At 60.8% G+C, this 56423-nt stretch carries 50 protein-coding genes and 2 pseudogenes (1 of these 52 only partly in view); 29 read left to right on the top strand and 23 right to left on the bottom strand.

Annotated features, from left to right (window positions below):
* Positions 1–347: 347 nt before the first annotated feature.
* The gene (locus tag D8780_RS15070; protein WP_121646693.1) at positions 348–983 is read left to right on the top strand and encodes a recombinase family protein; all 636 of its coding nucleotides are present in this window, start codon (positions 348–350) and stop codon (positions 981–983) included.
* Between the two features lie 238 nt (positions 984–1221).
* Here D8780_RS15070 and D8780_RS15060 read toward each other — a convergent pair whose 3' ends face one another.
* Complete coding sequence (locus D8780_RS15060; RefSeq protein WP_158598527.1) at positions 1222–1719, bottom strand: MarR family winged helix-turn-helix transcriptional regulator; 498 nt, start codon at positions 1717–1719, stop codon at positions 1222–1224.
* On the opposite strand from D8780_RS15060, the gene D8780_RS15055 reads away from it, so the two are divergent.
* Positions 1718–2395 carry an NADPH-dependent FMN reductase gene (locus tag D8780_RS15055; protein WP_342633443.1) on the top strand — a complete coding sequence of 226 codons (678 nt, stop codon included), beginning with the start codon at positions 1718–1720 and terminating at the stop codon, positions 2393–2395. The genes D8780_RS15060 and D8780_RS15055 overlap by 2 nt on opposite strands.
* Before the next feature lie 130 nt (positions 2396–2525).
* Here the strand turns inward: D8780_RS15055 and D8780_RS15050 are convergent, their stop codons facing one another.
* The 7 genes from D8780_RS15050 to D8780_RS15015 all read right to left on the bottom strand — a co-directional run bounded on the left by D8780_RS15050 (position 2526) and on the right by D8780_RS15015 (position 11732).
* Positions 2526–2882 carry a hypothetical protein gene (locus D8780_RS15050; RefSeq protein WP_147440338.1) on the bottom strand — a complete coding sequence of 119 codons (357 nt, stop codon included), beginning with the start codon at positions 2880–2882 and terminating at the stop codon, positions 2526–2528.
* A 332-nt stretch (positions 2883–3214) separates the two neighbouring features.
* Entirely contained in the window at positions 3215–3562 is a 348-nt protein-coding gene (locus D8780_RS15850) for a hypothetical protein (RefSeq protein WP_121646689.1), read from the bottom strand.
* A complete protein-coding gene (locus D8780_RS15040; protein ID WP_121646688.1) occupies positions 3559–8160 on the bottom strand; it encodes an RHS repeat-associated core domain-containing protein in 4602 nt (1533 codons plus the stop codon). The genes D8780_RS15850 and D8780_RS15040 overlap by 4 nt, the downstream gene beginning before the upstream one ends.
* A 1665-nt stretch (positions 8161–9825) precedes the next feature.
* Complete coding sequence (locus D8780_RS15030; protein ID WP_121646686.1) at positions 9826–10182, bottom strand: DoxX family protein; 357 nt, start codon at positions 10180–10182, stop codon at positions 9826–9828.
* A gap of 42 nt (positions 10183–10224) precedes the next feature.
* Positions 10225–10728 carry a flavin reductase family protein gene (locus D8780_RS15025; RefSeq protein ID WP_121646685.1) on the bottom strand — a complete coding sequence of 168 codons (504 nt, stop codon included), beginning with the start codon at positions 10726–10728 and terminating at the stop codon, positions 10225–10227.
* Complete coding sequence (fdxA, locus tag D8780_RS15020) at positions 10725–11069, bottom strand: ferredoxin FdxA (RefSeq protein WP_121646737.1); 345 nt, start codon at positions 11067–11069, stop codon at positions 10725–10727. The genes D8780_RS15025 and fdxA overlap by 4 nt, the downstream gene beginning before the upstream one ends.
* Before the next feature lie 60 nt (positions 11070–11129).
* Positions 11130–11732, bottom strand: a complete 603-nt coding sequence (locus tag D8780_RS15015) for a superoxide dismutase (RefSeq protein WP_121646684.1) — start codon at positions 11730–11732, stop codon at positions 11130–11132.
* Between the two features lie 150 nt (positions 11733–11882).
* Here D8780_RS15015 and D8780_RS15010 point away from each other — a divergent pair, with 150 nt between their 5' ends.
* From D8780_RS15010 to D8780_RS15000, 3 genes and pseudogenes are all read left to right on the top strand, one after another.
* Positions 11883–12482, top strand: coding sequence for a helix-turn-helix transcriptional regulator (locus tag D8780_RS15010; protein WP_245412429.1), 600 nt, complete (start codon positions 11883–11885; stop codon positions 12480–12482).
* Positions 12482–12646 (top strand): globin family protein, encoded by a 165-nt coding sequence (locus tag D8780_RS15005; protein WP_199699662.1) that lies wholly within the window; start codon positions 12482–12484, stop codon positions 12644–12646. Before D8780_RS15010 ends, D8780_RS15005 begins: the two co-directional genes overlap by 1 nt.
* 395 nt (positions 12647–13041) lie before the next feature.
* Positions 13042–14252 (top strand): annotated as a pseudogene (locus tag D8780_RS15000) (ISNCY family transposase); the annotation flags it as partial.
* A gap of 134 nt (positions 14253–14386) precedes the next feature.
* Here the strand turns inward: D8780_RS15000 and D8780_RS14995 are convergent.
* The gene (locus D8780_RS14995; protein ID WP_121646682.1) at positions 14387–15907 is read right to left on the bottom strand and encodes an AMP-binding protein; all 1521 of its coding nucleotides are present in this window, start codon (positions 15905–15907) and stop codon (positions 14387–14389) included.
* Positions 15904–17064, bottom strand: coding sequence for an acetyl-CoA acetyltransferase (locus tag D8780_RS14990; protein ID WP_121646681.1), 1161 nt, complete (start codon positions 17062–17064; stop codon positions 15904–15906). Before D8780_RS14990 ends, D8780_RS14995 begins: the two co-directional genes overlap by 4 nt.
* An 82-nt stretch (positions 17065–17146) precedes the next feature.
* On the opposite strand from D8780_RS14990, the gene D8780_RS14985 reads away from it, so the two are divergent.
* A complete protein-coding gene (locus tag D8780_RS14985) occupies positions 17147–17698 on the top strand; it encodes a helix-turn-helix transcriptional regulator (protein WP_199699661.1) in 552 nt (183 codons plus the stop codon).
* A 9-nt stretch (positions 17699–17707) separates the two neighbouring features.
* Here D8780_RS14985 and D8780_RS14980 read toward each other — a convergent pair whose 3' ends face one another.
* Positions 17708–18478, bottom strand: coding sequence for an IclR family transcriptional regulator (locus D8780_RS14980; protein ID WP_121646680.1), 771 nt, complete (start codon positions 18476–18478; stop codon positions 17708–17710).
* 133 nt (positions 18479–18611) lie between these two features.
* Here D8780_RS14980 and D8780_RS14975 point away from each other — a divergent pair, with 133 nt between their 5' ends.
* From D8780_RS14975 to D8780_RS14945, 7 genes are read left to right on the top strand one after another with little or no spacing between them, the layout of a single operon-like run.
* Positions 18612–19814 carry a CaiB/BaiF CoA transferase family protein gene (locus tag D8780_RS14975; protein ID WP_121646679.1) on the top strand — a complete coding sequence of 401 codons (1203 nt, stop codon included), beginning with the start codon at positions 18612–18614 and terminating at the stop codon, positions 19812–19814.
* Position 19815: 1 nt separating this feature from the next.
* Positions 19816–20982 (top strand): acyl-CoA dehydrogenase family protein, encoded by a 1167-nt coding sequence (locus D8780_RS14970; RefSeq protein WP_121646678.1) that lies wholly within the window; start codon positions 19816–19818, stop codon positions 20980–20982.
* 11 nt (positions 20983–20993) lie between these two features.
* On the top strand, positions 20994–21452 hold the full coding sequence (locus D8780_RS14965) for a MaoC family dehydratase (protein ID WP_121646677.1): 459 nt from the start codon (positions 20994–20996) through the stop codon (positions 21450–21452).
* A complete protein-coding gene (locus D8780_RS14960; protein WP_121646676.1) occupies positions 21452–22309 on the top strand; it encodes an HpcH/HpaI aldolase/citrate lyase family protein in 858 nt (285 codons plus the stop codon). The genes D8780_RS14965 and D8780_RS14960 overlap by 1 nt, the downstream gene beginning before the upstream one ends.
* Before the next feature lie 12 nt (positions 22310–22321).
* The gene (locus D8780_RS14955) at positions 22322–22909 is read left to right on the top strand and encodes a TRAP transporter small permease (protein ID WP_121646675.1); all 588 of its coding nucleotides are present in this window, start codon (positions 22322–22324) and stop codon (positions 22907–22909) included.
* Complete coding sequence (locus D8780_RS14950) at positions 22906–24192, top strand: TRAP transporter large permease (RefSeq protein WP_121646674.1); 1287 nt, start codon at positions 22906–22908, stop codon at positions 24190–24192. The genes D8780_RS14955 and D8780_RS14950 overlap by 4 nt, the downstream gene beginning before the upstream one ends.
* Positions 24193–24227: 35 nt before the next feature.
* Positions 24228–25259 (top strand): TRAP transporter substrate-binding protein, encoded by a 1032-nt coding sequence (locus D8780_RS14945; RefSeq protein ID WP_121646673.1) that lies wholly within the window; start codon positions 24228–24230, stop codon positions 25257–25259.
* Positions 25260–25399: 140 nt separating this feature from the next.
* On the opposite strand, the pseudogene D8780_RS16080 reads toward D8780_RS14945, so the two are convergent.
* Positions 25400–25561: pseudogene (locus D8780_RS16080) on the bottom strand (integrase core domain-containing protein); the annotation flags it as partial.
* Entirely contained in the window at positions 25507–25854 is a 348-nt protein-coding gene (locus D8780_RS16075; RefSeq protein ID WP_425373657.1) for a DDE-type integrase/transposase/recombinase, read from the bottom strand. The pseudogene D8780_RS16080 and the gene D8780_RS16075, both read right to left, overlap by 55 nt.
* Before the next feature lie 1198 nt (positions 25855–27052).
* Here D8780_RS16075 and D8780_RS15960 point away from each other — a divergent pair.
* From D8780_RS15960 to virB11, 11 genes are all read left to right on the top strand, one after another.
* Positions 27053–28588: a lytic transglycosylase domain-containing protein gene (locus tag D8780_RS15960; RefSeq protein ID WP_245412428.1), complete on the top strand. Its 1536-nt coding sequence runs from the start codon at positions 27053–27055 to the stop codon at positions 28586–28588.
* 119 nt (positions 28589–28707) lie between these two features.
* Positions 28708–29019 (top strand): TrbC/VirB2 family protein, encoded by a 312-nt coding sequence (locus tag D8780_RS14925; protein WP_121646671.1) that lies wholly within the window; start codon positions 28708–28710, stop codon positions 29017–29019.
* Between the two features lie 83 nt (positions 29020–29102).
* Positions 29103–29381 (top strand): VirB3 family type IV secretion system protein, encoded by a 279-nt coding sequence (locus D8780_RS14920; RefSeq protein WP_121646670.1) that lies wholly within the window; start codon positions 29103–29105, stop codon positions 29379–29381.
* On the top strand, positions 29374–31734 hold the full coding sequence (locus D8780_RS14915) for a VirB4 family type IV secretion/conjugal transfer ATPase (RefSeq protein WP_121646669.1): 2361 nt from the start codon (positions 29374–29376) through the stop codon (positions 31732–31734). The genes D8780_RS14920 and D8780_RS14915 overlap by 8 nt, the downstream gene beginning before the upstream one ends.
* Positions 31731–31871 (top strand): hypothetical protein, encoded by a 141-nt coding sequence (locus D8780_RS15780; protein ID WP_158598524.1) that lies wholly within the window; start codon positions 31731–31733, stop codon positions 31869–31871. Before D8780_RS14915 ends, D8780_RS15780 begins: the two co-directional genes overlap by 4 nt.
* The gene (locus D8780_RS14910) at positions 31868–32659 is read left to right on the top strand and encodes a type IV secretion system protein (protein ID WP_121646668.1); all 792 of its coding nucleotides are present in this window, start codon (positions 31868–31870) and stop codon (positions 32657–32659) included. Before D8780_RS15780 ends, D8780_RS14910 begins: the two co-directional genes overlap by 4 nt.
* A gap of 7 nt (positions 32660–32666) precedes the next feature.
* Positions 32667–33905 (top strand): TrbL/VirB6 family protein, encoded by a 1239-nt coding sequence (locus D8780_RS14905; protein WP_121646667.1) that lies wholly within the window; start codon positions 32667–32669, stop codon positions 33903–33905.
* Positions 33906–33962: 57 nt separating this feature from the next.
* Positions 33963–34643, top strand: a complete 681-nt coding sequence (locus D8780_RS14900; protein ID WP_121646666.1) for a VirB8 family type IV secretion system protein — start codon at positions 33963–33965, stop codon at positions 34641–34643.
* Positions 34644–34672: 29 nt separating this feature from the next.
* Positions 34673–35521, top strand: a complete 849-nt coding sequence (locus D8780_RS14895) for a TrbG/VirB9 family P-type conjugative transfer protein (protein WP_245412427.1) — start codon at positions 34673–34675, stop codon at positions 35519–35521.
* Positions 35511–36953 (top strand): TraB/TrbI/VirB10 family type IV secretion system protein, encoded by a 1443-nt coding sequence (locus D8780_RS14890; protein ID WP_245412426.1) that lies wholly within the window; start codon positions 35511–35513, stop codon positions 36951–36953. The genes D8780_RS14895 and D8780_RS14890 overlap by 11 nt, the downstream gene beginning before the upstream one ends.
* Positions 36950–37954: a P-type DNA transfer ATPase VirB11 gene (gene virB11 / locus D8780_RS14885; protein ID WP_121646664.1), complete on the top strand. Its 1005-nt coding sequence runs from the start codon at positions 36950–36952 to the stop codon at positions 37952–37954. Before D8780_RS14890 ends, virB11 begins: the two co-directional genes overlap by 4 nt.
* Positions 37955–38099: 145 nt before the next feature.
* On the opposite strand, the gene D8780_RS14880 is transcribed toward virB11, so the two are convergent.
* Genes D8780_RS14880 through D8780_RS14865 form a run of 4 tightly spaced genes read right to left on the bottom strand, consistent with a single transcriptional unit; the run spans position 38100 to position 44758 of the window.
* Positions 38100–39881 (bottom strand): hypothetical protein, encoded by a 1782-nt coding sequence (locus D8780_RS14880; RefSeq protein WP_121646663.1) that lies wholly within the window; start codon positions 39879–39881, stop codon positions 38100–38102.
* A 38-nt stretch (positions 39882–39919) separates the two neighbouring features.
* A complete protein-coding gene (gene virD4, locus D8780_RS14875) occupies positions 39920–42037 on the bottom strand; it encodes a type IV secretion system ATPase VirD4 (protein WP_121646662.1) in 2118 nt (705 codons plus the stop codon).
* A gap of 11 nt (positions 42038–42048) precedes the next feature.
* Positions 42049–44373 carry a hypothetical protein gene (locus D8780_RS14870; RefSeq protein ID WP_147440336.1) on the bottom strand — a complete coding sequence of 775 codons (2325 nt, stop codon included), beginning with the start codon at positions 44371–44373 and terminating at the stop codon, positions 42049–42051.
* 13 nt (positions 44374–44386) lie between these two features.
* On the bottom strand, positions 44387–44758 hold the full coding sequence (locus D8780_RS14865; RefSeq protein WP_147440335.1) for a hypothetical protein: 372 nt from the start codon (positions 44756–44758) through the stop codon (positions 44387–44389).
* 76 nt (positions 44759–44834) lie between these two features.
* On the opposite strand from D8780_RS14865, the gene D8780_RS16025 reads away from it, so the two are divergent.
* On the top strand, positions 44835–44969 hold the full coding sequence (locus D8780_RS16025) for a hypothetical protein (protein ID WP_281004584.1): 135 nt from the start codon (positions 44835–44837) through the stop codon (positions 44967–44969).
* Positions 44970–45006: 37 nt separating this feature from the next.
* Here the strand turns inward: D8780_RS16025 and D8780_RS14860 are convergent, their stop codons facing one another.
* The 6 genes from D8780_RS14860 to D8780_RS14835 form a co-directional block, all read right to left on the bottom strand.
* On the bottom strand, positions 45007–47496 hold the full coding sequence (locus D8780_RS14860; RefSeq protein WP_121646659.1) for a hypothetical protein: 2490 nt from the start codon (positions 47494–47496) through the stop codon (positions 45007–45009).
* Positions 47497–47617: 121 nt separating this feature from the next.
* Positions 47618–49075: a hypothetical protein gene (locus D8780_RS14855; protein WP_147440334.1), complete on the bottom strand. Its 1458-nt coding sequence runs from the start codon at positions 49073–49075 to the stop codon at positions 47618–47620.
* A 165-nt stretch (positions 49076–49240) separates the two neighbouring features.
* Positions 49241–49468, bottom strand: a complete 228-nt coding sequence (locus D8780_RS14850; protein ID WP_121646657.1) for a hypothetical protein — start codon at positions 49466–49468, stop codon at positions 49241–49243.
* Between the two features lie 48 nt (positions 49469–49516).
* Entirely contained in the window at positions 49517–49750 is a 234-nt protein-coding gene (locus tag D8780_RS14845) for a hypothetical protein (RefSeq protein ID WP_121646656.1), read from the bottom strand.
* A 46-nt stretch (positions 49751–49796) separates the two neighbouring features.
* Positions 49797–51575, bottom strand: coding sequence for a relaxase/mobilization nuclease domain-containing protein (locus D8780_RS14840; protein WP_121646655.1), 1779 nt, complete (start codon positions 51573–51575; stop codon positions 49797–49799).
* A 50-nt stretch (positions 51576–51625) separates the two neighbouring features.
* The gene (locus tag D8780_RS14835; RefSeq protein ID WP_158598523.1) at positions 51626–52111 is read right to left on the bottom strand and encodes a DNA mobilization endonuclease VirD1/MobC family subunit; all 486 of its coding nucleotides are present in this window, start codon (positions 52109–52111) and stop codon (positions 51626–51628) included.
* Positions 52112–52425: 314 nt separating this feature from the next.
* Here D8780_RS14835 and D8780_RS14830 point away from each other — a divergent pair, with 314 nt between their 5' ends.
* The 4 genes from D8780_RS14830 to repB form a co-directional block, all read left to right on the top strand.
* Positions 52426–53121, top strand: a complete 696-nt coding sequence (locus tag D8780_RS14830; RefSeq protein ID WP_121646653.1) for a conjugal transfer ATPase VirC1 — start codon at positions 52426–52428, stop codon at positions 53119–53121.
* Positions 53121–53744, top strand: a complete 624-nt coding sequence (locus D8780_RS14825) for a VirC2 family conjugal transfer protein (RefSeq protein WP_121646652.1) — start codon at positions 53121–53123, stop codon at positions 53742–53744. Before D8780_RS14830 ends, D8780_RS14825 begins: the two co-directional genes overlap by 1 nt.
* Positions 53745–54210: 466 nt before the next feature.
* Positions 54211–55494, top strand: coding sequence for a plasmid partitioning protein RepA (repA, locus tag D8780_RS14820; protein WP_121646651.1), 1284 nt, complete (start codon positions 54211–54213; stop codon positions 55492–55494).
* 82 nt (positions 55495–55576) lie between these two features.
* Positions 55577–56423, top strand: the 5' portion of a protein-coding gene (gene repB / locus D8780_RS14815; RefSeq protein ID WP_121646650.1) for a plasmid partitioning protein RepB. The gene runs 224 nt beyond the window's last position; the window shows 847 of its 1071 coding nt (coding positions 1–847); the start codon lies at positions 55577–55579; its stop codon lies off the right edge, out of view.

Below are 56423 nucleotides of genomic sequence, written 5' to 3'. Positions count from 1 at the left end.
GGCGTCAGTCATGGTGCGGTTCAGGCGAAAAAGCACCTCAGATCACAATTACCCCATAACGCAATAAATAGCCATTGCGGAATAATATGGCACAGATTGATCATTGACCTAATATATTCTATATGGCTACGAAACTTTCATTGCTCATGATTTCATAATAGGCACAAGGCGAGCCGCAAGGGCCCGAGACGGCAGTTTGCCTGATGCTGCTTTCCTTACCATGCGCAGAAGCGACCGTTTTTGAGCACATTTACCGTAAACGCTCATAAAATAGCTTGTGGGTATTGCGAGCTTGCGCAATAGTATTCATCACCTTTTTGATGCAGTTTTGCCGTCCGCCGCGCTCCATGTCTCGCATTTTTGCCTATGCCCGTGTCTCGACCATCGAGCAGACCACCGAGAACCAACTCGGTGAAATCCGCGCTGCCGGGTTTCAGGTCCAGCCACGGCGCATCGTCACCGAGATCATCTCCGGTTCGATCGCGGCCTCCGAGCGGCCGGGCTTTGCCAGACTGGTCGACCGGCTGGAAGGGGGCGACATCCTCGTCGTCACCAAGCTCGATCGGCTGGGCCGCAACGCCATGGATGTGCGCAAGACCGTCGACCAGCTCGACGAGCTGGGCATCAAGGTTCATTGTCTGGCCCTCGGCGGTGTCGATCTGACTAGCCCGGCAGGCCGCATGACCATGGGCGTCATCAACGCCGTCGCTGAGTTCGAGCGTGATCTTCTCATCGAGCGCACCCAGGCCGGCCTCGTCCGTGCGAAGTCCGAGGGTAAGATCCTTGGCCGTCCGCCTCGTCTTACCGCCGATCAAAAACGGGCCGTCGTCGCCAAGCTTCAGGACGGCGCCTCGATCACAAGGCTCGCCCGCGATTATGGCGTCAGCCGTCTCACCATCACGCGCGCCCGCGACAGTTATAAAAAGATTGCGTCGGGCGAGGCGCTGCAAGCCGGGGAGGGGGCTGATGCCGATCCGGCGTGAAGACCGGCAGTTTTACCCGATCAACTGCCGCGAGCTATCTCGTGCGATCGGGTTTGGCCGCAAGGCCGGAGCGAGCGCCACGTCGGGCCGCATCGCGAGACCGTCTATCATCTCGGCGACTGACGCTGGTTCGACGCAATCCTTGAACACTGGCAAGACGGGTGATCGGTAAAGGCTCGTCGTCATCCACGTCACGTCTATCCAGCGAGAACTGCCGCTGCCCAAGTCTAGGATCGCCTCAGTCCTGCGTCGTTTCGGGGATCGGTATCCATCTGTCCTGCTCCTGAGACTTCGGGGCGATCTTCAGAAGAATGGATTTCAGGGCGGTCCGCTCCTCCACCGTCAGCCGGTCGAGCAGGGACGCGCGGATGCATTCCGCATGGACCGGCACCGCCTCATTCAGCAGCGCGCGACCCATGGCAGTGATCTCGATCCCTACGCTGCGACGGTCCGATCCGAATGCGACGCGGCGCAGCAGACCCCGCCGGACCAGCCGATCAACAAGGCGACTGAGCGCCGACTGGCTGAGACGCACATTCCTGGATACCTCGGACAGGCCTATCCGCCCCGCCAGATCGTTGCCGATAGTCAGAAGGGCGTCGAACTCCACGATGCTCAGACCCGGGCCCTGGGCCAGCGCCTCTTGCAGGTGCCGTGTCACAGCATCGGCTGCATCCGCGAGCCCGGTATAGGCTCGAACACATCCCTCATAACTGTGTTGATCCGGACCAACCATGAAGCCTAAATCCAAGCGCTTGAACATGCATGCGCACACATATATGTGGGTCCACAAGCGTTCAACCCTTGATCGCAATCAGAAAGGATACGCCATGGCAAAGCTCAGGATCGCCGTCATTATCAGCAGCACGCGCGATACACGATTTGGACCGGTCGCCGCGGAGTGGATCGCAGGGATCGCGCGCGAACGCGAAGAACTGGACATCGAGGTGGTCGATCTGCGGGACTACGACCTGCCTTTCTTTAATGAAAAGATGACCAACCGCATCCTGCCGAGCGAAGACCCACGCGCCATCGCCTGGCAGAAGAAGATTGGTGATTTCGATGGCTACATCGTCGCCATGGCCGAATACAACCGCTCGCTGACCGGCGCCATGAAGAATGCCTTCGACCAAGCTTACTTGGAATGGAACCGCAAGCCCATCGGCTTCGTCGGCTACGGCTCTGTCGGGGGCGCCTTCGCGATCCAGAACGCCCGGGTCATCGCGGTCGAGCTGCAGATGGTCCCGGTACGGGCAGCCGTACATATCGGCGGCGGCGAGTACGTGAAGGTGGTGCACCAGCGGCAGCCGATGACGGAAATTGAGCCGGCGATCCTGCCCAGTGCAAATGACTTGCTGGACGAGATCACCTGGTGGGGGCACGCCACCAAGGCGGCACGATCCGAGGGGTGACGGACCATGTTGTTTATTGAGCCGACGGGTCTCTTCCGCGTCGCGATCGATCAGGTTCGTCCGGACTTGCAGCCTGAGAGTGGTGGCGGCGTAGAAGCAAAGCCGGTTCGCGGCGGTTGAGGCCATTGTCCTAGATGGCCATGGCCACTCCGGCTTGCGCGAACAGATGCACGTTCCGCGGCTGAACCCGCAAGCCGACCTCATCACCGGCCTTTGCCGGGATATTGCCGTGCGATACGATCTTCGCTTCGAGGTTCGTGCCCCGCGCGCCGACTTTCTTCATCGCGCCAAGGCGGACAAGCTTGCCCTGAGACAAGCCGACCTGCGGCGCCAGTGCCCGCTTCGTGCGGGTAAAAGCTGTGGCGTTGACGCGGTTGAGACCACGGCGAAAGGCGCGGGTGGCCTTGGCCCTGCTGCCAAGCGTTTCGACAGCTTTTTCGAAGCGCGGGATGCCATCTCCGCGAATGACCAGGCTCAGCGTCGCCATGATGTCACCCCGCGGGAAAGAAAGAGCGCCGCCCGCCCTGCTGGAGGACTGAGCGGACGGCGCGTGGCCGGACAGGGCCGCATCCGCCACGCAGCGGGGTGCCGTCCGCAGCGGGCTGAATAGACGTTGGTCTCGAAACGAGAAAAGGACCGGTCGGCCTCTGCCGGACGCGGTCCTTCCCAATGACACGTTGAGTGCATTCTCGTGGCCTGCTTTGTCAACAGGGCTATTTCAAGCGCTTTCGGCGGCTAGGTCCGAGGCGGATGGCTTGAGCGAAAGAATATCGCGAGTACGGCGAATCGCGCCGATTAAGAGATGCGACCAGTGGCCAACTACGTCGAACTTACGTCGTAGATATTGCCGAACAAATTGTACTTCTTTTCCAATGCTTCGATCGTGTATCTGGCTTCCTTTTCAGATGAAAGCCAGGCGTCATCCAGAGATATTGAAATAATATCATCGTCTACGAGTGGTATTATTCTATTTGTTACCTTTAAAAAAAGTGAATTTGGTACATCGGATGGCAATTCGATGCCCGTAAAATTAAATGAAAAGCTATCACCGATTTGCGGTATGATTATCAATTCAATATTGCCAGATACATATCCAAACGCTACATTCTCATAGAATAAGGAGAAGTCGATATATACTGTATGTTTTCCGGCCAAAAAATCTGTCATTGCGGTCTCGCCGGCCTTGCCGGAATTACCAAGTCTGCAGCCATCTTCGCTTCCTCACTCATATCACAGCCCATTTTCTGTCCCAGCGATATCATTGCTCGTATTGCATTCAATCGTCCAGCCATGTCGGCCGCATGGGTAATCCAACCCGGCTTGCCCGCCTTGAGAAACAATCCACCTTCATCGCGCAACATCGCATTCATCTTAATGCGTGCTTGACCAATTGCTTGGTTGACTGCAGCCTTCAGCGCCTGACAGGGATCATCCGTTCCCGCACAATATTTATCATACTGTCGTTCTTCTAGCGGGGTCATATCTTGCGGCCGGGGCGGGGTAATTTCTACCGGAAGGGGATGGCTATTTATCCCGTACCAAAACGCAGCCAATAACGCTGCTGCTCCGATCTCGCAGCCCCCGGCACTGCATACGCCGACAATTGCTATAGGAGCAAACAAACCGTTGGGATCAGTGAACTGCAACGGGCTGTTCATGGCGTACGCCCATCTATTGGGCCCATCGGGCATACCGATCGGATCGGGCTGCAGGTAGCGACCGGTGGTTGGATCGTAATGGCGGTGCCAATTGTCGAAAAGACCTGACTCAAGCTGAAACCACTGCCCCGGGAAACGACGGTCGAGGCTGGCCGATCCGGTGATCGAATGGGCTCCGCCAAATGGCAGCCACGTCGCTTGCCAAACGACGGCTCGTGTATCGTCCGTCATCATCACCGGCCGTTGGAGATGGTCGGTATGAACATGCCAGATCGATGGCGCTGCGCTGCCCGCATCAGCGACGACTGCCAGAGGACGCTCGTCGAGCCAGACATATTCGCGGAGCACTGTTCCCGATGCATCATATTCGGCGATGATGTTGCCATCGAGATCGTGGATGTAATGTAGTGTCGTGCCACTGGCGGGTAGGGTGCGCACTGTCAGGCGCGAGAGGTAGTCGTAGCTGTATTGCCCGGCCAGTGAACCGCCGGTGCTGACCGAGGCGAGCTGGCCGGGAGCGTTGTAATCATAGCTGCGGGTAACGCCGGCGGTAAGATCGGCATCTGAGACGATGTTGCCTGCCGCGTCCGAGGTAATGGTCCGGGTTGGCGTGCCATCCGTGATGACGCCGTCGAGGCGGTTGGAATCGAACGGTATGCCGAAGGCTATGGTCGTCGTTACACCATTGACGGTGGATATGCGGTGCGTTCGGTTGCCGGCCCCGTCCACGTAGAAAATGAGGCTGCCCCAAGGTCCGTCAGCATTTTGCAGGAAGCCATTGGGCGTATACCAGTAGATTTCGCTCTGTCCGCTATCCAGATTATCGGTGATCGCGGTGAGATTGCGGTTGTGCTGGTAAGCATAGGATCGATCCAGCAGAACGTTCGCCGGTGTCACGGTCTCGTCGGTCAGGGTCTGCCTGGCAAGCTGCCTATCCCCATCGTAGGTTCGCCAATCGACAAGCTCGTTTCCGTGCAACAAGCCACGGCGAGGGCCGAATGGGGTGTGACTCACCCACCAGGCGAGACCGACAACAGGACCCGCCGACGATTCTTTAAAGTCGACATTGGCGATGTTACCATTCGCATCGCGGCCGAAATTGACGATATGACCGGATGGATAGGTTATCTCTGTCAGCTTTCCGGCATCGTCCCACCGGAAGGCGGTGACATAGGTTCGGGCGCCGATGACGCGCGTTTCCTGCACAACTCGTCCAAGGGCATCATATTCGCGTGTGAGCGTTCCGGCAGCGTCGGTAACCGCGGTGAGCTGACCAATACCGTTGGTCCCGGTGTCGTAGGTATAGGTGACATTGGAGCCAGTCTCACCAGGGTAGTCGACCGCAAGAACGCGTCCGGATCCATCCCGGGTCAGATTGGTTGTGACGTTGCGCGCATCTGTCCGAGAGACGATTTCACCATTTTCGTCACGGGTATAGACGACCGTGCCGATGTCGTTGCTCGTCTCCTGGATGGCTTCACCCCAGCCATTGCGAACATATGTCGTGGTGACTGCATGCGGATCGGTCGTCGAAATAGGGTTCTCGGTCGTGCCATAATTCCAGGTGGTGGTCGAATCGCGCTCGTCCTCGAAGGCGGCAAGCCGGTCGAGATTGTCATAGGTCCGCGCCGCGACATTATCGTTCGGGTCGGTCGTCGATATCAAATTGTCGACCTTGTCGTAGCCAAAGCTCCATTGCGCTGAGCCAGCGCGCAGGATCGTCAGCAGACGTCCGAGTTCATCGTAGCTCTTGGACTGGGTGAAATAGAGATCGGAATTGGCGTTGCGGGTTTCCGACAGGGTGACATTGCCCATTGCGTCGTAATCATAGGAGATGGTCTCTCCCGAATTGTTCGCGATCTCGGTTAAGCGGTCATTGCCGTCATAGGAGAGACTTAAGAATGCACCATTGGGCCGTGTGATTTTGCTGATGTTGCCGGCAGCGTCGTAATCATAGGAAGTCGTTGCACCGAGCCCTCCGGGATCCAGAACATCCGACACCAGGCGGCCGATCGCATCGTAGGCGAGTTCTCTGGTGACGCCGTTTGGTCCCTCGACCTCGGTGGGCTGACCTCGTCCGTTCCGCGATAGGATCGTGTAGACATGCCCGACTTCGTTGGTGAAGGTCGCCGCGTAGCCGTCCGTTCCATAGGTGTAGGACACCGTATCGCCGCTTCCCGAAAGCGGGCCATCAATTGTCGCAACCTGATCGTTAGCGGCATAGGTATAAGTCCATGTGCGCGACTGGCCCGATGTCGCATAGGGGGCTGTATGAGTGGTGGTGTCTGTTTCCGTCTTGGAGATAAGGCGACCCGTGCTGTCATAGTCGTAGGTCGTTGTCAGACCTGGCCGCTCGACGGAAACTGGCACGTTAAAAACGCCGTGCCAGGTCACGGTCGTAACGCGCTGGTCGGCCGTACCGGTGGCCTCCGTGATCTGCAAGGGTCGGCCAAGTCCATCCCGGACGTAGCTTGTGACGCGACCTTCCTCATCGCTGACAGTCGCGATGAAATTTCTCGAATCGTAAGTGAAATCCGTGTCGGACGCCGCGCAGTTCGCACTGGCCTGACCATCCACGCCGGCAAATCGCGTGAAAAACGCCGTCGAACCAGAATGAGCGAAATTGTAGATGGCTTCCTTGCCAAGCGGATTCGTGACGGTGCGGGTATCCAGCGAACCACTTGAGCCATAGGTGACGATATAGGCATCGCTGCCGGACGCCCCGGCAGTGGCCGTCGCGCGGCCCCGTCCATCATAAGTGTAAGTAGCAACCCGAATATTGCGGTGGTCGGTGATCCCCGTCAGCGCGAACGGATAATCTGCGTTCTCATAGTGGTAGGTTTCGCTATTCACCACCGCGTCGCTGCTGTCTCTCCACTCCACACCGACAAGCCGCTCTATCGCGCTCGTTGAAGGCGCCGAGGTCGCGGGCGGTGGATCGAAATCGTAGGCAACCTTCGTTCCATCCGGCAGCTCTATTTCTGAAATTGCTTCCGGATAGGGCAGGGCTCCGGAAATCCCGCTCAGTGTCGTCGTATAGAAATAGCTCCAGTCGAAACTCACAGTTCGACTGTAGCTGTCCGTGATCGTAAGGAGCCTGTGATCATCGGGGTCGTATTCGTATGTCCAGGTGTAGCCGCCCTTTTCCTCTGCCGTTAGCGGCCGGGCGACGTCATAGCGGTTGGGAGTGTTGACGTGTGCGAACGTTTTCAACGTCCACAGCCTATCGTCAGAACCGGCAACAGCCCAATCGCTGCTGGATGATTTGATCTGCGAAAGATCAGCGGGCAGGGAGCCGACATGTGTGATTGAATAGTCTGGCGACGCAGGCCCCGAGGCCGTATCGCCAACCCATTCACCGTCACTGTTCAGCTTGAAATCGTAGGCGGAGCCGTCCGGCGCGATCAGCGTTACATTCGCATTCGGCGACGATGGAGAACCGGAGAAAGTACCGAGTTGCAGCTCCATGGCGAAATTGAACTGCCATCCCCTAGCGAGGCCGAGAGGAAGGTTCCGGGCACTTTTGTTTCGGCCGAGAGGATTGGAGCGATATGTTCGCGCAATGACGAGTTTTCCATCACTCGAAGCAAAATCCGTAACCGAGTGGTACTTCGTTCCCGTGCTCAGAATGATGGGATTTCCGACTACCGGGTTCAGCCGTCCTCCATTGGCAATGCGACAGACCGGGCGCTCGGGCCGATAATCTGCTTCTTTCACGCATGCGTAAGGAAATTTTCGAACGTAACCGTATGCGCAGGAATAATGGACGCTCACTGGAATAACAGTGCCGCACGAGCCGCTACCGCCTTCCTGGCCGCATAGATACTGATATCTAGTCCACTCACACCTCTTGTAAAAAGGGGTATCTGTTCGATCGAGCGCTCCAATGAAGCGGCTTCGACCATTGTCCATTCCGGCCCATTTCCACTGGGCATAGCAGGCTTCTTTGGCGGTCGCGTAATAGCTTCCATTCCAACCCCAGCCTCGCACGCCGGTTCCTGCGGCGGAGGCGGAGTGAGGGGCGACGCAAACAAAGGTAAGAGCGATGAACAGAAGTGCATGCCATTGCGCCAATCTGAGGCATGAGGATTTGATCCCACTGCGCATGATTCCACTCCACCTAGGACAAAATTCTTACAGTCCGGGTAGCTGATAATGCTTTTTGAGAAAACAGCAATAATGTCTCAGCCGTAATTTCACTTTCTGCACAGCCGAGACTATAAGTTGTCGAAAGATGTATTTTTGAACGGCAATGTAACGTTAGATTGTTTTTGCCTCGCAATAAAAACTATTGGTCGTTTTGATTGTCCATTAAATTGAGCCATCAGCAAAACGATCCGCGCTCTTGCGATCGAGCAACCGGGTGACGTCGCGAGTAAAGCCCTGTTGAAAAGGACGCGAAAGAGTCGGGCTTACCCGCGGCTTACCCATCGAACGGATGAATTCGCTCGCTGCGGATCCTCGATCGTCCGCCTGAAACGCCACGCCCGATGCGCCAATGGTCGGCGAGCGTGCCGAGGCCGGCGGCAAGCGCCGGCGTGATGACGGCAGCGCATGCGCCGTGCAACGGCTACGATGGCCTGTCCCTCACCGCAGATCGCAATGATCAGAGGATACATTCCGGGGCCGTGAACGCGGTCGAGCACCCTCTTAGCGTCCATCAGCATGTGACCGGCATGGGCGTGGGCTTCGATTAAGACGTCGCCACCCCCCGCCCCCGAACCTACCCTAGATCGCGGCACCGCCCCGCAGCGAGATGGCGAGGCGCTCGTCATATTCCCGCATGCGCAGGCCCGCTTCGGGCTGGTCATTGTCCACGGAGGCGGGTGAGGGGCGTTTCCCCGAGATTGACCGTCACCCGCATGGTGATCGGGTCTCAGGTCAGGCGTATCGCGCGGTCGATAAACTATGGTGCCCACGGGAAATACCTTTCCTGTGATTGTCCGACATGGAAGACACTTCTCTTCTCCCACGTTATCAACATCCATACAGGCCGCCATTACCGCAGCGCTGGCATTTATCGTCGCGCGTCGATTTGAGTCCTGATGAGGTTGCCGAGTTTCTGCGAAAATCCTTCGACCGATCCTCAATCGGTGTGTCGGTCGATTCAACGCAGGTGCACACTGGGTGTAAGGCACCTTTCTGGTCTCCTCATTTTGAAACCAAGACCGTCGCTTTCGAAGAGGGCTTTCCGCCCGCGGCAGGCTGGGGACCTAATAGCGGAGAGGGCGCTGTGTATGAGCGGGGTCATCTATATTACTGGTCATATGATTCGTAACAGAAGGTCAGCTTACTACCTTTTCCAGGCAGAAACCGGACTTCCCACTCACCACCCATGTCCAAGACGATGCAGAGAATCGGCCGACTGGCAGCTTTCAAGAGGATGCGGCGGGTTCCTGAATGGCAGAAATGCGGCGCAAAACAGCTGTTCATCTAATCTGCGGCGAACTCGGCTTAGAGCCCATTCTTGCAAATGCTGTATCTCGCTCGAATTGGCGCAATGCGCGGCAGGTGGACATGGTCTGATGGGGAGGCGGCTACGTCCCTTAGTTGCGTGACTGCCCCGATTCGACGTCTCTGCTGCGCCGAACCTGCCGCTCGTTCGCTCGGCAAATGACAATTCGGGTCATCGAGCGCTCGACGGACGCCTGCACCGTTCGCCGGTTATGGCGTCTGGACACGGATGCCTGCGTATCTTGGACAGCCAGAAATCAAGAGCCCGCCGGTTGCGGCGGACGCTGGACCATCGGAAAGTCTTCGCGGTGATTCATATCAGACGACCGCGATTTGTCGTTTTCTTGTCAACCATCCGTTCGCCGCGACAAGAGCAAGTGTGACCAGTGGCGGCACGGCGTGACCGAATTCTCCGTGCAGAAGAACGGTCGCGGACGCGGCCCCCATGACGCAGACTGCAAGGATGCTACCAAACAGGCGTGTTCGGGGAAGCGCGATCAGAGCAGCCGCGGTCCATTCCAGCAGGCCGGTGAGGTAGGGAAACCAGTCGGGGTAGCCCCACCGGTCATAGTTGGCCCGGATCTCTTGGCTGGCGAAGATGTTCAAGGTGCCACCCAGCAGGAAGAATACGGCAAGCGCGCCAGCGAAGACGTGGCGCCAGGGGATCATGGACATGGATCGTCCTCAGGTTCGTATCTGGAGGATTGGACAGCTCGCTTAGAGCGGACGGATTGTTGTGAAACGACGGTCGTGCCAGATCAGCGGGGCGCGGTTCTCGGCGAGGTCGATGGCAAGCGGCCGCCCGACGAAGAGGACGTGATCCTCGGTCACGATATTTTCGACGAGGGCACAGTCCATCGCCACTGTCGCGCTGCGAAGGCGGGGATGACCGGAAGGCCACGCCTCCCATTCGCCGTGCTCGAAGCGCTGGTCGCGCGGAACCTTCCCGGCAAAGGCCTCGGCGACTGTCTGCTGTCCGGCCTGCAGCATCGCGAACGAGAAGCCGCTGCACTCCCGGATCAGCGATGCGAGGTGCGCGTTGGTATCGATAGACACCAACAGCGAGGGCGGGTCGACGGCCAGCGACAGCGCCGCCGTCACCGTGCGTCCCACGCGTTCGTCTCCAACGGCGGCCGTGACCACGCAGGCCGTCGCGGCGAGCGACGCCATGGCCTCGCGGAACGCGCTCGCCGTTTCGTCCAACTGTGCGGTGGCAGTCATGACGCGCCCTTCTGCCCCGGCTCCGGCGAGAAATGCGTCTGGAGCTTGTTCGGCACGCCGTCCATCGCCTCGGCATTCGCAGGCGGATCGCCGGCCGCGGTAATGACAGGCCACATCTCGGCATATTTGCGATTGAATTCGACCCAGCGCTCGCTGTCCGGCTCGGTGTCGGACCGGATCGCCTCGGCGGGGCATTCGGGTTCGCACACGCCACAATCGATGCACTCATCGGGGTGGATCACCAGCGTGTTCTCTCCCTCGTAGAAGCAGTCGACGGGGCAGACTTCGACGCAGTCCATGTATTTGCAGGCGATGCAGTTCTCGGTGACGATGTATGTCATGGCGGGCTCGCGGGTTCGGACAAGGCCCATGCGCGCCTAACGCGCGCATGGATCAAAGCATCAGGCGAGGTTGGCCGCGGCGAACTCGTAGTTCGCGAGCCGGCCCAGGAAGTTATCGACGTAGTCCGGCCGGCGGTTACGGAAGTCGACGTAGTAGCTGTGCTCCCACACATCGAGGCCGAGAAGCGCAGTGCCTTCGCCGGTGGCGAGCGGGTTCACCCCATTGGGCGTCTTGGTCACGCCGAGGCTGCCATCCGGCTTCTGGATCAGCCATGCCCAGCCCGAGCCGAACTGGCCGGTGGCGACGGTCTTGAACGCCTGCTTGAACGTATCGACCGAGCCGAAATCCGCGTTCAGTTTGGTCTCGAGCGCGCCGGGGAGGCGGCCGCCGTCGGGCGACAGCGCATTCCAGAAGTGGATGTGATTCCAATGCTGGCCCGCCTGGTTGAAGATGCCCTCGCGATCGGCATCGCCGTAGGTTGTGGTGACGATCTCCTCCAGCGTTTTACCCTGCAGGTCGGCGTTCTTCTCGACGAAGCCGTTGAGCGCCGTGACGTAGGCCTGGTGATGCTTGTCGTGGTGCAATTCGAGCGTCTCGGTGCTCATGCCGCGGTCTTCTAGGCTAGAATGTGAGAAGTTCAGGGCGGGCAGTTCGAAGGCCATGTGGGGCTCCTTCATGTGATGTGGTTGCGCCGCGTTATGCGGCACGCTATTAATGCAAACAACAGCTTTGAAAACTCTTGGGCAAATATGTCAAGTGATGACTTGGAAAAAACGAACTGGTCGCCACGCTCCGCCGCCGAACGCATCCTCATGGCGCTCAAGATGCATGGCGCGCTGACATCGGCGCAGGTCGGCGCGCGCCTTGGCACGACCGGAGAGGCCGCGCGCCAGCAACTCGTGAAGCTGGCCGAGGACGGCCTCGTGTCGGACGAACGCAAGTCCGCCGGGCGGGGACGGCCGGCGTTTCACTGGCACCTAACCGAAAAAGGGCAGGCCCGGTTTCCCGATACCCACGCCGCGTTGACCGTTGACATTCTGCGCAGCATCTCGGTCGTTCTGGGCGAGCATGCACTGGACCGGATCATCCATGCGCGCGAGTCGACGACGCAGGCGCTCTACGAAGAGGCGATGGCGGACTGCATGACCCTCGGCGACCGCGTCGGAAAGCTCGCCGAGCTGCGAAACGCCGAGGGTTACATGGCCACCGCTGAAGAGGGCGCGGACGGGGAGCTTCTGCTGGTAGAAAATCACTGCCCGATCTGCGCCGCGGCGACGTTCTGCCAAGGTTTCTGCCGTGCCGAGAAAGCGGTGTTCGAGGACGTTCTGGGCGACGGCGTCTCTGTCGAGCGGGTGGAGCATATCGTCGGCGGAGGCCGGCGCTGCACCTACGTCATCCGAGAGGTTACCTAATGGCTGCTCGCAATACCCAGCCCGTGCCTCGCTTCCCCGAAGCGGTGGCCGAGGGCCTCGACGAGGCGATGATCCGCGAGGTCGTCTATAATTTCTATGCCGCCGCGCGTGAGGACCCGGTGATCGGACCTGTTTTCCGCGCCCGGGTTCCGGATGAACGCTGACATGGGCACATGGTGACCAATGCATTGGCCGGCGCTTGCGGCCACTTTTCCGAAAAGCCAGGGCGATTCCCCGATCCGCATTCAGACGTAGATGTTGACCCCGCGCTCGCCAAACCCGTCCGTCCTGTCCATCGCAGCAAAGAAGGGCAGGGGATAGAGCCAGCAGAAGACGGGGACCAACACGAAGGGCAGGCCAATCAGCGCACTGCGCAGGCTTTGATCAACTTTATAAGATACAGAAATCATAAAGAAAAATACGACCTAGTTCCATAAGATAAATTATGCAATCGCCCCATATAGGCGCAACGTTAGAATGTCCTGTTTCTGCAAAGTAGGAATGTCGCTCCTGTCGTTGAGGTGCCAGTGTCCACCTCTACGGCATGGGAGGCTTCCGATTGGGACTGATTTTGATGAGCGAACGCGAGTTACAGCGTATCGAGGTGCTTTCAGGGGTTTTGGAACGGCGCATGAGGGTCGTGTCGGCGGCACGTGTTCTGGATCCGAGTGAACGCCAAGTGCAGCGCCTGATGAAGGCGTTCCGAGACGAAGGCGCTGCAGCACTTCGGCACAAGGCTCGAGGAAGACCACCGAACCATCGATATGTCGCCGGCGTCGGAGAGCTAGCGGTTTGGTTGGTTCAAGAACACTATTGCGATTTCGGGCCAACCCTGGCGGCTGAGAAGCTGGCGACGAATCACGGCCTGATTGTTTCGCGCGAGACCTTGCGCAAGTGGATGGTGGAAGCCGGGATCTGGCTGTCACGCAAGCAGCACCGGAGACGTTCCATCAGCCGAGATTGCGGCGAGAGTCATACGGCGAACTGGTCCAGATCGACGGCAGCGATCACCGTTGGTTCGAGGAGCGGAATGATCCTTGCACCCTGCTCGTCTTCATCGATGATGCGACGAGCAAGCTTCAGCAACTGCGCTTTGTGAAGTCGGAGAGCACATTCAGCTACTTTGAGGCGCTGGAGCTGTATCTGAAGGCGCACGGGTGCCCAGTGGCGTTCTATTCCGACAAGCACACAGTGTTTCGCGTCGCCAAGCAGGGTGCGAGGGCTGGCCGCGGCATGACGCAGTTCGGCCGGGCGCTGGCGGAACACAATATCGAGATCCTGTGCGCCAACTCAAGTCAGGCCAAAGGCCGGGTCGAGAGGGTCAATCGAACGCTGCAGGATCGGCTTGTGAAGGAACTGCGCCTCGCCGGCATATCGAACATCGAGGCGGCCAATGCGTTCCTGCCAGCCTTCATGGCTGACTTCAACGAGAGATTCGCCAAGTTCCTGCCCGACCGGACAATCTGCATCGCGCGCTGAATGTTGCCCCGGATCGTCTGCGTGATGTGCTGTGCAAGCGGGAACAGCATTATGTCGGCCAGCAGCTGTCGTTCTCCTACGAGCGCAGGCAAATCATTCTCGAGAAGAACGAGCTTTCGCGCGGGCTGGTCGGCAAATACGTCGATATCTACGAATTTGCCAACGGCCTGCTGAATGTTCGATGGAAAGCGTGCCCCCTGCCCTACACCGTTTTCGATAAGGAGCAACGCGTTACACACACGGCGGTCACCGAGAACAAAAGGCTCGGCGAAGTGCTGACCTGGATCAAGGCTCATACCGCGATCCCGAGCGTTGGGCGCAGGCGCCCTGCTGCGCGAGATGCTCAGGGCGCATCACCTGTCGGGCTGGGGCGCCGCCCGTCGCGCTCTCGAGCTTCAGCAAGAGGTCGAGGGCAGTGGCAGCGCCTAGGATCCGTTCTGCATCCGGGCGCGCAGATCGGTCTTCAGAACCTTGCCGTAGTTGTTCTTCGGCAGTTCAGGGACAAAGATGTAGCGCTTGGGTTTCTTGAACCTTGCAATCAGCGAGGTGCAGGTATCGTCCAGCTCGGTCATTTCGGGCTGGCCATCGCCGACAGGTACGACAAACGCCACAACGATTTCGCCCCATTCCGTGTCGGGCACGCCGATCACGGACACCTCGCTGACCCCGGGGTGGGTCAACAGCGCCTCTTCGACCTCGCGCGGGTAGATGTTGGATCCGCCCGAGATGACCAGATCTTTCGCGCGGTCATGCAGGAACAGGTAGCCCTGATTGTCCAGATGACCCAGATCGCCCGTCATCAGCCAGCCATCTCGGAGCGATTTTGCACTGGCTTCGGGATTCTCGAGATACCCCTGCATCACCTGTGGCCCGCGCACGGCGATCTCGCCGGCCTCGCCCGGCGGCAGCGGCGCGCCCCGGGCATCCAGGATGCGCAGCTCGGCCACCGCATGGGCGCGCCCGACCGAAGCCAGGCGCCTCTCCCAGCCCGGGGCATCGCGGTCGGAGATGTCGGCGCGGCTGAGCGCGGTGATGGTCATTGGCGCCTCGCCCTGGCCGTAAATCTGCACGAATTTCGGACCCATGACCGCCAGCGCATCCTTGATGTCCGCCAGATACATCGGCCCGCCGCCATAAACGATGGTCTTGATGCCTTCGCCCGTACCGCCACCCGCGCGGGCATGGTCCACCATGCGCTTGACCATGGTCGGCGCGGCGAACATCGACACGTTGCCCAGCGTCTGCGCCAAAGCGAAGATCTCTGCCGGATCGAAGCCGCCGCTCTCGGGCACCACGTGGCGCGCGCCGCGCAGGACATGGACGAAATTGTACAGCCCCGCCCCGTGCGACAGCGGCGCGGCGTAGAGCGCGGCATCGCCCGCCGCGACCTCGTCGACATCGGCGAAATAGCTCAGCGACATGGCCATCAGGTTGCCGCAGCTGAGGATCGCACCCTTGGGCCGCCCGGTGGTGCCGGAGGTGTAGAAAAGCCAGGCCGGATCCTCGACCTGCATCGGCGCGGGCGCTGCCAGCGGCGGCGTGGCGCGCAGCGCCGCCATCTCCTCCCCTCCGGGCGCCAGGCAGGGCACGCCCGCGATGTCGCCGGTGGCGCGCAGGGCCTGCGGGTCCTTGGCAAAGACCAGACGGGCGTCGGAATGGGCCACGATCCAGGCGGCCTCCCTGGCGTGCAGCTTGCCGTTCACCGGCACCGCCGTCGCCCCGGCGTAGAGGATGCCGTAGAAGATCGGCAGGTAATCGATGGAATTGGGCATGAACAGCGCCACCCGGTCCCCCGGGCCGATGCCGCGGGCCACAAGCCCCGCGCCGATGGCCGCCGCATCCCGGGAGAAGGCGCCGTAATCGGCCACCAGCTTGTCACCCAGAAACAGAGCCGGGGCGTCGGGGGTCACGCGCGCGATCCGCGCCAGCCACTCCGCCGGGTTCATTTCACCGCCTCCAGGATGGAGCAGTAGTTCGCCACGCCGGAGCCGCCCATGTTGAAGACCATCCCCAGATCGGCGCGTTCGGCCTGCATCTCATCGGCGGTGCCGGTGACCTGCCGCGCGGCCATCACATGCATCGACACGCCGGTGGCGCCCACCGGGTGGCCCTTGGCCTTGAGCCCGCCGGAGAGATTCACCGGCATGCGCCCGCCCTTCATCACCGTGCCCTCGGCGACGGCCCGGGCGCCCTGCCCCTTGGGCGTCAGGCCCATGGCCTCGTAGATCATCAGCTCGGCGATGGTGAAGCAATCGTGCACCTCGGCGAAACCGATATCCCCGAGGCCCACCCCGGCCTGATCAAAGGCGCGCTCGAACGCCACGCGGGGGCCGGTCAGCTCGGTCATGTCGCGGCGCGACATGGGCAGCACGTCATTCACCTGCGCCGCGGCACGGAAGGTGACGGCGCGGGGGAATGACCCGGCCAGCTCGGGCGCGACGATCACCAGCGCGGCGGCTCCGTCGGTGATCAGCGAGCAATCGGTCATGCGCAGCGGCGCGGCGATCATCGGGTTCTTCTCCGAGATCGTGTTGCAAAAGTCCTGCGTCACCACTTTCTGCATATGTGCCAAGGGGTTGGCCATGGCATTGGCATGGTTCTTCACCGCGATACGGGCCAGCGTCCGGGACTGGTCGCCGTAGCTCTGGAAGTACTGCCCGGCGATCCGCGCGAAGATCTGCGGGAAGGACACCCCCGCTTCTTCCTTCTGGTAGGACGCCCCGGACAGCGCCTTGGTCACCCCGGCGGTGTCGAGGTCGGTCATCTTCTCGGCCCCGACCACTAGGGCGATCCTGGCCTCGCCCGCGCGGATGGCGTTCAGCGCCGACCAGATGGCGGCAGAGCCCGAGGCGCAGGCGTTCTCGCAGCGGGTCGCGGGGGTGAAGCGCAGCGCGTCATCCAGCCCCAGCACCAGCGAAGAGGGAAAGCCGTCGGGCACAAGCCCCGAGTTGAAATGCCCCAGCCAGACACCGTCGACATCACCGGGCGCCACGCCAGCGTGATCCAGCGCCTCCCGCGCGGCGGCCTGTATCAGCTCCTCCAGCCCCTGATCCTTCAGCGCGCCGAATTTGGTGTGGCCCCAGCCAGCAATACATGGTTGCATGTGATCCTCCCTTTGGCGCCGGATCCTATCCCTGCCGCGGCGCGCGGGTAGTCCGCAAAGTTACCTAATCCGGAACCCACCGATGACCGGCCAGATCGCAGACAGCGCCATTTTCGACCATGCGCCCGTCGGGCTGGTCTACACCGAGAACCGCCAGATGCTGCGGCTGAACGCCCGCTTCGCGGCGATCTTCGGCTACGAGGTGGCCGAGCTGGAGGGCGCCTCGCTGGCGCTGCTCTATCCGTCTCCGGACGACTTCACCCAGACCGGCGCGCACTGGACGCGCGAGCTGGGTCAGCATGGCGATTACGCCGATGAACGGATCATGCGCCGCAAGGATGGCGCGCTGTTCTGGTGCCGGGTGCGGGGCCAGGCGCTGGACCCCGCCGCGCCCCTGGCCCGCGCCGTCTGGAGCTTTGCCGATCTGTCGCGCGAACGCCCCGTGGCCGCCCTGTCGCGCCGCGAACGGCAGGTCGGCGTGCTGCTGGTCGAGGGACTGACGGCAAAGGAAATCGCCCGGCGGCTCGAGATCTCGCCGCGCACGGTGCATGTCCACAAGAACCGGCTGATGACCCGGTTCGGCGTGCGCAATTCGCTGGAACTGGTGCGCTGCCTGACCTCGATGCCGCTCTAGGCAGGGCCTTCAGGGCAGTCGGATCCCCTTCAGCGTGCGGGCGCAATGATCCGCGCCCAGCTCGCGCGCGATGGCGGCGTAGATCTCTTCCGCATAGGGGGCAAAGCGGTCTTCCATGCGGTAGATCGGCCCGGCCACGGTGACCGAGAAGACCCGGCTGCCCAGCACGATCGGCACCGCCACCCCACCCAGGTCGGGCGAAAAGTAGGAGGCGGACTTGAACCAGCCGCGCTCGGCGGCCTCGGCCATCTGCTGGCGCACCTCCTCGATGCTGCGCGCGGCATTGCGGCCCCAGTTGCCGTAGGAAGCCTTGCGCAACAGAATCTCCCGGTCGCGCTCGGGCATCTGCGACATCAGGGCCTGCCCCGACGCGGTGATGTGGATCGGCACCCGGTTGCCGACCTGCGCCGCGTAGCGCACCGCCGCAAGGGATTCGACCACCGCCAGGAAGACCGCGTAAAGCCCCGAGGGGGCCGAGATCCAGGCCGTTTCCCCCGTCCGCTTGCCCAGGTCGACGATGATGTTGCGCAGCGCTTCGGGCAGCGGTTCGCCATCGGAAAAGGCCTGGCCAAGCTGGGTCCAGCGCGAGGACGGGTAGTAGCCGCCACGCGCCTTCGGCTCGTAGAGATATCCGGCATATGACAGTGTTATCAGGATGTTATGGGCGCTCGACCGGGGCCATCCGAAATCGCGCGCGATGTCGGCCAATGTCGCAGGCTCCTGCCGCTCGGCAAAATATTCCAGAAGCGCGATGAGGTTTTCGATCTGTCTGACTGCCATGAATGTTTCTGCCTTCAACTGATACGCGAATGAAAGTCCGAAGTTGACAAGGTACGACGGCTTGGCGTTAGTTGTCCTCAATGTTGATGTATTTGTCCATATATATGTACAAATATAGGGAGGAGACGACAAGATGGGACCGCTGGAGGGGATACGTGTCCTCGACCTCAGCTCTGTTCTGATGGGGCCTTACGCGACGCAGATCCTGGGCGATTATGGCGCCGAGGTGATCAAGGTCGAGGCGCCGACAGGGGATCTCGTCCGGGAAATCCGGCCCGCCCGGCACGAGGGGATGGGGGCGATCTACCTCAACTCCAACCGCTCGAAGGACAGCATCGTGCTGAACCTGAAGACGGAGGCGGGGCGCGCGGCGCTGTTGCGCATGGTGGCCGACAGCGATGTCCTGCTGACCAACGTGCGCCCGCGCAAGATGGATCGCCTGGGGCTGACCTGGGAGGTGCTGAGCGAGGCCAACCCGCGGCTGATCTACGCCGCGCTGGTCGGCTTCGACCAGACCGGGCCCTATGCCGCGCGGCCTGCCTATGACGACCTGATCCAGGGCGGCGCCTGCATTCCCTACGCTTTCCAGCGCGCAGGCCAGGCCCCCGCCTATGTTCCCTCCGCCATCGCCGATCGCATCGTCGGCATGTCGGCCGTCAACGGCGTGCTGGCGGCGATCATCGAACGCGCCCGCTCCGGCCGGGGGCAGAAGATCGAAGTGCCGATGTTCGAGACCATGCTGTCGATGATCCTGGCCGACCACATGCAGGGGCTGACCTTCGAGCCGCCGCTGGACGCGGGCGGTTACCGCCGCCACCTGTCGCCCGACCGCCGCCCCTACCAGACCAAGGACGGCTATGTCTGCGCCCTGATCTACAACGACGGCCACTGGGAACGCTTCTTCCGCGAGCTGGGCCGTCCCGATATGCCCGCCTCCGACCCCCGCTATGTCAGCTTTGCCGCCCGGATGGAGCATATCGACGAGGTCTATGCCGAGCTGGGCGAGCTGATGAAGACGCGCACCACCGACGAGTGGCTGGCGCTGTTCGACCGCGCCGACGTGCCCGCCATGCCGATGCACAGCTTCGAATCCGCGCTGGAGGATCCGCACCTGCGCGAGACCGGCTTTTTCGAGGAATTCGACCATCCGACCGAAGGCCGCCTGCGCCAGATGGCGGTGCCGACGCGCTTTTCGCGCACCCCGGCCCGGCCCGAGAAACCCGCGCCCCGCCTCGGGGCGGACGGAGAGGCGGTGCTGACCCGGATGGGGTTCAGCGACACCGATATTGCCGCGCTTGTAGACGCGGGCGCCGTGACACTACCGAAGAGGGCCTGAGATGGATTTTACGCTGACCGAGGATCAACAGGCGATCAAGGCCGCGATCGAGCGCATCTGCGACAGGTTCGGGGACGACTACTGGCTGAGGAAGGACCGCGACGGCGGCTTCCCCGATGACTTCTACGAGGCGCTGGCCAGCGAGGGCTGGCTGGGCATCTGCACCGCCGAGGCCCAGGGCGGCGCCGGTCTGGGCGTCGCCGAGGCGGCGATCATGATGCGCACCATCGCCGAAAGCGGCGCGGGCCTGTCGGGCGCCTCGGCGGTGCATATCAATATCTTCGGGCTGAAGCCGGTCGATATCTTCGGCACCGAGGACCAGAAGGCACGGATGATCCTCCCCATGGCCGAGGGCCGGGAAAAGGCCTGTTTCGGGGTGACCGAACCCAATACCGGGCTCAACACCACCCAGTTGAAGCTGCGCGCCGAGAAACGCGGCGACCGCTACGTGGTGAACGGTCAGAAGGTCTGGATCTCCACCGCGCAGGTGGCCGACAACATCCTGCTGCTGGCACGCACCACGCCGCTGGAGGAGGTCAGCAAGCCGACGCAGGGCCTGTCGCTCTTCTACACCCCCTTCGACCGGGAGCGGATCAAGGTGTCGGTGATCGAGAAGATGGGCCGCAAGGCGGTGGATTCCAACGAGCTGTTCTTCGAGGATTTCGAGATCCCCGAGACCGACCGCATCGGCGAAGAGGGCGAGGGCTTCCGCATGATCCTGCAAGGCATGAACCCCGAGCGGATCCTGATCGCCGCCGAGGCCGTGGGCCTGGGCTTTGCCGCCCTGCGCAAGGCCACGGGCTATGCCAAGGAACGCAATGTCTTCAACCGGCCCATCGGGCAGAACCAGGCGATCCAGCATCCCCTGGCGATCTGCCAGTCGGAACTCGAGGCGGCCTGGCTGCTGACCATGAAGGCCGCCTGGGAATACGACAACGGCCTGCCCTGCGGCGCCTCGGCCAACATGGCAAAATACCTCGCCGGCGAGGCCGGTTTCAACGCCTGTCAGCAGGCGGTGATGACACACGGCGGCTTTGGCTATGCCAAGGAATACCACGTCGAACGCTACCTGCGCGAAAGCCTGATCCCGCGGATCGCCCCGATCTCTCCCCAACTCGCACTGTGCTATATCGCAGAGCGCGTGCTGGGCCTGCCGAAGTCGTATTAAAGGACAAGAAGATGGCCGGACTCTGGTTCGAAGAATTCCACCAAGGACAGCATTTCCGCCACGAGCTGACACGCACGGTGACGGAATCTGACAACATCACCTTCTCGCTGATGTCGATGAACCCGCAGCCCCTGCATATCGACGCGCATTTCTCCAAGTCGACGGAATGGGGCCAGCCGCTGTTCAACTCGATGTTCACCTTCGCCATCATGGTGGGGATGACGGTACAGGACACCACCCTGGGGACCACCGTCGGCAACCTCGGCTTTTCCGAGGTGACCTTTCCCGCGCCGGTGTTCAACGGCGACACCCTGCGGTCGGAAACCACCGTGCTGTCGGTGCGCCCGTCGAAATCGCGCCCCACGCAGGGCCTGGTCGAGTTCGAGCATATCTGCCTGAAGCAGGACGACACCGTGGTCGCCCGCTGCAAGCGCATGGCACTGATGCGGATGCGACCGGAGGCGGCGTGATGCGGTCCTTCCTCTTCGTCCCCGGCGACAGCCGGCGTAAGTTCGACAAGGCCGTCGCCGGTGAGGCAGACGCGCTGATCCTCGACCTGGAGGACAGTGTCGCCCTGCCCGCCAAGGAGGAGGCGCGGCAGACGGTCGGCCAGATGCTGGCGGGCGAGCGGAACGGCAAGGCCCTGTTCGTGCGGATCAACGCGCTGGACACCGGGTTGACCCTGACCGATCTGTCCGCCGTCATGCCGCATCGCCCCGACGGGATCGTCCTTCCGAAATGCGAAGGCCCCGCCGATCTGGACCGGGTGGCGCATTACCTGGCCGCCTTCGAAGCCACCCATGGCCTGGCGCCGGTGCGCATCCTGGCCATCGCGACGGAAACCGCCGCCTCGCTCTTCACCATCGGCGACTATGCCGGCGCGGATGAGCGGCTCTGGGGCATGATGTGGGGCGCCGAGGATCTGGCGGCCTCGCTGGGGGCGCAGGAAAACGGCGCCAGACAAGGCTATCACGAGCCTTTCCGCCTGGCGCGCAACCTTTGCCTCGCGGGCGCGGCGGCGGCGGGCGTCGTGCCCGTCGACAGCATCTGTGCCGTCCTCGATGACCTGTCGGTGGTCGAGACGGAGGCGCGCGAGGCGCGTCGCGACGGCTTCGGCGCCAAGGCGGTGATCCATCCAAAACATGTGGCGGCGGTCAACACCGTCTTCACCCCGGGCGAGGCAGAGTTGGCCTGGGCCAGGAAGGTGCTGGACGCCTTCGCCGCCGATCCCGCCGCCGGGGTCGTGCGCATCGACGGCCAGATGATCGACAAGCCCCATGAACGGGCGGCGCGCAAGATCATGGCGATGGCCGGACAGACGGGCTGAGGAGAGGAGACCATGGCCGCACCGGGAGGAAACCAAGAACCACTGAACGCGCTATCCGCCGGACTGACGCGTCTGGAAGGCGCGCTGGTCACGCTGTCGGCGCTGGCGATGGCGGCGATCATGTGCATCGTCATGCTGGACGTGATCCTGCGCTACGTCTTCGCCGCCCCGCTGATCTGGTCGTTTGACCTGATCGGCCTCTACCTGGTCGGGGCGGTCTTCTTCTTCGCCCTGTCGGACACGATGCACAATCACGGCCATATCGCGCTGGATGTCTTCGTGCCGCTGATCCCGCACCGCCTGCGCCACGCGGGCCAGGCCCTAGGCTTCGGCGCCGGGACGGTGCTGCTGGCGGCGATCGCCTGGCTGGAATTCTGGCAGGCGGAAGAGGCGTTCATGGCCGATGACCGCATCGCCGGCGTCGTGCCCTTCCAGATATGGGTGGCCCATGCGGTGCTGGCCCTCGGCATGGGGGTGCTGGTGCTGCGCTGCCTTTACCGGGCGCTCTTTCACACGGCCTCGGCCGCGTCCGGCCGCGACATGGTCGAAACGCCCCCGCCGCCGGTCACCGCGCGGCCGACGACGGAGCCCACAGAATGACCGTGACCATCGCCCTTGTCGTTCTCGTCGCCATGCTGGTCTTCGGCCTGCCGGTCGCCTTGGCCATGGGCGTCTCCGGCGCCGTCGGCCTCTACCTCTTCGGCGGCTGGCCGATCCTGCGCGGCATCCTGAAGACGACGCCGCTGTCGACCGCCAATGACTACGAGATCATCACCATTCCGATGTTCCTGCTGATGGCGGAATTCGTCATCATCTCGGGCGTGGCCAACGACCTGTTCCGCGCCGCGACCGTCTGGGTCGGGCGGCTGCGTGGCGGGGTCGCCATGGCCACCGCCCTGGCGGGCGCGGGGTTCGGCGCCATCTCGGGCTCTTCGACCGCCGCGGCGGCCACCCTGGCCTCGACCTCGATCCCGGCGATGCTGAAGGAAGGCTACGAGCCGAAGCTGGCCTGCGGCGTGGTCGCCATCTCGGGCACGCTGGCCATGCTGATTCCGCCGTCGATCGCGCTGATCCTCTACGGGATCATCGCCGACATCCCGATCGGGGCGCTGCTGGTCGGCGGCGTGATCCCTGGCATCATCGTCACCCTGACCATCATCCTGACCATCGCCTATCTGGTCTGGCGCGACCCGGAATCGGCACCGGCCGGCCAATCCTATTCCTTCGGTCAGAAACTCGCCTCGCTGAAGCGGGTCTGGCTGGTGCTGGTGCTGTTCTTTGCCGTCACCGGCACGATCTATTCCGGCATCGCCACCCCCACCGAGGCCTCGGGCATCGGCGCTTTCTGCGCCATGCTGATCGCCGCCTGGGAACGCCAGCTGACCCCTGCCAATGCCCTGCGCGCCCTGCGCTCGGCGGCGCAGACGACCTGCATGGTGCTGTTCATCATCATGGGCGCGCATATCTTCGGATACTTCTTCACCCTGACCCGGGTGACAAACGACCTCACCATGTGGGTCGGTGGGCTGGAGACCTCTCGCTGGGTGATCCTGGCGGTGATCCTGCTGGGCTATCTGATCCTGGGCTTCTTCATGGACCAGATCGCGATCCTGATCCTGACCGTGCCCGTGGTCCTGCCGCTGGTGCTGCAACTGGGCTACGATCCGATCTGGTTCGGTGTGCTGGTCGTGGTGACCGCCGAGGTCGGCATGGTCACGCCGCCGCTTGGGATGAACGTCTTCGTGGTCGCCCGCTACACCGGCCGACCGCTGGGAGAGCTGTTTCGCGGTGTCGCCCCGCATGTCTGGGCGCATCTCATCGTCATCGCCCTGCTCGCCGCATTCCCGGCGATCACACTGTGGCTGCCATCCACGATGCAGTAGCCACGTCACCTGTTCGACTGAGGAGGAAACGAACAATGACCAAGACAAAGACGATCCGGAGGGGCCTTCTGGCCGCCCTGCTGCTGACCACCACCACCGCGCCGCTGGCCGCCCAGGACGTGACCCTGCGCCTGGCCGACAGCCTGCCCGTGGGCCACTACATGACCACCGGGGTCGGCCAGCCGCTGATGGACGGCACGGTAGAGGCGACCGACGGCGCCGTGGCCTTCCAACACTTCCCGGCGCAACAGCTGGGCAAGGCCAAGGACATGTTGTCGCTGGTGCAATCCGGCGTCGCCGACATCGCCTATGTGGGCGCCTCCTATTCCGCCGACAAGCTGCCGCTGAGCTCGGTCGCGGAGCTTCCCGAGGCCTTCACCACCTCGTGCCAGGGCACCCTGGCCTTCTGGGAGCTCGCCAAGCCCGGCGGCGCGCTGGACCAGGCCGAACTGGCCCCCGAGGGCGTCCGCGCCCTGGCTGTGCTGGTCCTGCCGCCCTATCAGCTGTTCTCGGCCAAGGCCTTCACCGGCCTGGACGAGATCGCGGGCTGGAAGGTCCGCGTGACCGGTGCGCCGAAGATCGCCGGAATCCAGAAGCTGGGCGGCGTGCCTGTGTCGATCTCCAGCCCGGAAACCCGCGAGGCGCTGTCGCGCGGCACCGTGGATGCGATCGCCTTCCCCATCGGGTCGATCAAGCCCTATGACCTTGCCCCGCACATCGCGACGGCCACACAGGGCACCAACTTTGGCTCCTTCGTTGCGACATGGATGATCAGTCAGGAAAAATACGACAGCCTGCCTGAAGGCGTGCAGCAGGCGCTGACCGAAGCAGGCGAAGCGGCCACGAAGAACGGCTGTGAAGCGACCGATGCCGCGGCCAGTGCCGACAAGGACTTCGTCGCGGATCAGGGCGTGGACTTCGTCGACCTCCCGGCAGAGGACATGGCCAAGCTGGAAGACTTGATGGCCGATGTCGGTGACGAGTGGGCCGCCGATCTGGATGCCCGCGGCAAGCCCGGCACCGAAATCCTGCAAGCCTTCCGCGCAGCCCTGCGCGACGACATGTAAGCCGGCAGCCTGAAACATGGTAGAACGACCGTGAGGGGCGTCCGAAAGGGCGCCCCTTCCGGATCTGTTGCACCCTCCGCCGCGATGGTGTGCCGGCGGGGGCGCGTTGCCGATTGGAGTGCGCCCCTGCGGATGGACATTCTCAGGCGGCGGTTGTTGTAGGCCTCGATGAACCGGGGCAGGCCGGTGGCGACGTCGTCGAACGACTCATACTCTATAAGATAAGCGTCCTCCACCTTCAGTGTCTTCATGAAGCTCTCGGCCTTTGCGTTGTCGTACGGTTGCCGCGGCGGCTCATAGATCCGAAGAAGCCCTGTTCGGCAAGAATGCCTCGATGCAGCTCCGACGCGTACTGGGATCCGCGGTCCGTGTGGAACACGCAGCCGGGCAAGGGACGCCGCTCCGCGATCGCGCTGCGGAGCGCCCTCGCCGCTAGGCGGGCGTCGATGCTGCGGCTGATGGCACAGCCGACAACACGGCGCGACCACGCGTCCAGGATCAGCGCGGCATAAACGAAGCCTCCGGCGATGGTGATGTAAGTCAGGTCAGCTACCCAGAGCTGGTCCGGACCGTAAACCTCGAATTCCCTGGCAATGAAAGGAAAGATCGGGCCGCCATGGTCGCTGTCTGTTGTGCGGGTGGTGCGCCGCCTCCGCCGCGTGCTCGATGCTGGCAGCGTTCAGCATCCCATCGGCGCCTGCAAATCTCCGGACGGCGGTTCGTCGTCTATTTCCCGAGGATCGTCATTAGCGTCACGATAGCGTCCTATAGGCTTTGGGGTTGAACCGAGTGGGCGCCCGCTGCTTACTCGTCCGTTCGTCGCCCTCCTCGTCCATCTAATCTTGCGATTTCTGACGGACCGATCGGCGTTCGTCATTGTTACACCCGTAAAAGAAGTGCCACGAAATATGCGACGATCCCTCGCTGAAACTTCAGTGCGAGAGGTCGAAAATGGGCAAAAAAGTGGCGCTTGTCACGCGGCACTGCCACACCGCGTCTCCAAGACATAGAAAATTTGCACGCGTTAAGATGCGTTGTCACAAAATTTCGTGAGCGATCTGCATCCATTGGAATCAAAGGGTTTCCTGACGTTTACGTAAGTGAAAGACAGGCGCCGCACAGGCCATTTCGGCCACCAGACATCCAACCGGTTGGCTCTTCTGCAGGCTCCATGGGACGGCAGAGATAACCGCCAACCGCTTGAATGCCGAGGATTGTCGTTAACGATTTTGGTTCGCGTAAAAAAACGATGCGCCGCAGCATAGGGCGGCGTGTCAATCCGCGCTCGCGTCGTCAGAGCGGCCGTACAAACATACACACAAGAGGAGAATGTCTCTTCAAGGATATGTTTGTGTGAAAATGTTTCATAATCCGTGACTCGGTCGCTGCTCAATTTGGTCAAAATTCGTCTTAGTCTAAATCGTGTTTTCAGTACCAAATTATATATCAAGACTTTTAGATGGATCATACGAATGTCGTCTTACTATGTGAAAGATGAAAAATATAATCGTATGAAGACTGCAGTGGGTGTTACAACTGTCACAGCTGCTGTCATTGCTGCCCAGGTATGTATTTACCGGTCGGCTTTATTTGAAGAAGACCCCATCTCGAAAGTCTCAACGACAGCAGGCGGCGTGTTGAAAGGCCCGCCGCCTGCCTCTTCTCCGAAAGGTTTCAGAGCCGGAAGCGTCAAAATACCGTCGGCAATCGCCGCGCAGCAGATCCCGATCGATATGGGCTCCGCAATCGCGCTAGCGACTACCGAACGCGATGGCTCCCGAGAAGACCCGGCCGTGACGGCCACAGAGGCGGCAGCCCCTCCCCAGACGTCCCCCGTCACCGCCCTGGCCACGGCCGGGTCGCTCCCCTTTTCGGCACGGCAGGATATTCCCGATATCCATATCCTCGTCGAGGCTGATGCCATCCTGTTCGATAAGGCGGATTCACCTGTCGTTCGCGTCGGTCCCCAGCCGGCAAGCTTTCGGGCGATCAGCCATCGCCCTCCTTCGCGGATCGACGCGCAGAAATTCGTTCCGGGCCAAGCCCTCGCCCGAGCCCTTACAGCATTGGGGCACAAGCCCCTCCGTAACGACCCGACCGTGACAGCTACAGAGGCGGTTGCCCCTCCCCCTGCCTCCCCCGTCGCCGCCCTGGCCACGGTCGGGTCGACCATCCGCGATTGGCATAAGCAGATCGCTCTGTTGGAAACCACTCGTCGAGAGCTGAAACTGCCGCATCCGCGTCGACTTGGTCAGCGCCTGTCGCAGAGCCAGCGAAAGATGCGCGATCTTGCCATCGCCGTTGGCCGTCGCTTCGCCAAGCGACCCGCCGTTGCGCGTGCTGATCTCAGCGAAGAGGGGTTCGTGGCGCTGTTTCTGAAGTTGATCCAGAGGGAAAGCAATTTCAATCCGCGGGCGGTTTCGCCTGTCGGTGCGCGCGGCCTCGGCCAGCTCATGCCGGCGACGGCGAAGATGCTGGGTGTCCGCAATTCCTTCGCTCCGCATCAGAACCTGACCGGCGCGGCCGCTTACCTCACCGACATGCTGGATCGGTTCGGCAAACCTGAACTGGCCCTTGCCGCTTACAATGCGGGACCCGGCAATGTCCGTAAATATAATGGCATTCCACCCTTTCACGAGACCCGGCAATATGTGTCAGACATCTTTCATGCGGTCAGTCATACGCCCAATCCGCCCTATCAAGTGATCGAGGACGGGTCGAACCGTCTCAGGGGCGATCATGCGCATGCCACGCTGCTGGCCTTCGACGAAGAGCAGGACGAGACACGAGCCGAAGCAAATGCGTTGCTGGAAAAGATGGCACGCCAGGAGCCGGTTCCGGTTGACGTGGAGCCCGCTCCGGCGCCGCGTGCGAAAGAAACGCTGCCAGAGACCAAGCGCAAAGCGGCCAAAGGTCGGGCTGCCGTGCCACAGCGACGCGCTGTGAAAAAACACGCGTCCGCCAAGAGTCTGAAGGTTTCGGTATCGCGGAATGCCACCCGGCAGGAGCGCGCTCTTGCCGTCATGAAGGCCCGCGCCCGCGCCAAGGCCGAGGCACGCAGACAAGCCGCCGAGGATGCACGAAAGGCGCGCCGCGCAAGAACCGCCAAACCAGCCAGCGAAAGCAGCCGGCAGGAGCGTCGTCTGGCGAAGATGCGAGCGCGCGCCGAAGCGCGGGCGGAGAAACGCCGGAGCGATCCGGACAAGGCGCGGGCGGCACGGGTTCGTGCGGACAAACGCGCGGCGAAGCGTCAGGCCCGGGCGCTGGAGCGCAAAAAGGCCATCGTCGCGGCAAGGGCTGAAAAGCGCCGCGCGGCAAAGAATCGGTAGGAGAACGGATGGAGGTACAGCTGCGATGAGTAACGGCAGAGCCCGCCGAAAATTTTTATAGTCGGAATATCGGGTTCGAATTGTTTTTTATTTTGAATATTGCAACGGAAAATTGAGCCATGGAAGATTTCATTCGTAATATCACCTCGCATAATGTCGTTTCAGTCTTGGGAATGACATTGTTGATCTCTGCGCTTCTGACGGAGCCAAGCGCCGCTCAGGATTTCTCCGGCATGGAGACGTTTCTGGAAGAGATCGTCGATCTCATTACGGGACCGATCGGCGTCGCCATTTCCGCCTTGGCCGTCATTGCGGTCGGTTTCTCCTTCATGACGGGCCGCATGGACTGGGTGTTCGCGGCCTCGATCGTCATCGGCATCGCGATCGTCTTCGGCGGCGCGACCTTCGTCGAGGGCCTGTCCGCCTCCTGACGACGGGCCTCACGCGGCTCACCGCCCCGCACCTCCAGGTGGCGGTGGGCCGTCCCTGACGCCTCCTTTCCAGAGAAACCGCCATGCAGAACACACCGCTTTTCATTGGCTTGACGCGCGAAGTCACCTTTGCCGGGCTGCCGATCCTCTACCTCGTCGTGCTGATCGTCATCACCATGCTCGGGTTCATCCTCAGCCAATCCTTTATCTATCTGATCACGGTCAGCAGCGTCGGTTACGCCGCGCTTCGCGGGCTCGCCGCCTATGACCCCAAAATCATCAACGTCTTCATCGCGACCGTGCAGAAGACCCGCATGTCGCCCGAGCTGATGAAGGGCGAAGGGCTGGTCTATCATGCTTGAAGCACCGACCACCCGCGCTACTCGCACAGTTGTCGACAAGAGCGCCAGAAAGGGCGAAAGGCTGGTCAGCGGCCTGCCCTATCTGAGCATCGTCGACGACCGGACGATCATGCTGCGCGACGGCGACCTGATGGCGTCCTTCGCCGTCGAGGGGATCAATGCTGATACCATAGACAACCGCTTCACGGCTGAACTCTGCCATGCCTTCTCTCGCTTCATCGCGCAGCAGCGGGGCGATGTCGCCTACTACGTCCATCGTATTTCGGTGGAGACACGGCCCAGCGCCAAACCTGTCGGCGGCCATCCCTTCAACGAGGAAATCGACAGTCGCTGGCAGGACTATCTGCAGACTGTCGGTCTGCGCGACCGCGTGACGATGGTAACCCTCGTCATCCGCCCGCCAAAGCGCGTCGCGCGGCTGATGAGCCTTCTGGGTACGAAGGACGTCTTCAGCCGCGAGGAAGTAAAGGTGCGGGCGCTGCGCCTGGACCAGATGATCAACACCTGCATGGTTGGCGTCTCCGAGGCCAAACCCCGGCGTCTGTTCGTCCATGATGGAGAGTGGCTGGGCCGGTTGCGTACCGTTGTCGACGGCTCGGACGGACGCCTGGTGCCCGGTGGCAAGTTCACCCCGCTCGCCGATATGCTCGCCAGTTCGAACGTCACCTTTCACGGCAAGTATTTCCACTGCGACAGTCTCGATCAGCCGGGCGGGCGCTACGGCACCATCGTTTCGGTGAAAGACTATCCGACCGATACCTATCCCGGCATTCTGGACCGGTTGAACCTGCCCTACGATACGGTGGTGACGCAGAGCTTCACGCCGATCGACAACATCACCGCGCAAGGCAAGATCTCTCGCGTGCGCAAGCAGATGAAGGCGGCGGAAGACGCGGCCCAGTCTCTGATGGCGCAGCTCGAAGAGGCCGAAGACGACGTAGCGTCGGGCCGTGTGGTGTTTGGCGATCATCATTGCAGTATCGCGCTGTTCTGCCAGAGCGAGGACGAGTTGGAAGATGCCATGGCCCATGTGACGAGGGCCATGCAGGATGCGGGCGCCGCCATCGTCCGTGAAAACTTCTCGTCGCGGGCGGCGTTCTTTGCCCAGCATCCCGGCAATTTCACCTACCGCACCCGTGCCGCGATGATTTCGTCGCAGAATTTCGCCGACCTTTGCGCCATGCACGGCCTGCCCAAGGGCAACCCGCCGGAGAAATGCCCATGGGGCGATGCGGTGACGATCCTTCCGACGGCCAGCGGTGAAACCTTCCGTTTCAATTTCCATCTTGCCGGGCAGCCGGGCCAGCGAACCGTGGGCCATTCACTCGTTCTCGGTCAGACCGGCTCCGGCAAGACGCTCGGTACGGCATTTCTGCTGAGTCAGGCCAACCGGCTGGATGTGCGGACCATCGTTTTCGACAAGGACAACGGTTTCGAAATGGCGATCCGCGCGATGGGCGGGCGCTACTCTTCGGTACGCATGGGCGTCGATACCGGTTTCAACCCGATGCAGGCTGAAGCAGATTCGCGGGGCGCCGCATGGCTCTCCGACTGGTTGAACGCGTTGGCCGAAAACGAGGGCGTGCCTCTCAATCCCATCCAGATTCAGGCGCTGAACGACGCTGTCCAGTCAAACGTCACGGCTGACAAACGCCTTCAGAATTACGAGCAGTTCCGCAGCCAGCTACGGTCCACCGATGATGATGGCGATCTCTACAACCGCCTCGGCCGTTGGGACGAAACAGGCCAGTTCGGATGGCTGTTCGGCGGTAAGGGTTCCGATCCCCTGGCTTTCGATGGCCGCCTGACGGCATTCGATTTGACCGAGATCTTCGACAATGACCGGGTGCGCACGGCTTGGCTCAGTTACGTCTTCCGTCGCATCGAACGGCTGGTCGAGGACGAGCATCCGACGCTCCTGGTGCTCGATGAGGCATGGAAGCTGCTCGATGATCCCTATTTCGAGGCGCGTCTGAAAGACTGGATGCTGACCATGCGAAAGAAGAACGTCGCCGTGGTCCTCATGACGCAGCGCGTCTCGCACATCAAGAACAGCGCCGCCGGTGACGCCATTCTGGAAAGCTCGGTGACGCGGCTGGTCTATCCCAGCTCGTTCAACACCGAGGCGGAGCTGGAGCCGCTTCACCTGACGCCGACTGAGAGCGCCTTCCTGCAGACCAGCAATGTCGACAATCACCTGGTTCTGCTGAAGTCCGGCGCGGACAGCGTGGTGCTGGATTTCGACCTCAGCGCCCTTGGCAAGGGCATCGCTATTCTAGGCGGCGGCCGCGGCGAGAAAGCGCCGGCTGGCTGGCGTGAGCGTGACAATTTTCAAATGGAGATGTTGCAATGAGAACGATCCTGCTTGTGCTCATCGTGGCGGTTGGAGGCCTGGCCGCGTGCCAGTCGGTCCCCGCCGTCCGCAAGAACAATTGCGCCTGCATCTGGGAAGCCCTGGATGGCCAGATCGATGAAAGGGCCATGGCATGAGACAGTCACTTCACGCCGCCATCAGCGGCACCGCCCTCACCTTGATTGCCGCCGCAGCGACGCCGTCCACGGTCCTTGCGCAGGACGTCGTGACGCCGGCAACCGAACCGACGGTTACGGCACCCACCAAGCCGGATGACGCTGATGAGAGCTTCGACGAGAACGCCATCCAGCAATTGATGAAGATCGTCCAGCTCTCACGGTATATCGGCGGCGGTATCGGCCAGATATTCGCCAGCCTGCAAACCCAGCAGGAAATGCTTGAATCCATTCGCGACGCACAGACCGGGCCGAAGGATTTTCCCGATCTCGGCGAGGATACCGGGCGCGAAGGCGGTCTCGGCCTGAAAGAAATGGCCGATGGAGCGATGGGCGGCGCGGTCGAAGGGCCGGAGGCCATGGTCGCCGCTTTCGAGAAGTTCCGCGAGAACTATTATCTGGAAGACGCATTCGCGCTTCAGGACGATGAACTGCCGAGCAAGAAGATGGTCGCCCGGCTGTCATCCCAGGGCGCCATCGCGGCCTCGACGGCCGAAGCCTCCTACAAGCGGGCCAATGCCGGCATGGAACGGCTCGATGGATATGCGACCGCACTGGCGGCGAGCGAGGATCTGAAGACCAGTATCGACATCAACACCCGCGTGATGATCGAGGTCGCCCAACAGATCAACGAGACGTTGCGGACGCAGGCCGCACTGGCCTCGGTTGCCGGCGGCTTTTTCATGATGCTGGGTGGGGAGGTCGGCCAGGACGACACCTTCATCGATATGAAGACCTTCAACCGGTGAACGTGTCATGGGCGTGATCTCCGATCTTGGCAATGTCATCGAAGAAGAGCTGAGGGAGTATGTTCAGCTGATCTTCGAAGGCGTGGCCGATCCCATCCGGAATGCACTGCAGATCGTGGCGCTTGTTGCGCTGCTGTTCATCGCCATCAACTCGCTCGTGCAGTTCAGGACGATCAATTATTCGGAATACCTGAAATGGGGGTTGCGATATATTCTGATCTACTCTTTCGCGACCATATGGGCCAATTTCGAAGGCATCTACACCATTCTGGTTGAAGTGCCGGACGACTATGCGGGCTTGATGATCGAGGCCGTGGCGCTGCATATCCGCACCCTGCGCACCGACGTGCTCGATCCGGCGATCATCCAGTCTGCCGACAACAAGACCTATGCGGCGATGGACGAGTTCGCCCATGCCATCGTCTGGATCGCCTATGATTTCCTGCGCGATACGTCCATCCTCGATATCGGCAAATCGATCCGCAACGTTTTCACCGGCGCGCTGATCCTCATTATCGGTGGCATTTTCACCGCCGCCTCGGCAATCATCGTGCTGATCGGTCGGATCGGCTTCATCATTTCCATCAGTCTGGCGCCGCTGGCGCTCTGCATGCTGATGGCCGAGCAGACGCGGCAATATTTCGAGAGCTGGACCCGCTTCGTCATGGGCTTCGTGGTCATCCCGCTGCTGACGGCGGCTTTGATGGCGATCGTCCTCTACATTGCCGGCGAGATCCTCACGGCATCCGACGCAAGCAGCCTGCACAAGACGCGTTATTTCGGCTTCCTCTTCGTCATGATCGCGGCGCTGGTGCTGCTCTTCATGATCCCGACGATGGCAAGTTCCCTGGCGTCTTCATCGGTCGCCGCCGTGGGTGCGGGCGCAGCTTTTGCCGCAGCCACAATGGTCCAGCGTAACACCATGCGTACCTTGGCCATGAGCCGGTCGACGATCAGCCGCACCAGAGATGGCGCTGGCGCGGCGAACCGCGCCAGGAAGGCAGGCGCCAGCGGATATTCCATTGCCCGATCGGCGGTCAATTCCATGCGCCAGAGCGCCAGTCAGCGTGCCCAGCGGCGCGACGACCGGCTGGCGAAAAACATCAAGGGCAGCGAGGGGCGAAGGGTCAGTCCAGAACGCCGTCATCTGGAAGCGACCGGCGGTTCCGGTGGTCGTGGCGGGTCCGGCGGGCGGTCGGGCAAATCCGGCGAAACACCGGAGCAGCAGAATCTGAACCGCAGTTAAAGAGTGATCGCGAGGCCGGCGAGCCGTCTGCTTGCCGGCGCCAACAGGAACATAGCCATGAGTGACACAACACCTACGCCACATGCTTTCGAGGACGAAGTCTTCTTCACCTTGCGCCAGCAGCGAAACAGTTGGGCGCGGATCGCTCTCGGATCGATGGTCCTGGCGGTTCTCGCTCTGGTAAGCGTGCTCGTCATGCTGCCGCTCAGCGAAGAGCGCCCCTATGTCGTGATGGTCGACAAGACAACGGGCGAAGCGGAAAAGATCGTCCAGGTCCGGCCTGCCTCGCTGGAGCAGCAGGATGCCGTGCTGCAGGCCGAACTGGTCTCCTATGTCGTCGATCGCGAAACCTACGATCCCGCCGACAATTCGGTCCGCATTCCCGATGTCATGAAGCGCTCCACCGACAATGCCGCCGAGACGCTGGCGGCAATCTGGAATTCGGGATCGCGCCAATATCCGCCCGACGTCTATGGCGGGGATGTGCGGGTGCGCGTGGTCGTGAAGTCGATCTCTCAGACACCGTCCTCCAAGCGCGGCAACGCTGATCTGGCACGGGTGCGCATCACCAAGCTGCGCGAGGAAAAAGGCAAGCCGACCGCGACGCGCAGCTTCGTGGCGACACTGGGCTATGAGTTCGAGCCGCAGGAAGAGGCGACGCTCGAATCCGTTTGGAAGAACCCGCTCGGCTTCAAGGTTCTTTCCTACCGCATCGACGCGGAGACTGCCGACCAATGATTTTCAAACAAAAATTTCGAGGTTTTGTCATGTTTTTCAAGAGATTGCTTATTCTTCTGTGTGCCGGGTTCTGCCTGGTAGGGCCTGTTCAGGCCGAGCAGACGCCGATCGCCTCGCAGACTGATAGCCGTATCAAGCGCTACGTCTATGACGAGAACAATGTCTATCGTCTCGACCTCTATCTGAAGTCGATCACCGCAGTGCAGTTCGACACCGGCGAGGTGGTGGAATCGATCATCATCGGCGACAGCGCATCGTGGGAGATCACAAAGCTGAATGCCGGCAACGTGGTCAGCATCAAGCCGATCGTCCCGAATGCACTGACCAATATGACGGTCTATACCGACCGCCGCGTCTACACGTTCGAATTGCATTGCGCCGGCGAGATCGAGCCCGGCGAGGTGGCGCGCCAGTCGTTCCGAACGATCTTTAGCTATCCCGGCGAGGAAGCGGAGTTTGACGAGAGCCTCGCCGTCGACGGGCCGGTCGACAACAATTATCTGGTCTCCGGTTTCGCACCGTTCCGGCCTATCGCCGTCCAGGACAACACGCTTCAGACCACATTTCTGCTGCCCAAGGGCGCCCCTCGCCCGGCCATCTTCAAGGTGGGGCCGGACAAGAGTGAGGAACTTGTGAATTCTCGAACCGATGGGGGCAGCATCGTCGTCGACGGGACGTCCGACTATTGGGTTTTGCGGATCGGCGATGAGTCCGTCTGCATCGGCAAGGCCGGCGTTATCCGACAGAGCAAGGCGGTCGTCCGCGCCGCGCCTGCGCCGCACCCCCGCAAGGCCGGAGCCCATAAGAGCCAGGCCGCCGGCGAAAGCGACGCCGGGTTCTTCACGAAGCTTCTGAGAGGAGGTCGCCATGCAGGATGATCGGAACCACGGCGATGGCGACCACACCGATAACGACCCGCATGACGAGGTCGATGAGGCTGCGGCGCTTGAGGCGCGGCAGGAGGAAAGCAGGGAGCGTGAGGCATTGCTGGAAGAGCGCCGCGCCCGGCAGACGGGCAAGGGGCGCAAACGCAGCGTTCCGCTTTCCATGGCGCTCGCTTTGTTGGGAGGTGCGCTGGCTCTGTTCATGCTTCTGGTCGGGCCGACCCGTACGCTTCAAATCTTCGGCATTCTGGAACGCGACGACCCGGCCCTCACCTCGCGGGTTGGCCTTGGGGTCGACAGGCAAGTCGAAGAGGACATCCGGCTTGATTTCAACGTTCCGGCGCCGCCGGAGGAGGTAGAGGATAAAACCGATCCGAATGCAGCGTTGAAAACGCAACTCGCCGCTCTTCAGAAAGAGTTGGAAGCGCTTCAGAACAAGAAGAATCCAGGCCTTTCCAAGGATGAGCTGAAAAAGGCGATGGATCGCTACACCGCCAAGATGAATGCCAAGCTCGATGACGAACGGGAGCGGATGAAGCGGGAGAACGATCGCCTGCGCGCCGCTGCTGCCCAGGCCGAAGAGGAACGTCGCCGCGCCATGGAAGAGGCCAAGCGGCAGTTGGAAATGATGAAAGACGCGCAATCGCTGGAAGAAGAGCAGAGAACGTCCTCTGGGGTGATCGTTGACGATGGCGTCAAGCCTCCGAGACACGGACCGCGCATTTCAGGTGACGCCTCCGAACGCATTCTCAATCAGAACGAGCAGTTTCTGGCGTCCGCTGCCGATAGCGTGACGGAAACATCCCTGTCGCAGCCGCTCGCTGATCCCTCCCGCACGATCGTGCAGGGCACCATCATCTCGGCTGTTCTGGAAACAGCGATCAATACGGAACTGCCGGGCAATATCCGCGCTCAGGTGATGGAGCCGGTCTTCTCCTTCGATGGCCGCCGTATTCTGATGCCGGCGGGCACGGTCCTGGTCGGCCAGTTCAACAATGAGGTTCAACTGGAACAGAAACGGGTGCTGATCGCCTGGAACCGCGCCATCACGCCCAAGGGTCAGTCGATCGCCCTCGGCTCGACCGGGGCGGACAAGCTCGGCCGCTCTGGCACGGCGGGCAATGTCGACAACCGTTATATGAAAAAGATTGGTGCTGCCGTTCTGGTCAGCGCCATTGGCGCGGTGCCCTCAGCGCTCGGCTCCATTGGCGGCAATTCGTCCTCCAGCAGCGGCACGACGATCAATATTGGTGGCGGTGGTGGCGGCCAGAGCGGAGGTGGACAGATGATCGCGTCGGTCGGTGGCGCAATCGCCGAACAGGGCAAGGGGTTCCTGGAAAAGTTCCTCAACCTGCCGCCAATCATCCGCATCCCGCAGGGCGAGGAGATCCGCGTCTTCGTCAACCGTGATCTGGTGTTCCGATGAACGTCCATGCGCCCCGCGGCGAACTCTCCTATGTTGAGCAGTATCTGAGTCCGCTCCGCGACTATCTGACCGACGACAAGGTCAACGAGCTTGTGATCAATCCCGACGGTTCGATCTTCATCGAGGCGGCCGGGGCGGTCCACATGCATCAGATCGATGTCGAGCTGCCCCCTCACGCGATCAAGAGGCTGGGCGCGCAGCTTGCGGGAGAGACGCGCAACACTCTCGGCGCGCTGCATCCCATCGTATCGGGCCGCGTCATGGTCTGGGGTCAGCCGCAGCGCGTACAGGTGGTCATCGAACCAGCCATCGAACACGGCGTGTCGCTTTCGATCCGCAAATATCTGACGCAGACGCTCGACAGCAAGCAGATCGTCTTCGTCGATGGCGGCCAGATCAAGGTTGAAGACGAGCGACAGGCCCGCCACCGCGCTATCGCCGATATGGCCGAGCGTGGCGACCTTCAGGGGCTGTTCCGTCAGGCCATCGATGAGCGCTTCAACATTCTGATTTCCGGCGGCACGTCGTCGGGTAAGACAACGGTGGCGCGTGCCCTGATCGCGATGAGCGATCTGGACGAGCGGATCATCACGATCGAGGATGCCCAGGAGCTGTTCCCGCCACATAAGAACCAGGTCGGGCTGATCTCCGAACGCAAGGAGAAGTCAGAGCGCCTGCCCTCCAAATTGCTGGAAAGCTGCCTTCGCATGCGGCCCGACCGCATCATCGTCGGAGAGATCCGCGGCATGGAAGCCTATGACTTTCTGGAAGCGATCAATACCGGCCATCCAGGCGCGATCACGACGATCCACGCCGACAGTCCCAATCTTGCCTTTGACCGCCTCGCGCTGATGGTGATGCGCTCCGGCGTGCGGATGTCGCACAAGGAGATCATCCATTACGCCAAGCGGACGATCGACCTCGTGGTGCAGGTCGGGCGTCGAGAGGGCCGCCGGGGCGTCCTCGAGATCTATCTTCCATCGCAGAATATGGACGACTGATCCTGAAGAGGCCAGGGAAATTGAAGAGGCCATCGCAGCATTTGAGGCTGAAGATCCCGATGATGCGATCGGTCATTGCGATCGCGAGGGGAACGATCTGAGACCTCGGGGCCAGGTCGAAGCCAGTTTGCGCGTCAGTCTGCCATCACCGGCCAGCGCTCTGGCTGCGTTCGCGAGAGCGATCGCTTTCGGAGCGGTCGTGAGCGGTGTTTCCTACTTCCGGCTCACTTTCGGTCGAGAAGGCATCATCGCTGAGGTCGAGGCGTTCTGGCGCGCCGGTCATCGCCATGAGCCGGTCATGGGTCAGTTGGCCGGGCTCAGCCCAGTCGCGCATGATCCTGCGCTGCTCATCCGTTGGGTCATCGACGCCGATAAGAGCCAGGTCGAGGTCGACCCGCTCGTTTTGACGATTGGGTGACGAAGAGCGCCGTTCACCCTCCTCACGGACAGGTGAAGGAGATCGCGATGCTTCCGACGCGGTGCTGATGTCCGCCTGATCGTCCTGTAGGGCCGGCTCCGGACGGGAACCGGCGGAGAGCCGTCGAACCTGACGGGGACGTCCTGTTTCGCTATCATCGCGGCTCAGCTTGCGCTTGTTCGGTTCATCGCCGGTTTTTTGCTCCAGGCGGTTGAAGAAGTCTTCACCCACCACGCTCCTTATTTCATGTTTCCTTGCGTCAATCGCCCGCGACTGCTCGGCAAGCCTGTCGGCCATATCGGGCATAGAAGGGTCGATCCTCCGCCCATCGGCATGAATGGATTCGTTATTCCTCACTCCCGATCGCAGATTGTTTTGCATTGCGTCCATGTCGAGAAGAAGATGCGGAATTTCACCCGCCTCCCATTTTTCCAGCCTGCTTCCATGGTTCTCACTCAGATTTCGGTTGAGGGTTTCGGCTATTCTTTGGCACCGTTCCTGGCCAAGGAAGCTGTCATCGCCGGTCCTGATCTTCCGGCGGTCTTCTTCCGTCTTCGGCAGATAGGTCTCGAGACAATTTAACTGGCCGCGCCGCGCCCTGATTGCTGCCGGACCCGGACAGACATGATCATCGATCGAGGAGCTGACTCTCTCGAAGCTCGATCGCACTTGGTCTGAAAAGCCACTGGCCTTTTTGTATGCCTCCGTGGCGATCATTTCCTTGCCGAAACCGATGAGCCGCTGCTCTGCCCGATCCGCCACGAGGCGCGCCAATCTGGCTTCATTATCGAGATCCTCGAAATAGGTATTTACGATTTGCGCGTTGCGGTCGCTTCGTTCGCGTCCAGGGTCCAGGTGTTTTGTCCGTTCGTCGAAGCGTCTCAGAATATTGTCGCCCCAATTGTCCTTCCACTCCCCGATCTGTTTATCGGAGAGAGCCAGCGTCTTTCGCAGTTCCAATAAGGCCTCTTGTTTTTTAGTTCGGAATTGGGCCGCTTTATCCCCATCGGAACAGCGCATTGGACTAAGATCCTTGACATAATCTTGCAGACTACCGGCGAAGCGATTTTGCGCTTCGGCCAGTGATGAAAGATCAGCGCCCGAAAAATTCTTCTTCAAGTTATGGCCAAGCTGATGGTTCAAGGATTGCGCGGTCGAATGCCACCGCTCATCATCAAAGTCATCGGCCGCGCCTATTGCATTCAAAAGCGTTTCGCGCGCCTTCACGCTTTGGTGTCCAGGCGCGATATGCTGATCGATGCCATGTAAAAGAAGATCATGGTTCGACTTTAAATCATCCAGAAAACCCAACGGTTTGTCGCGATAGGCTTCATGCGCGATGACGTCGTCCTTGAATTCGAGAAAGCGTTGCTGAGCAGCCGTTTCGAACTGGCTTGCCTCCAACGAATTCGTGGTTTGTAAACGCCTGATAGTGCGAAGCCTGGCGGTCTTGCTTAGCGTTTCAAAAAACTCCCGCGTCGCCTCCTGGGCATTTTCGTAATCGCTCATGGCGTCGTCCTTTCGGGTTTATTCGGATGACCGGCAGGTCAGGAATGTTCCAGCGACTGTCCGTCCTGGCGCTGTTGAAGCGCGATGATCCGCTCCAACAATTTCCGTTGCTCGGCCTGGGCGGGCGTCTCCGGTTGTTCGGTAGTCGCATCCACACCGCCGCTTCCGCCTTCGCCTCCGACTTGCGGCGCGCTCGGGTTGGCGGCATCGCCCGTCGCGTGCGCCTGTTCCGCAGCACCAGCTGCCGCTGCGTTACGGATATTCTGATCGAACTGCGCGGCCGCGGCCTGCTGCTGCACCGCAGCCGCATCTGCGGTGCGGCTGCGGCGAATATCCTCTTCCGGGGCGCCCTGTTCCGCGGGATCGAACTCGTCGGCCTCGGTTTCATCGATTGCCGCATCGAAATCATCGTCGTCGTCGATAATTTCCTCATCGCCCCGCGGCCCGGCCTCTTTCTGCTCCTTGAGCAGGACGGGCGGCGCCTTCCCGGCGGTCAGCGGAATCGGGTCGGGCTGCGGCAGCGGCCCTTCCTGTCCTTCGAAGAGCGGCTTGAGATAGCGATCGGCGTAGTATTTGACCTTATGCATCTTCATCGGCGGCTGGCCTTTCACCAGCACGATCTGCATATCGTCTTCCAGAAGCCTGACCTGTTCGGGTCGCAGAAGCGGCGAGCCCTGGTCGGATTTCTGGATGTTGGAATCGAAGAACTCCTTGTGACTGTAGGAGACGGTCTTGTTTGTGAAGGTGTATTCGCCGATGGCTTTGGAGATGTATTCCGGCGTTTCGTCATCGGCCGTGGCCATGAAGACCTGCACGCCGGTATTGGACAGGAAGTTCTCCTTGCCAGCCTGCTCATAGGCGCCGGTCAGCGCCGACAGGCTCTGGATGATGAACATGAACCGGCCCTTATAGCCGGCAATCGTCGTGACGGCGGTTTCAATGGCATCGAGCTGGCCGAGATGCTTGAACTCGTCGAGCAGGAATAAGACCTCGAAAACCTCGTCATCGCCTGGCATGGTCCGCTGGAGGATGGAGACGATCTGCTGGAAGAAGAGCCGCACCAGCGGGGCGATTACTTCCAGATCGTTCGGGCTGACGCAAAGATAGATCGAGGTCGGATCGCGGCGTAGATCGTAGATCGAGAAATCGGAACGGCTGGTGGCGTTCTTGATGAGCGGATCGGCCCATAGGTTGAGCCCGCCATCGCCGAGAACCGAGGTGTAGGAGGTGATGATCTTGGTGTCGTTACCCGCCATATTGTCGAAGATGCGCGTCACCTCGGCGATGTTGCTCTCTTCGGCGAGCTGGGCGAACAGTTTGTATTTCTCGCCGGGCTGGGCGTAGAGGTCATAAACGGCGCCGATGGTCGGATTGCCGCGTTCGATGCAGGCCAGCACGCCGGCGACGAACAGATCGCGGGCGCCATCGATAAAGCCTTCCGAACCCTTGCCTTTCGCCGCAATCAGATTGTTCGCCAGCCGTCGCGCTTCGGAAAAGCGCCGCTCCGGGGGAACGCGAACGATGTCGAGAACAGGATTGTAGCAATGGGTCAGGCCATCCGGGTCCATGGGAGAGAATTTGAAGATACGGTCGCCGCGCTTCTTGCGGGCTCGCGATGTCAGTTCGAACAGTTCGCCCTTGACGTCGAGAGCCAGGACGGATCCATCGAAGGTGAGGAGCGTCGGAATGACCACGCCGACGCCCTTGCCCGCGCGCGTCGGCGCGACCACCAGGCTATGGGGCTGTTCGCCATTGGTGAGATAAAGGCCGGGCGTCCGCGGTCCTTTCGTCTTGCCGAAGATCGGTCCCGATATTTTGCGATAGGGCCGTAGATATTTCAGCCGTCGCATCTCGCCGAAGCCCGCCCAGCGGGCCGTACCGAAATGTTTGGGTTTGAAGGAAAGCGCCGCAGTCACGGCGAGAAGCACCACGCTTGTGGCGCCCATCAGGCCGAGCCCCCAATAGAACTGGCGGGTCGTAAAACCGAGATAGAACGGCGTTTCGTACCAGAAGGCCAGAAGGTCGAGTTCCGCAAGCCCGGCCATGCCACCACCATTGGCCAGGGTTACATAGATCGACGCGACCAGCCACCCGACCGGAAGAGAGAAGATCAGGGCGAAAAGGAGGGTGGAGAAGATTTTGCCGTTGGCGTTCATCCTGTTTCCCTTCAGATACCTATCGAGGATTGCCGTGACCGGCTGCGGTCGGTCCGTCCCGGTTCTGCCGGTTCGGTAGCGACGCGCTCTTCCCGGCCGCCATAGTCGCTCTCCGACCAGGAGATGAGGCCTTCGCTTTCGGAAGAATTGTCCTGTTCTCGACCGACCTGCCGCACTCTCTCGCGCGGCTCCACACCGATCGCTGAGGCGGCTTCGACCGAGACGGGATCGCCGAAATGAAGTGTCGCGGCATAGGTTCGGTAGCCGCCGCTCTCCATGCGGATCATCGTGCGATCCGGTCCGAACGTCTCGATGACCGAGCGTCCCTTGAGGTTTCGTCCGACCGTCGCGCTGTCATACGGGATCAGGCGGCCATCTCCGCTATTGATCAGAGCCGGCGGGCCTGCTGGCGCATCGGATGACTGACCGGCAAAGCAGGGCGGCAGACCGGCTCGCCGAATACGCGCACGGCCTGCCTCCCCGGTCTGCTTAAGAAGTTCACCGCCGGGCAGAACGGTATGACCGTCCAGAGCCTTGAACAGAAGATCGCAGCTCCTGTCGCCTCTGATCATCGCCCGTGTCTGCGCGTGTCGCGGAAACTTCTCGACCACTTTTCGTGTCGTGAAATATTCGCCCCCGAATTTGAGATAGGCGGATTTCAGCGCGGTGCGAACGAGAGGTGCCGCTAGCCTTGTCGAAGCCCGTTGTCGGATGCGCTTGCGTGGAGGAGACTGCGCGTCATCCGCTGAGCTTTCGGCTACCGCCGCGGGGCTAGAGACGAATGCTTCCCTTTTGCGCTTTCCGCCAGGCAGGGGGCGCGTCCGATTATGCTGTTCGTCGGCAGATGATGTGTCGGTGCTGAACCCCTCCCCGGGATTCCATTCATGCAGCCTAACATCGCGCCCGATCAGCGTCTTTTGCTCGGTCGTCAGCGATTTGTCGTTCTCGGGGTCGAGCACGAAGGCAAGGGTGGCGAAATTGCCTGTCCCTCCGCGCTGGTTGTGGTTCTGGACAAGGATTGCCGTATCCGGCTGAGAGGCAATCCTGTGACCGGTGATCAGCTGGAACATCTCTCCGTCGAGATAGATACGGGGATTTTTGGGATCGGCGACGAGAAGGGACGGCCCCCTTTCTTCCGGATCGGTTTGCATCTCGTCGGGTATGGCGAGTGCTTCGTTTGCGCGTCGGGAATAGTGCTCATCCCGGTAGGTCTCCTGCCCCAGCCATTCCAGCGTCGAGGGTTTGACCAGCGACTTGCCGTTTCGTGCCCGCATGAGCACGCCGCCCTCGTAAGGATTGTTGGGTCTGCCGCCGGTCTCTCTCGCCGTTTTCAGGGCTAGATCGTATGTCTCGCCGGCGACATAGGCGACACGGTCGCGTCGCAGCAGAAGGTTCGGCAATTGGTATGGATTAGTGGTCTTCAGAAATTCATCATAAAGAGAGCTCGCCGAACTGCTGGATAGGGTATTGAGGTTGTAGTAGGTATGGTCCTCGCCCTTCAGCCAAACGTTGCGGTCTCCCCGCTCTGCGCCGATCTCATCGATACTGAGCGGATGGAAATCGGGCCTCAATTTGGGATAGATTGCGAGATATGCGCCGTCAGCAGATCGCATCAAAACGTCGGGATTGTCCTGTCCCGACTGCAAAGGGTTCCTGAATTTCTTGCGCTGCCATCGGCTGCCGGCAGGCGTGTCGAGATAATCGCTCCAATTCTGGGCCTTGCCAAAGCGTTGAGTGCTGACCCCATATTTGGCCATTTGCTCGGCGAATATCTTATCGCGCCGCGCCTGGCGCTGTCCGCGTGGGACGGATTTGCCGATCTTTATGGAACGATAGACCTCCTCCCTCGTCCGGTAGTTTTCGTCCTCATCGCGGAGAAGTAGAGATCGTTCGTCCATCTCTTCGGGGGTTGGAGCGTGACCGTATTTCTCTGCGAACTGCTGTCGGGTCAGAAAGATCATCTCGTCGGGGCGGCCGTCCGGCGCGCCATCGCTGATCAGAACATCATCATTGAAACTCTCGATGGGTAGAACGTCGTGAACGAGCATCTGACGCGTTGGTTTCGGACCAGCATCATTGGACTCGACGTTTCTCGGTTCGATCGACCTTTCGGGCCGGGTCGGGGCATCTCGGTCCGGGTCTGTCACGAAAGAGTCCACGACCAGCTGTGGCTCCGGCGAGGCATAGGGCGGGGTCTCCGCAAACCGGGATCGAACTCGCGGCCGCGCCGAGAGAGGCACATGGGCGCGTTCCCAGGCGGTCTCGTATCCCTCTCCCTCACTCTCGGGAGCAGTGTGATAAACATCCTCGGCGCTGGGCCTATCATCATCTGCCATATTGCGCGTCCTTTTACCGAACATGGGTGCGTGAGCGCTCGTCGAGGCCGCGATCGCGCGCGATGTCGGACGGAGACCTCTCATGATCGTTCAGATCCGGTCGGCTGTGCTCTCGGCGCGTGGCGGTTGGTTGGGTGGCCTGGCGCTCGGTCGATGGTCCGCCTTCGAGGGCGTTTTGATGCGTCGAACGGCGTTCCTCTGCACGCTCCTTTAGCTGCTTGACCGGCGGCTGTTCGCCGCCACGCGGCCGATGATCCTCGAGCGAAGCGCCTCCTCGGGCGAAACCGGTGGTGCGATCGTTGTCGCGCCCTTCCCGCAGCAAACGGCTGGCCGTAAACAGGCCGGCCTGTCGCCGCTGCTCCATCTGCTGCTGGAGCGTGCGCACCGTGCCCGGTCGAGGCAGACGGCGTGGCTTAATTGGCGGCCGGGGCTTGATCGGCTGTTTCGGTTGAGATGGAGATATGGCTCCTGCCGCCCGTGTCCGGGTCGTGTTTGATCCGGCGGCCACAGCGGTTTCGCCTAACCGACGCACCCTGATCGCACCACGCCGAACCGAAGGCGGCATGGGCGGCGGCGGCGTGACAGCACCGGCATAGTTTAGCGCGGTTCTCAGCATCTCTCAGCCGCCAACTTCTACGCGCGCCCGCGCTGCGGACGCGCATCCAGTGTCGTGTCGTTGGCAATCTGGGTGGGCAACGCCTTGCCACGGCCCGGCCGTGGCGTGTCTTCAACCGGTCCGTCATCGTCGCTGTCGGACACATAGCCGTCCTTATCACGACCGGTCGTTCCACCGTCCCTCCTGGCTTGGTCCGAATTTGAAGAGCCGGATCCGAGAAAGTCCAATTCTTCGGCGGTCAAGTCGACTTCCGGCGCTTTTGGCGTTTCGTTTTTGGCCGCTCTTCCGGGATCGGCTTTTCTGCCGCGAGCGACATCCCTATCCGCAGATTTCTCGTCTCGCGCGACGGCAGCGGTTCCCGGTCGGTTGACCGCTTCCCGGATCGTCTGTTTGAAGGTTCGCGCCGCGTCTTTCTCGCCGTCCTGTTTTTCGAGCGCGCCGTTAGCGATCGATCTGATCGCCCCGCGCTGAACGAGCACTCGCTTCTCTCCGAACGCTTCGACAAGGGATTTGTCGCCACGCGCCGCAACGATTTCCGGATGATCCTGTCCGAGAAGACGTCCGTCTCGTGTATCGATGAGGATTTCGGGCTTCTTCCCTTTGAAAGTGCGTTGGCCGACAGACCTGTCGATCCCCGCCTCCTTGGTCCTCTCGTCCAGAACCGGTTTCAGCGTCTCCTTGCTCTCCATATAGCTGGCAGTCATCAGTAGATTGCCGTTCTTGTTGCTGAAGGCGATGTCGACAGACGCGTCGCCCGCTTTCATCTTCTTTATGAAATCGCTGTTCGGCTGCTCCTTCTCGATCAACCTGGTGTCGCGGTAGACATTATTTTCGACGCGGGCGTAGGCAGGCGCGAATGAAGAAGGCTCGCGCGATTGCGTGTCTATCAGTTTGGGCGGCCTCTCCGGGGGCCGCTCGGTCGGGCCGCGCCGTGGAAGGACCGGGGGGTCGTGGGGCGCATATGTGGGCGCTCCCGCCGGACCATTAAGTCGAGCCGTGGTTTGCGGCGAGACTTCGGGCAGTCCTTTGGCTCGAAGCAGAGAATTTATGTGGTCGAGCGATGTGTCTTGGGGGGACGGCGCGTATGCATCACGCTGACGCGGCAGCATTTTCTCAAGTTCGTCTTCTGTGGCCTTTGGCCGGGCACCATGATCGTCGCCTTTCTGAACCTCGGGAGACACGGATTCCTTAAAACCGGTTCTTTGGTGATCGGCCGAGTAGGCCGCACTGAAATCCTGTCTTTTAAGGACGGGAATGCGCGAATGACGAAGTCCGGTCGGTCGGCCTGTTGGTAGCTCGGCCGCTCCGTCACGCGGCGGTGGCACTCTGAACGTTCGGCGCGAGGTCGACGAAAAATTTGAACGGTTCGATGCAAGCGAATTTACCCTTCGCTCCGCCAAGGAGGCGTGAGGAAAGGAATTTCGCCCGAGCGTCTGGCTGGAAAGGCTGGACGATCTCGTCGGGCTTCTGAAATTCCATCCGTCGTCGAATGCCCGGCCGTTATCGCGGCCTCTTTGGCTATCGCGGACCTTAACGCCCAGGACTTTGACCTTTACGTCTTTGGTATTTCCGCCGCCCTCATAATTGACGGTCCTGCTTGCAAGGAAACCGAAAGAGCGCTTTCTCGAGCGTAGCTGGCCATCTGGATCCAGCCTGTATTTGCTTTCATAGAGCCCCACGCGGCGACCGGTATGTGTCTTATCCATGCGATGGCCATGATCATCGAGCTGCGACTCGTAGGATTTTCGGTAAAGGCCGCGCAAATGAGAAATATCCGTCCGGGAGCGCGTCTCGCCGCTTCCTTCGACCATTCTGATGTTTTTTGAGAACGTCGATGTGCTGCGCATCTGCGGCGTGACGCGGCCATCTTCTTCGATGCGGTAGAGCGACTGTTTCCGTCCGTTGACGACGTAAAGGTCGCGCGAGCCGTCTGAATTTTGCCGTCCGAGTTCGCGCGAATAGTTGCCACTACGGAACGATTGCTCCTGAAATATTCCGTTCTCGTCTTGTTGCCATTCCTCGGAATAGCGGTCGCTATAGTCGCCCTGTTTGAGGGAATACAGCGTTCGATCCTCTGGATTGTTCGGATCGACGAGAAAAGTGCGCTGGCTGTAGCCGTGGCGATCGCTGACATCCAGCGCCATCTCGATCTTTCCGGCGTGAGATGGGTCGATCTTCTGACGCTTACAATCGTCTTCGGACAATGGGCTGCTGGCGATGAACAGCCTGGTTTCCGTGGACCCGTGTCGCTCGGTCAGATTGAGGTTGCCCTTTTTGTCGAAGGAAGCTTCGCGGCTTATTCGGCGGGAAAGTCCTGATCGCTGCGTTTTGAGCTCGATCGGGCTATTGAAATAGTCCGGGTCGGCCATCGCCGCGTATTGTTCGAAATCGCGCGAAGCGTTTCTTGTAACCTGCTGCGTTCGCGCGTCGATCATAGCACTCACCGTGCTGGCACGTCGGTCGGTGCTGGATTTGTACCGCGCGGGTCTGGATTTGAGCTCGACCATCGGAAATTCCTTCTCTGGTTCGATGAACGGGAGAGCTGAAAGCGAGGAGCGAACCTTCCACTTCCGATACCGCCGTCCCGTTCACGCTCTGGCTCAACTGTTGGAGAGCATCTTGTTGCCGTTACACGCTGACGACGCTGGATTCCCTTGAGCGCTCATCGAGCCCGACCTTTCTCGCCGCGTCTTTTCCGGGGCGCTGTATGTCACGAATATTATTGTGCTTTGCGGCGCCTTCCCGCGCCTCCACACCCGCGACATTGGCAATATGCTGGCTGATCGCCCGGTCCTTGCTGTCCATCAGTTTGTCCAGAGAGGTGGTCGCGCCATATTTACCGGACGGAACCTGTATCCGGTCCGGCGTGTAGACCTCCGTCAGCTTACGACCATTCAAACCTTCGACGCGTTCATGGTTGACCTGCGCCGTCGATTCCTTGCCGTCCGGATCGACAACGAAAAGCTTGTCGCGTTCTTTGGATGACAACTCGCTGGCTTGAACGTGATCCTTCTCAAAAAGTTTTTTCGACAAAACACCGCTGAACTTCGCATCGATTTCTTTGTAGCGGGCCGGTTGCTTGTCTTTGAGATAGGACGGCGTCCAATTGCTGTCCCGCGCCGAGTTGGACACGTACAGGCGGACGTTTTCCGTGCCTGTGCCTTTTTCGCCAAGTGAGCCGTTTCTCAGCGCATGGCCGATGGCGTGGTTTGCATGTTTGCCATTGATGAAAGGTGCGGCGTCAATTCGTTTTGCGGCGTAGTAGACCTTGTCACCGACCTTTGAAGGTATCTGAAGTGTCACATCCGGCAGCGGTCTTTCACGCACAGCACCGGTTTGCAAACCGACCCGCGTTTTGGCGTAATTAGCTCCGTATTCCTTCGCTAGATCGTCGACATGTTGGGGCTGGCCTCGCTCCGAAACCACCCAGATATCGGCGCTCTTCTGCGCACGTATGTCATCCAGCGATTTGCCAGCCAGATCCTGGTCCTTCTTGCCGTGGCTGGCCCAGACTTGCCCGTCTTGGTCACGATAGATGAGCTTTGGCAGATATTTGCCATTCTGCCTCGGATTCTTCCAGTTCGAGGCTTGTTGCTGAGGACCATTGGGCGTTTCGTAGACTGGAGCACTATTATTATGGTCGATCCCGCTCATCGAACGTGGCGAGAGATCGGCGGCCTCCATCTTTCCTTCCCAAAGTTTCTTGAGATCGGCGTCAAGCTCCTTGGCTTCGCGCGTTGCCTGTTCATAGGCCACGCCTTTTGTGACGAAGCTTTTGCTCATTTTGCCTTCATCGGGCAGCAGAACGCATTCCTTGCTGAGATCGATGTCGGCGCTCACTTCGCTACGGGGAATGAGCCTCACGCGAAAGTCGTCATCTTTCGCCATGGGGTCCGCCACCCATTGATTGTCATAGAGGTGGGACCGGGAGGACGTTTCCGCATTGGCCGCTTCCAGTGCCTCATCGAGATCGCCTAAGTCGATCCCATCATCGTCGGAGATGTTGGAAGCAGCGCTGTTTTGTTCAGCAAGATCAGATTCGTACTGAAGCGGTGATGCAGGGTCGTATTCTTCACCATCGAACATATCACCATTTTCGGAACCGATGGAAGCGATGCTGTTTCGCCGACCGAGATTATTCTCGCTCTGAAGCTGTGCCGAAGGACCATATTCTTCGCTATCGTACATTTCATCATCTGGAGCCATAATATCACCTGTAAATAAATATTAGAAAAGGTCTTTGAAATTCTTCTATGGGTTGGGAGAGATCTCGCCGGCCTCGAGCCAAGCCTCGTACTCGGCCAGTGCGGTGGAGATGTCCTCATCGATTATGGCTCGTAATGTCGGGCCGTAATCGCTCCAGTCGTTGGTCGGTTCTGGCGGCCTTTGAGCGGCGACCTTGCGCAATCCGTGACTGACAGGCTGAGGCTGAGCCAGGTCCTTGAGAGCGGCGGCATTGTGTTTTGTCTGGTCTGTCATGAGAGAAGCCTTCTCGTTGCATTTGATTGGGGTTTGCTGTTCGGCCGATCAGGAGGTGCGAATGTTCCGTTTGCCGCCGTCGCCGAATAAGCGTTCGGCGGGCCCCGGTGTCGGCGCCATCCATTCGAGCTCAGCCGATGCCGCATCAACAGCGTCGATATTCGGACTGTGCTGGAGGTCGCTGTTCGAAAATGGCTGGATGCACTCGTATGCCGCCAAAGGAAGTTCGACCGGGCCGGGCGTTCGTTTAATGGGCCTGCCGTTTGTCTCAGTTTTATACATTGTGTCTCGTCCTCTTCTGCTTTGGTCGTTGAGTTGAAACGGTCGCTCAGCGCTCGCGATGTCCGCCATCGTCTCGCGTTTTGTCCCGGTGTTCGCGACGGGCTTTGGTGTCGCGCAGGTCCATCTGGTGGGTGCCTTCCCGCTCCGGCTGTGGTTGCCTGCTCGGATCGGCTGCTGCGTCACCATCCTGTGCGTTTCGGCGTGCACGCTTGGCCGGCTGCTGAGCCTGGAGTTCATCCTTGCCAGCTTTTCGCTTTTGCGGACGTTCGATATCGCGCAACTCCATGGGGTGATTGCCACCCCGTCGCGATTTCGGCGTGGCAATGCGGCGTTCCTGCCGAACCTCTGCAGCGCTCATCTCTACGGGATGGCCTGACGCGTTGCCGTCGCCAATTCCTTTGCCACGCTTCCGTTGCGCGCCGCCGGTTTCCGTCTGCGGGACGGAATGACTATCCGGTGCGGGCGGATCACTGACCGGTGCGTTGCTGGGGCCAGCCTCGGCCGCTTCGACCCGGCCGCCAGTGCGCACGCGCTTGGCTTTAGGCTGATTTTTATCTTCATTCTCTGCCGCCCGGCGCTTGCGACGGGCTTCGGTGTCTCGAAACTGCCAGGATGGACCGGTTGCTGGCTCTGCATTCCGGCTCACAGAACGCTCCTGCTGTCTGCGGTCGCCGTCGTTTACGCTCTCTCTTTGCTGCGACATCTCGGAACCGCCGACGTCGAGATCATCATTGCCATCTTCCTCGTCGGTGACGTTGTAGAGGCTGTCGAAGCTGGGGCGTCTGCGCCGCCGCGGACGGGGCGGTGGCGGATTGCCGTGATCGTCATTGTCGCTGCTGCCGTCGGACCCGCCACCTCCAGCGTTATGGCCGTCATCGTGATCGTCGCCAGGCGGAAGTCCGCCGCCGTCATCCTGGTCTGCTTCATGGGCTGGAGGAGGTGTACAACCGCGCTGGAGATCCTCGGCGGTGCGTTCGTCGGTCCGGCCGCGTCGTGGCGGCGCATTGGCAGGCCCTTCTCCACCATTCTCGTTCACGTCTGGGAGGGGTGTGTAGGCGCCGGCATCCTGCATGGCGTCCTCGAGTGTGTCTTCGTCACCCGGATCCATGCCGACCCTGTTGCGGGCATCCCCTTGGGCTGCCCGGCGTTCGGCTTCGAGGCGGTTGTGCTCTTCCAACGTAATAGGCCGCTGCATGATCGTCCGCTCCTGACGGCGATATTCGGCATAAGTCATCGGCCGTTCATGGATGCCGCGTTCGGCCCGCGAGGTCGCTTCCAACTCGATCCCGCAATCAAAGGCCGCGTCGACCAGAACCTTCCGCATGTTATCGTAATTGAACCATGCATCCCGCTTCGAGATCTTCAGCCAGTCGCCGTGGGTCGAGCGCCTATTGACGGTTATATGAAGGTGCGGGTGTGGCTTGTTTGTGTGAAAGGCGGTCCGATAGTCGTATTCATTGGCGTGGCTGTCCTGCTGGGGACCGAACATACGGTTCGCCCAGCCCCTCGCCGCGGCGAATGCGCGCTGGCGATAGATTTCCATCTGAACCGGATCGTCCGGGTCATCGGGTGGGGCGAAACTGACGACAAGATGGGTCGTCAGATCCTGCCCCGCGCGATGCGGATCATGCTCGTTGCCTGTCTGCGCTTCCCAGCTCGCCGCGTCAGCGGCAAAGCGGTTGCGCGGAACGGTCACGCCCTGATGGCGATCCGAGCACTGTAGATCGACTGCGCCATACTGCGTCAGATAGTTCCATTGGTCTTTGATTTGCCCTGCCGTCTTCGCCCCTCCATTGGGCACGACCCTTACGATCGCTTGCGGCATTGGGATTTAGCCTCCCGGTTCTATGGCCTGAGATATGAGGGCATGCCGGTTCATCCGAGCATCGCCTTTTGCAGCATCAATCGGCCATCCACGCGGCGGCGCGACAGGTTCAGAATTGAGCGGAGCAGCGCATCGAGCTGCACGAATTCGTGGCCGAAAGCGGCCCTAAGCGTCGCCAGGCGGTTCAGATCAGTTTTGCCGTGTTTGCGACAAACATTGTCGATGTCATTCAGAGCGCGGGCGATGTCGCCGATCTGGTCGGTGATATCCTGCAGCAATTGGCGTGTCTGTTCGTCCGTTTCGAGAAAGCCGCCGATCCGCCTTGCGGCAACGCGCATCGCCATATTGTTCGACAGGCCGAGTGCCTTTGCCTGAAGCGACAGACATTCATATTCGGCCGCGCGCAGTCGCACGCTCACAACCTTATAGGCGTTGGGGTCGGTTCCGGAGCCGGCGACTTTCGGCGCGGCGTTGCCGGTGGAGGCCGGTGTTGAGAACAAAAGATCGGTGGAAACGTCGTGCCCGTTGGCGTTCATGGCAAAACTCATCAAATAAAGGGCGCGGTCAAAAAACGAGAAAAACGTGCGCGCTGTAAAATAAATAATAGTCGTAAACCAGCAAAAAAACGCCGGCTTGGCTTATGAATACAAAGCTATATTGATCCGTTTTCCGGGCGGCGCAAGAGAATTCGCCTGGATCGTCGATCACAAAACGTAAGGGTCCGTATCGAAATATTGAACCTATTTCTGCTTCGTCTGCCATGTTTTCATCATAAATCAAAACAGTATTACAAACGTACTTTTTTACAAAAGCCTTTTTATCCTGATGATTGCCATAAAGGAATTGCGTCGTGAAACTTGTGACCTGCTGCTCCTTCAAGGGCGGTGCGGGCAAGACCACAGCCCTGATGGGTCTGTGTTCCGCCCTCGCTGCCGGAGCGAAGACCGTTGCCCTTCTCGAAGCCGACGAAAACCGCCCGCTTATCCGCTGGCGCGAAAACGCGCTGGCGAATGAGAGCTGGGACGAACAGTGCGACGTTTTCGTCGCCGACGAGATGGAGCTTCTGGAGCAGGCCTATGAGGAGGCGGAGTCGCGCGGCTTTGACTATGCGCTCGCCGATACCCATGGCGGCTCCAGCGAACTGAACAACACGATCATAGCTTCGTCGGATTTTCTGATCGTACCAACCATGCTGACGCCGCTCGATATGGACGAGGCGCTGGCCACATATCGCTACATTATCGAATTGCTGATGGGTGAAAATCTGTCGGTGCCGACGGCGGTCCTTCGCCAGCGTGTGCCGGTCGGGCGGATGACCGTCTCGCAGAAATCCGTCATGGACATGCTGAGCGCACTGCCGCTCTTCGATCCCTCCATGCATGAGCGCGACGCATACGCTGCGATGAAGGAGCGCGGCATGTTGCATATGACCCTGCAGCACATGCTCGCCAATCCGGCGATGCGGCTGCACCAGCGTAATCACCAGGCGGCGATGGAAGAACTTGGCCAGATGCGCAACTTCGTTGAGCACGCGCTGGAGGGATAATGATGGCGATTCGAAAACCCCGCCTTTCAGTGACCGAAGCCCGCACCAAGGCCACCGCCAACGATTCGCAGTCGGCCAACTCGCTCCCGCCGCGCCATAGCTCCACCCCCTCCGCCAGGCAGCAAGGTGAGCCGGGACGGCAAAGGGTTGAAACGCCGCCGACAGACGCTCCAACGCCCCCTCCCCTGCAAGCCGCCGTGCCGGCGCCCGCAATGCTGCGACCGATCGAGGATGCCGAGCCCGAACCCAAGGTGCAGGTTTTCGTGTCGGCGGTATTGCCAGCCAAGGGTGTCTCGCCGAGCTTCGATATGCTGTGCCGTCAGTATCGGCCGTCGAAAGCGCTTCAAATGATCCTGCGCAGGGCTCTCGACGATTACGAGGCCCTGCTGCAAAGCGGTGGCTATAAAAAATGCCCTTCCAGCTACGAGACCGTGCGACTGAGCGATCAGGGCGCGCTCATCCAGACATCGCGGATGATGCCCGTTGCGCTGGTATCGGTCGCGCGCGCGCATTTCGATCCACTCGGGCTGGAAAGCACCCGCGCCTTCGGCCGAAAATTGGCAAGCACGGCTCTCGCCGCTTTTTTTCGGGCGGAAGCCAAGCGAGCGAAACAATTGCCTTGAGGGGCAATGGCATCGCGGCGCCTCCCCTCCCCTATTCTCGTGCGCTAAGTGTGGACGTGTGGCGCGACAGACGACGGTGACCCAGGCCGGGTATAGAGATGGGCCGTTCCTTGTCGGGCTGTGCTACGGATCGTTGCGAGATCTCGTCGGTTGAGCGGCTGTCTCCCGCGTAGTCGTGCAGTTCCAGAGTGGTAAAATCGCGTTAACCCTATTTCGCTTGACACGACTCGGTAGCGCACCGACACTCATTAACGGTTTTTATCGTGTAGTGATCGCGTAGGCGTTAGTCGTGAAATCAGGCGAAACTGGCAAGGCAAATCGGAATTGCTGCCGCGAGCCGTTGATCGCTTCTATCGTCATGATCACCCTGAATTGATTGATGGCGAGAGGAGTTGGCAGCTGTCAACTGCTTGCAAGGACGACGATGGACGAGCTGGGACGTATTCTGGTCAGAGGGAAGATTTAGATGGCGCAGACCGCGCAAACCGCTTTCGAGGGCGATGGGGAGATCGATAAGGCCTCTCCCCTGCCCCCGGCCGATGAGCAGATCGCGGCAGATGCGGCTCTGCTTTCGGAGCAGCTATCGATGATGCGTCATCGCCTTTTTCCGCCGACAAGTCAGAAGACGCTGCGCGCGTTCACAAGCGGCGAAGCGGCGCGTCTGATCGGCGTATCCGATTCCTATCTGCGGCAACTATCCATCAATGGCGAAGGACCACAGCCGGAAACCGGTCCTGGTGGACGCCGGCTCTATACTCTGACGGACATCAATGCGATGCGCCGTTTTCTGGCGGAGGGCGGCGGGCCGAAAGCGCGAACCTATCTGCCCTGGCGCGATCCGGCGGCGGGTGAGCCACTCCAGGTGATCGCCCTTACGAATTTCAAAGGCGGGTCCGGGAAAACGACCACATCGACCCATCTGGCGCAATATCTGGCACTGGAGGGCTATCGCGTTCTTGCCGTCGATCTCGACCCGCAAGCGTCGATGAGTGCACTGTTCGGCTATCAGCCGGAGATCGATCTTTCGGGCAATGATACGCTCTACGGGGCAATCCGTTACGACGAGGAGCGTCGACCGCTTCGGGATATCATCCGGCCAACCTATTTCGACGGGCTGGATCTGGTGCCGGGCAATCTTGAACTTCAGGAGTTTGAGCACACGACGCCCCGCCATCTGAGCAGCGGGCGCGAGCGCGAAGGCGGTCCGCTTTTCTTCGCGCGTCTGCAATCGGCGCTGGAAACGGTGGCCGATGATTACGACGTGGTCGTCCTCGATTGCCCCCCGCAGCTCGGCTATCTGACGCTGAGCGCGCTGTGCGCGGCGACCAGCGTCATGGTTACCGTTCATCCGCAAATGCTGGACATTGCCTCGATGAGCCAGTTCCTGCTGATGACTTCCGACCTGTTGGCCGTGGTTCGGGAAGCTGGCGCGCGACTGGACTTCTCTTTCATGCGCTATCTGGTCACCCGTTATGAACCCAATGACGGGCCGCAGACACAGATCACCGCCTTTCTGCGAAGCCAGCTGGGAGAGCGTGTCTTGACTGCGCCAATGGTCAAATCAACGGCGATCTCCGATGCGGGTCTGACCAAGCAGACACTTTACGAAGTCGGTCGGGAAAACTTCAATCGCGCCACATACGACCGGGCAATGGAGGCGTTGACAGCTGTCAACAGCGAGATCGAGGGACTGATCCGCGCCGGCTGGGGCCGCACTGAACGGTCTCGCGACGGAGGCGCCAGCCGATGAACGCGACGAGGCAAAAACGCCTGTCCCCGCTCTGCCCGACTCATGGCTTCATTCACCATGAAAGATCCGGGAGCTTTTCCTCATGAGCAAGCGGCGCAAGGAACTGGCCCATCTGTTCGGCACGGTAGGACCGGACCAGAATGATCAGACTGGCGGTTCGGCGGCCGCGACGCCAGCGGAACCGGCAAAGGCGCGATCGTCTGAAGAGCCTGAGGCGAGAAACAGCCCAGTGCGCGCTCCATCGGGGGCCGTGCGTGCCATGGGGCTATCGCTCGGCGGTTTGTCCGATGCTTCACGGCGCGCGGACGAGCTGGAAAAGGAGCTGGCGCGCGCCGAGCGGGTTCACGAAATCGATCCGGGATTGATCGATCCCTCGCCCTGGCGAGACCGGATGAGCGATGCAGAGGATGGCGATCCCGATTTCGACGCCCTCGCCGCGTCCATCGCGAGCGTTGGCCAGCAGGTTCCGGTTCTTCTGCGACCCCATCCCGAAAAGCCGTCCCGTTACCAGGTCGCCTTCGGCCATCGCCGGGTTCATGCCGCGCAGCGCCACGGCCTTTCGGTGCGTGCCGTGGTCAAGCCGTTGGCCGATGCGGAACTCATTTTGGCGCAAGGCAAGGAAAATGCCGAACGGCGCGACCTCTCCTTCATCGAGAGGGCCTTTTTCGCGGAGGCGATCATCGCTGCCGGTTTCGACCGCGCCACGGCGATGCAGGCGCTCGGAATCGATAAGACCGAGATCAGCCGCCTTCTCTCCGTGGCCAATACGGTGCCGCGTCGCTTCGCGGTAGCCATCGGTCCCGCGCCGAAGGTCGGTCGGCCGCGCTGGTTGGCACTTGGTGAGCTGCTCCAGAAAAAGGGCGCGGTCGAGAAAGCCGAGGACGAGATAGGCCGGGATCGCTTTCTTGCCGCCGATAGCGATGCGCGCT

The organism is Notoacmeibacter ruber (assembly GCF_003668555.1).
GTDB classification, from domain to species: Bacteria; Pseudomonadota; Alphaproteobacteria; order Rhizobiales; family Rhizobiaceae; genus Notoacmeibacter; species Notoacmeibacter ruber.
The sequence above is the reverse complement of the archived record's forward strand: the minus strand, read 5'-3'. Positions and strand labels throughout refer to the sequence as shown.

Excerpts from the sequence above, each read along its gene's own strand:
- D8780_RS14970 (WP_121646678.1), top strand. The coding sequence starts at position 19,816 with ATGGATTTTACGCTGACCGAGGATCAACAGGCGATCAAGGCCGCGATC.
- D8780_RS15030 (WP_121646686.1), bottom strand. The coding sequence starts at position 10,182 with ATGTCCATGATCCCCTGGCGCCACGTCTTCGCTGGCGCGCTTGCCGTA.
- virD4 (WP_121646662.1), bottom strand. The coding sequence starts at position 42,037 with ATGAACGCCAACGGCAAAATCTTCTCCACCCTCCTTTTCGCCCTGATC.
- D8780_RS14955 (WP_121646675.1), top strand. The coding sequence starts at position 22,322 with ATGGCCGCACCGGGAGGAAACCAAGAACCACTGAACGCGCTATCCGCC.
- D8780_RS14915 (WP_121646669.1), top strand. The coding sequence starts at position 29,374 with ATGCTTGAAGCACCGACCACCCGCGCTACTCGCACAGTTGTCGACAAG.
- D8780_RS16025 (WP_281004584.1), top strand. The coding sequence starts at position 44,835 with ATGGCTCCTGCCGCCCGTGTCCGGGTCGTGTTTGATCCGGCGGCCACA.
- D8780_RS15055 (WP_342633443.1), top strand. The coding sequence starts at position 1,718 with ATGAAGCCTAAATCCAAGCGCTTGAACATGCATGCGCACACATATATG.
- D8780_RS14835 (WP_158598523.1), bottom strand. The coding sequence starts at position 52,111 with ATGAACGCCAACGGGCACGACGTTTCCACCGATCTTTTGTTCTCAACA.
- D8780_RS14965 (WP_121646677.1), top strand. The coding sequence starts at position 20,994 with ATGGCCGGACTCTGGTTCGAAGAATTCCACCAAGGACAGCATTTCCGC.
- D8780_RS15010 (WP_245412429.1), top strand. The coding sequence starts at position 11,883 with ATGGCGCTCAAGATGCATGGCGCGCTGACATCGGCGCAGGTCGGCGCG.
- D8780_RS14985 (WP_199699661.1), top strand. The coding sequence starts at position 17,147 with ATGACCGGCCAGATCGCAGACAGCGCCATTTTCGACCATGCGCCCGTC.
- D8780_RS15850 (WP_121646689.1), bottom strand. The coding sequence starts at position 3,562 with ATGACAGATTTTTTGGCCGGAAAACATACAGTATATATCGACTTCTCC.
- D8780_RS14905 (WP_121646667.1), top strand. The coding sequence starts at position 32,667 with ATGGGCGTGATCTCCGATCTTGGCAATGTCATCGAAGAAGAGCTGAGG.
- D8780_RS14845 (WP_121646656.1), bottom strand. The coding sequence starts at position 49,750 with ATGTATAAAACTGAGACAAACGGCAGGCCCATTAAACGAACGCCCGGC.
- D8780_RS14850 (WP_121646657.1), bottom strand. The coding sequence starts at position 49,468 with ATGACAGACCAGACAAAACACAATGCCGCCGCTCTCAAGGACCTGGCT.
- D8780_RS14825 (WP_121646652.1), top strand. The coding sequence starts at position 53,121 with ATGATGGCGATTCGAAAACCCCGCCTTTCAGTGACCGAAGCCCGCACC.
- D8780_RS15070 (WP_121646693.1), top strand. The coding sequence starts at position 348 with ATGTCTCGCATTTTTGCCTATGCCCGTGTCTCGACCATCGAGCAGACC.
- D8780_RS14980 (WP_121646680.1), bottom strand. The coding sequence starts at position 18,478 with ATGGCAGTCAGACAGATCGAAAACCTCATCGCGCTTCTGGAATATTTT.
- D8780_RS14890 (WP_245412426.1), top strand. The coding sequence starts at position 35,511 with ATGCAGGATGATCGGAACCACGGCGATGGCGACCACACCGATAACGAC.
- repA (WP_121646651.1), top strand. The coding sequence starts at position 54,211 with ATGGCGCAGACCGCGCAAACCGCTTTCGAGGGCGATGGGGAGATCGAT.
- D8780_RS14880 (WP_121646663.1), bottom strand. The coding sequence starts at position 39,881 with ATGAGCGATTACGAAAATGCCCAGGAGGCGACGCGGGAGTTTTTTGAA.
- D8780_RS14860 (WP_121646659.1), bottom strand. The coding sequence starts at position 47,496 with ATGGTCGAGCTCAAATCCAGACCCGCGCGGTACAAATCCAGCACCGAC.
- D8780_RS15015 (WP_121646684.1), bottom strand. The coding sequence starts at position 11,732 with ATGGCCTTCGAACTGCCCGCCCTGAACTTCTCACATTCTAGCCTAGAA.
- fdxA (WP_121646737.1), bottom strand. The coding sequence starts at position 11,069 with ATGACATACATCGTCACCGAGAACTGCATCGCCTGCAAATACATGGAC.
- D8780_RS14945 (WP_121646673.1), top strand. The coding sequence starts at position 24,228 with ATGACCAAGACAAAGACGATCCGGAGGGGCCTTCTGGCCGCCCTGCTG.
- D8780_RS14925 (WP_121646671.1), top strand. The coding sequence starts at position 28,708 with ATGGAAGATTTCATTCGTAATATCACCTCGCATAATGTCGTTTCAGTC.
- D8780_RS14920 (WP_121646670.1), top strand. The coding sequence starts at position 29,103 with ATGCAGAACACACCGCTTTTCATTGGCTTGACGCGCGAAGTCACCTTT.
- D8780_RS15005 (WP_199699662.1), top strand. The coding sequence starts at position 12,482 with ATGGCTGCTCGCAATACCCAGCCCGTGCCTCGCTTCCCCGAAGCGGTG.
- D8780_RS15040 (WP_121646688.1), bottom strand. The coding sequence starts at position 8,160 with ATGCGCAGTGGGATCAAATCCTCATGCCTCAGATTGGCGCAATGGCAT.
- D8780_RS15780 (WP_158598524.1), top strand. The coding sequence starts at position 31,731 with ATGAGAACGATCCTGCTTGTGCTCATCGTGGCGGTTGGAGGCCTGGCC.
- D8780_RS15050 (WP_147440338.1), bottom strand. The coding sequence starts at position 2,882 with ATGGCGACGCTGAGCCTGGTCATTCGCGGAGATGGCATCCCGCGCTTC.
- D8780_RS15025 (WP_121646685.1), bottom strand. The coding sequence starts at position 10,728 with ATGACTGCCACCGCACAGTTGGACGAAACGGCGAGCGCGTTCCGCGAG.
- D8780_RS14990 (WP_121646681.1), bottom strand. The coding sequence starts at position 17,064 with ATGCAACCATGTATTGCTGGCTGGGGCCACACCAAATTCGGCGCGCTG.
- virB11 (WP_121646664.1), top strand. The coding sequence starts at position 36,950 with ATGAACGTCCATGCGCCCCGCGGCGAACTCTCCTATGTTGAGCAGTAT.
- D8780_RS14910 (WP_121646668.1), top strand. The coding sequence starts at position 31,868 with ATGAGACAGTCACTTCACGCCGCCATCAGCGGCACCGCCCTCACCTTG.
- D8780_RS14840 (WP_121646655.1), bottom strand. The coding sequence starts at position 51,575 with ATGCCGCAAGCGATCGTAAGGGTCGTGCCCAATGGAGGGGCGAAGACG.
- D8780_RS15060 (WP_158598527.1), bottom strand. The coding sequence starts at position 1,719 with ATGGTTGGTCCGGATCAACACAGTTATGAGGGATGTGTTCGAGCCTAT.
- D8780_RS14975 (WP_121646679.1), top strand. The coding sequence starts at position 18,612 with ATGGGACCGCTGGAGGGGATACGTGTCCTCGACCTCAGCTCTGTTCTG.
- D8780_RS14950 (WP_121646674.1), top strand. The coding sequence starts at position 22,906 with ATGACCGTGACCATCGCCCTTGTCGTTCTCGTCGCCATGCTGGTCTTC.
- D8780_RS14995 (WP_121646682.1), bottom strand. The coding sequence starts at position 15,907 with ATGAACCCGGCGGAGTGGCTGGCGCGGATCGCGCGCGTGACCCCCGAC.
- D8780_RS14960 (WP_121646676.1), top strand. The coding sequence starts at position 21,452 with ATGCGGTCCTTCCTCTTCGTCCCCGGCGACAGCCGGCGTAAGTTCGAC.
- D8780_RS14900 (WP_121646666.1), top strand. The coding sequence starts at position 33,963 with ATGAGTGACACAACACCTACGCCACATGCTTTCGAGGACGAAGTCTTC.
- D8780_RS14895 (WP_245412427.1), top strand. The coding sequence starts at position 34,673 with ATGTTTTTCAAGAGATTGCTTATTCTTCTGTGTGCCGGGTTCTGCCTG.
- D8780_RS14855 (WP_147440334.1), bottom strand. The coding sequence starts at position 49,075 with ATGTTCGATGGTGAAGAATACGACCCTGCATCACCGCTTCAGTACGAA.
- D8780_RS14870 (WP_147440336.1), bottom strand. The coding sequence starts at position 44,373 with ATGGCAGATGATGATAGGCCCAGCGCCGAGGATGTTTATCACACTGCT.